Origin of the sequence: Leeuwenhoekiella marinoflava DSM 3653, assembly GCF_900129005.1 — a bacterium.
Taxonomy (GTDB): Bacteria; Bacteroidota; Bacteroidia; order Flavobacteriales; family Flavobacteriaceae; genus Leeuwenhoekiella; species Leeuwenhoekiella marinoflava.
This window is the reverse complement of sequence record NZ_FQUN01000007.1, coordinates 228,518-285,363: the sequence shown is the minus strand read 5'-3', so window position 1 is coordinate 285,363 and position 56,846 is coordinate 228,518. Positions and strand designations below refer to the sequence as shown.

Here is a 56,846-nt window from a genome sequence, read left to right as displayed (position 1 = left end):
AAACTTCAACCAAATCATCACCAGCCTAACCGAATTGGGTTATGTGATTGCTCAAGAATTTCTACCGGAAGTTAGCAAAGGAGACGTGCGCATCATTTTGGTAAACGGTCGTATTCTTGAGGAAAACGGGGAGCTGGCAGTCATTCGCCGTGTAAATAGTGATAAAGCAGAGTTTAGAAGTAACCTTTCGCTAGGAGCAAAAGCAAAACCCGCAAAACTCACCAAAGCGATGGAACACATCGTAGAAGTAACCGCACCAAAACTCATCAAAGATGGTTTTTTCTTTGTAGGTCTTGATGTTGTTGATGATAAACTTATTGAAATTAATGTACTGAGTCCGGGTGGCTTGGATTACTGCGAAGCAATAGGATTACCGGAGTTTACAGATCCTGTTATTGAAGCTATTGAGCGTAAGGTGGAATACAAAAAGTATTATGGGCACAGCTTTTCTAATAAAGAGTTGGCTTCTATGCATTAAAAAGTCTAGTTATGAACACATCAAAAACCACATATCAACGCGTGTTGGGAGAATATACCACACACAAAACCGGCCCCTTATTATTTATAAGTGCCGGGATTCACGGAAATGAGCCTAGCGGTTTACAAGCTTTAGAAAAAGTACTCGCTGTTTTAGCCGAAAACAAGCCCGAAATACGCGGCAGACTTGTTGCGGTTTCCGGAAATCGCGAGGCATTAGAAAACAACGTAAGATTTATAGATGAAGATCTAAATCGTATCTGGACGAAAGAAAACATTAAGAATAAAGTCACAGATACGCACGAGAAGCAAGAGATGTTTTGCATCATTGAGGTACTCAAAAAATATCCGGAGAGTCAGTACGAGAAGCGTTATTTTTTAGATTGCCATACCACTTCATCTGCAAGTAAGCCTTATATATCTGTGCAAGATGTTAATGATAACGACAACTGGGCGCATCAATTTCCTCCCTATATCATTAGAGGATTTTCTGATATAGTTTACGGGTGTATTGATCATTATCTAAGTCGCATAGGTGTAACCGGTTTTGTTTTTGAAGGTGGTCAGCACGAAAGTCCTGATGCTATTAAACATCATGAAGGGATGATCTGGCTAGCCTTATCTAAGGCTTGTAATCTAGATCTAAACGAATTAAAAACATATCCTGAAGCAGCCGCTTATATGGAGGATATGAAAGACGATCAAAAAACTTTTGAGATAGAACACCGTCACGAAATCAAAGACGGAGATACTTTTAAAATGGAACCCGGTTATGAGAATTTTCAGTCTATTAAAAAAGGAGAATTCTTAGCGGTTCATAATGGTGAGAAAATCAAAAGTATTTGGGATGCATATATATTTATGCCACTTTATCAAGCGCAAGGAAACGACGGCTTTTTTGTAGTTCGGGAGGTAGAATGAATGAATCATAGACAAGCCTAAGAATATTTCAATCTTGATTACCGAATTACTATTACTGTATTAAACCCAGTTCACGAGCGTGATCTTCTGCCATCGCGCTCTCTTTGACTAATAGTGCCGGAGTAATCTCAAAACGTTCTAATAGTCCGCGTACGCGAAAAACTCGTTTCTCGTGATTAACACTACGCAAGTAAATAGCTTTTATTTGCTCAGGAAACTCCTCTGCTATTTCAATATAAATATCTGCATCATGCTCGCCGCTATCCCCAATGAGCACAAACTGCATATCAAGATATGTACTTAAGATATTACGTATTTCTTGCTGCTTATGTGGCTTTTCAGGTTTTTGGGTACGATCAAAAGGCGTTCTAAAATCACGTAATAATATCGCTCCTTTTGGAAAATTATTATTTTTGATAAATGCCTGAAGGTAATGGTATAAATTCCACGGACTATTACTTACATAGAACATTGGGTTTGAAGCTTCACCTGACTTACCTAAATGCAATTTATTGTAAAAAGAAGCAGCACCTTTAAAAGGTGTTCTGTTACCTACATCTTTAAAGAGCGTATTAAAGATTACCCGCCATTTTAATAGTGAGGTAACCCCTGTTCTTAGAATGGTATCATCTATATCGCTAATAACTCCGTATTCTGCTTTTTTTGAAGGAATAAGCATTTGCCCAGAAAAACGGTTATCATTCTGAATAAGACGTTTTTGATTCTCATCATCATAGCCCAACTCAAGTTGTAACCAACCTTGATCATTGGTTAATTTGCGTAAGCCTTCTACAGCTTGGTCTACCTTAAAATAGCCATCTGAGTCTGTTTCTGTGTAAAAAACACGGTCATCCGGTAACCGAATTTTTAATTTTGCATTAGGCAATTCATCACTACGGAATTGCTTATAAGCATTTTTAAAAGCATTTGCGACTCCTGTTTTATCAAAATTAACGCCTTCATCTTCTAAAGCCCTACCCAATAAATACAAATGATTATCTGTACCATAGGTCTGATAGCCATGTATTTGCAAGGGGTCTTGTGGGTGAAATCGCAATTTCTGTAAAACATCTTTCAGCATATCTTAAATTAGAAAATCCCGATTGAGAAATCGGGATTTTTATGGTAAAGTTGTCTTAAGAATACGTTATTATTTTTGCTGAATTTCTACCTCTTTCACTAGTATTTTCCCGCCATCAGTGTTTGATTTACTTTTATAAGTTTGTAGTTTTTCATCAACTTTAGATTTTGTACCTGTCAATCTTTTTCAGTAACCTGAACCTTCCCATCTACGGTTTTTGTTTCTGTAATTAAGGCACTCATAAGCTCACCAGATTCCTTTTCAATTTTCACCTCAACTTGCATCTCTTGCGAATCTGCTGCCATTCCTTCGGAATGCTCTCCTAAAATCGGAGCGATGACCAATCCTACTAAACACGTAAGTTTTATAAGAATATTCATTGAAGGTCCTGAGGTATCTTTAAACGGATCACCCACTGTATCTCCAGTAACTGCCGCCTTATGCGCATCACTTCCTTTATATTCCATTTTCCCCTCAATTTCTACTCCGGCTTCAAAAGATTTTTTAGCATTATCCCAAGCTCCTCCTGCATTGTTCTGAAAGATCGCCCACATCACACCAGACACACAAACTCCAGCCATATAGCCCCCTAAAGGTTCGGCTCCAAAAATTAAGCCCATTAGAACTGGTGTTATTATGGTAATTAATCCGGGAAGAATCATTTCGCGTAATGCAGCCTTTGTTGAAATTTCAACACATTTTCCATATTCCGGTTTTCCGGTTCCTTCTAGAATACCCGGAATTTCTCTAAACTGACGGCGCACTTCCTGCACCATTTGCATTGCAGCTTTACCCACAGACTGCATAGCCAATGCCGAAAATACAACCGGAATCATTCCACCTACAAAAAGCGCTGCAAGCACATCGGCTTTAAAGATATTAATCCCATCAATACCTGTAAAGGTCACATAAGCGGCGAAAAGCGCCAGAGCTGTTAAGGCCGCTGAAGCAATCGCAAAACCTTTACCAACGGCTGCAGTGGTATTTCCCACAGAATCTAAAATATCAGTGCGTTCCCGCACGTGATCGTCAAGTTCACTCATCTCTGCAACACCACCAGCATTGTCTGCAATAGGACCAAAAGCATCAATGGCCAGCTGCATTGCTGTAGTTGCCATCATCGCCGAAGCTGCAAGAGCCACACCGTAAAAACCTGCCAGTTCATACGAACCGTATATTGCTGCTGCAAACAATAAAACAGAAAGAAACGTTGATTTCATCCCCACCGCAAGACCGGCAATAATATTAGTTGCGGCACCCGTTGAAGAGTTTTTTACAATATCTAAAACAGGGCCTTTACCTAAGCTCGTATAATGCGCTGTAACTACCGAAATCAATGCACCAACAGCGAGACCAATACACGCAGACCAAAATACATTCATAGAAGGAATATCTTTATAGCCTTCACCAAAAAACTGCATAGACATCACCTCAGGTAACATCCAGTCAATCAAGAAATAACTTGCGATTAAAGTCAGGATAATTGCAACCCAATTCCCCATATCTAGTGCACGTTGCACTTGGGATTCTTTAGCATCATTATTTTTAATACTCACCAAAAAGGTTCCTATAATAGATGCTAAAATCCCAACACCGGCAATCACTATAGGAAGCAAAATAGGCCCCATATTGTTAAAGACATCAGTAAACTGACTTCCCTGAGACATATCTTGAATGAGGTAATTACCCAAAACCATTGCCGCTAAAACCGTTGCCACATAACTACCAAAAAGATCTGCTCCCATCCCGGCAACATCCCCTACGTTATCACCCACATTATCTGCAATAGTTGCCGGATTACGCGGATCATCTTCCGGAATCCCGGCTTCTACTTTACCTACAAGGTCAGCACCTACATCTGCAGCCTTTGTATAAATACCTCCTCCTACACGAGCAAAAAGTGCAATAGATTCTGCTCCCAGAGAGAAGCCTGCGAGCGTTTCTAAAATCACAGTCATCTCGCTATAAAAATTTCCACCTTCCGTTAGAAAACTTCCCATCAGGAAAAGAAAAATCAAGCTCAATCCTAGAACAGCGAGACCAGCAACACCCAATCCCATTACTGTACCACCACCAAAACTTACTTTTAAAGCCTGCGGCAAACTCGTTTTTGCAGCTTCGGCAGTACGTGCATTAGCATCTGTAGCGATACGCATACCTATATTTCCTGCGAGTGCTGAAAAGAATGCACCAATTATAAAAGCAGGTACAATTAACCAACTTGTCGTAGCTACAACGTTTGAGATGATAAATAAAAGAATAGATGCTATGACGACAAAAATAAGCAACAGCCTATATTCTGCTGCTAAAAAAGCAAGAGCTCCTTCTTTGATACTTTTAGAAATATCCTGCATTTTATCGTTTCCTGCTGCTTGCTTTTTTACCCAGACCATCTTGAAGAACATAAATAGTAAGCCTAATACAGCCAATGCAATTGGCACATAAATAATATTTGATTTCATAAAAAGAGAATTAATTAAGTAGTACTAATGTAATGAAATTGAGATTAATATGATTTCCTTCTCAAATTACAGAAAATAATTCATAAAAAAGACCGCTGTTTAGCAGTCTTTAATTTTATAAGAATGTATTGAAAACTTAATCGATACTTACTTCTTCTTTTGGTATGTCGCTATCTGTATAACGATCTATGCATTGCTTGATGATTTCTTTAGCTTCTACTACATCACCAAAACCCCCAACATCAACTTTTTTCTTTTCAAGATCTTTATAAACCTGGAAGAAATGCCCAATCTCTTTAATTAAATGCGGATTCAAATCACTTAAATCTTCTAGTCGGCTCGCATTAGGGTCGCTTACCGGAACACAAATAATTTTTTCGTCAGGCCCTTTTTCATCAGTCATATGAAAAACTCCAATAGGTTTAACTTCCATCACACAACCTGGAAAAGTAGGTTCTGTAACCAAAACTAAAACATCAAGAGGATCACCGTCTAATGCTAAAGTTTCTGGAATGAAACCATAGTCTGCTGGATACATCATAGAAGAGAAAATCATACGATCGTATCGTATTTTTTTTAACTTAAAATCATATTCATATTTATTACGGCTTCCTTTTGGTATTTCGATCAGAACATCAAAAGTTGAAATACTATCTGCTGTCATATTTATTTTGGCTTTAATTTTCGATTGTTTATTAACCTAAATAGGGTGGCAAAAATAGTCTAAAAGTCAAGCTACTACAAGAAAAACCCTGAAAAGAAAACAACTAGCTTACTTTATAACGTTTTCGCTTATGCAACTTAAAAATATTCAGAAAACTGACTTCTAGCACTTTAGAATGAGAACTCTAAGGCTCCGGTAATACCAAATTTACGTGCATCTGGAGTATCTAAGTAATTTCCTCTAAAATTAAAGTCGATACGAAGCACTTTTAAAATATTACCAATACCCACACTATACTCATAATACGGTTTGTTATTAGGTGCGATATAATCAATATTCGTAGCATTTATGAGTTGGTTTTCATCTGAGATTGAACCCCAGGCTCCTCTAAAACCAATAATTTCTCGCAGGTTTAATTTTTTCAAAAATGGTATACGACCAAAAATACGACCACCGAAATTATGCTCTAAATGTAAAGTCGCATATGTGTCTGTTATGAACTCATAATAATTTAATTGCGGAAACGTACCGTAAATAGAAAACAAGTTCTGGTTACCGGGAACAACGCTCAAAAGCCCTAAAGGCACTTCACCAAAGGTTTTACCGGCTTCTATGGTAGAACTGAAAGTACCCAAACCTCCCATACGCCAAGGTTGGCGGTAAGACATTTGTAACTTTTCATAATCAAAATCACTGTCTAAAAGTCCCTCTACACCTTTGGTATAGCCAAAATAAATCGTCGGAAACCATTCATTAGTTACCGTGCGTTCTACCCCATAACCAGAAGTACGTTTGCCCGGCTCATAGATCGCACTCAATACAAACTCGGCCTGCTTAACTTCAGACTTGATTTCGCTTTGCGTAAAATCTGTATAATAATCTAAATTAAATGTTGGCGAAGCAGACTTGAGTGTACGATATGACATATCAGAACGCACTACAAGATTCTTTAAAAATTCAGCTTCTATGGCAAAATTGGCTAACTTAATACTGGTAAGCTGGTCATTATTCCCAACAGTAACTAAAGAAGAAGAGGCCAGATTACGCCCCAGTACATCTGTAGAAGTAGTTAAACTCGCTGCAATTTGCTCTACATCCTGACGGTAACCTCCAGAGAGTATTAGACGAGCTTTGTGGTCTAATAAAACCTTACCAGAAAGACCGAATTTAAATTTCTTATCCTTAAAACCATAGGCACCAAAACCTTCTATACGCCAAGGATCATTTTGATCAAAATAGGTACGTGCACCACCCCGAATTCGCAAGCCTTCTACATCATTAAAACCGAATGCAGAAAATACCGGTCCTATATCAAGATTGGCATCGTCCCACTCATAATACCCACTCACCAGAACCGAACCTACATCATAAAACCGCTGAAATTTCGGCACTTTTTTAAGTGAATCAAGCATTATATAAACACCTTTTTCATCTTTGCTCAAAGGCTCTAAACGTTTATCTTCCCAGAACGCATCAGGCTTTGTATAAACGTCTTCTTCATAACGTGTAACGCGCTCGTCATAAAAACTTTCATCTAAAGGTTTATCAAACTTATAATTATCGTATAAGGTCGTACGTTTACCGTAAACACCACGACTCCCTTCTTTTTTTCGTAAAGAGAAATCTGAAAGAAAATAATCACGGGTAATTAGGAACAAAGAGTCATTAAGCACATCAAATTCTTGCTCGATGTAAATCTCCTTAACCCAATTTATATTGGCACTTTTATTAACCTGAAGGTTGATATCTTTAATTGCCCAAGTCGTATCGTTAACCCAAAAATCTCCTTTAAACGTCAATTCATTAGAGCGTCTTGGATAGTAAATGATATTATAACACCATTTATTTTCTATATAAGCACTGTCTGACAAGACATAATTATACGTATCAATCCCTGTTGTAGACAACGGACTCACAAAACTTTTATCGAAAAATTTCAGGTAGTTATCATAGACGTTAAAATCATTATACAATTCCTGAATAAACGCAATCAAAGTTTGATTTGTACTGAAACCACTGTTGCGGTTTCCTTCTAGTTCTTCTTTTTCCTTACCTAAAATATTATCGCCAAAGACCTGACTGCTGCGTTCATTTATAAATATAGGCAAGTAAGTTTTACCGGTGATTCGGGAAGTATCCATCTGATCAAAGATGAATTCCATTTTATTGAAAATCTTACTATTTATTAAAGCACTGTCTATTGTATTCAGGTCAAATTCTACCTTCTCATACTTATCGTATTGATACTGATCTACCAGACTCAACCCATTAGAACGCTTGTTTGCCCATATTTTTCTCAAAATATCAATCGCAGGATTATTTTTTTTAGGTTGTTTACCAGTATATATGACAACTTCATTTAAGCTTTCGGTCTCTTCTTGTAACGTGATTTCCAGATTGTAATTGACTTTCTGCGGAAGACTAACTTCTTTAGCCTGAAAGCCCACAAAAGTCACTTTAAGACCATCATAAGTATTATCTGACTGTAAATAGAACCTTCCATCCTCATTAGTAATCGTTCCTTCTGTAGAACCTGCAAAAACCACATTTGCAAAAGGCACAGGATTACCGCTTTCATCAAACACCAACCCTCCTGCTTTAGTTTGAGCCTGAGTCAAAAGGGGTAAAAGAAAAAGTAAAAAAGGTACAAAAAGTTGCTTCATATAATAGTTGAGCTGATGAATGTATTGAACTCAGATTAACCTGAAATAGTATTGCTATCTAAGACTTTTTAACCTGCCAAGTTCTGTTGGTCGCAAAAAGAAACTTTTATTAACAAAAAAAGCTTCATTAACCATAGGTTAATGAAGCTTCAAAGATAGTAGTATCTGATTATCTGTAAAGTACTTTTTTAACAGCTTTAACAACGTCATTGCTATTAGGTATCCACTCTTTCAAAAGAACTGGTGAATATGGTGCTGGCGTATCTGCCGTGTTTATTTTTACAATAGGTGCATCTAAAAAGTCAAATGCTTTTTCCTGAACCTGATACGTTATTTCTGTAGAAACGTTTCCAAAAGGCCAAGCTTCTTCAAGAATAATCAAACGGTTTGTTTTCTTAACAGACGCTATCACAGCATCAATATCAAGTGGTCTTACAGTACGTAAATCTATAATCTCACAAGAAATACCGTCTTTTTCTAATTCGTCAGCAGCTGTGTAAGCTTCTTTTATAATCTTACCAAAAGAAACAATAGTTACATCTGTACCTTCGCGCTTAATATCTGCTACTCCAATAGGAATAAGATATTCACCTTCTGGCACTTCACCTTTATCACCATACATCTGCTCACTTTCCATAAAAATAACCGGATCATCATCACGTATAGCAGACTTTAATAAACCTTTCGCATCAGCAGGATTAGAAGGTACAATTACCTTAAGACCCGGTGTATTAGCAAACCAGCTCTCAAAAGCCTGAGAGTGTGTTGCACCTAACTGACCAGCAGAAGCTGTAGGGCCCCTGAATACGATAGGACAGTTAAACTGCCCCCCAGACATCTGACGTATTTTTGCCGCGTTGTTTATAATTTGATCAATTCCCACAAGTGAGAAGTTGAAAGTCATATATTCTACAATAGGGCGGTTACCATTCATCGCGCTACCAATTGCGATACCGGCAAACCCAAGTTCTGAGATCGGAGTGTCTATAACACGGTCTGCACCAAACTCATCTAACATACCTTTAGATGCTTTGTATGCACCGTTATATTCTGCTACCTCTTCACCCATAAGATAAATGGCCTCATCCCGGCGCATTTCTTCACTCATGGCCTCACAAATGGCTTCCCTAAATTGTATTGTTTTCATAAATAAAAATGGATGTAAGAATACTATTAATCAAAATCTATATTTTGCGAACTTATGCTACGCAATCTCTCAAAAAAACCTTAAAAATCAAGCTATTTTTTTTGATTTTTGTATCCCGCATAGTGAGTAAAATCACCAATTTTGCAGGGACAGCAAAAATAGGAATTAAATCTTCCCAAAAGAATCGGTTTTAACTAAATTTTGTTATGCACGCATAGCAAATTTCCAAATTTAATGCTTATTTTCGTAACGAAAACGAAATAGCTACACGTAAAAATTTATATATGAAAATATTAGTATGCATCAGTCACGTACCTGATACGACTTCAAAAATCAATTTTACAGATAATGACACCAAGTTTGATACTAACGGTGTTCAGTTTGTAATTAATCCTAATGATGAGTTTGGCCTTACCCGCGCAATGTGGTTTAAGGAAAAACAAGGCGCAACTGTAGATATTATTAATGTAGGTGGTCCAGAAACTGAACCTACTTTGCGCAAAGCCTTAGCTATAGGTGCAGATTCTGCAATACGAATCAATACCGAAGCTTTAGACGGTTTTCAAGTTGCAAAAGAATTGAGCGCTGTTGCTAAGGAAGGAAACTACGACCTTATTATTGCCGGCCGTGAATCTATTGATTATAATGGAGGTATGGTACCGGGAATGCTTGCTAATTTGATAGGTGCTAGTTTTGTAAATACCTGCATTAGTCTTGAAGTTGAAGGAGAAACGGCAACGGCTATCCGCGAAATAGATGGAGGTAAAGAAACTGTTACCGCTAAACTTCCTTTAGTAATAGGTGGTCAAAAAGGTTTGGTTGAAGAAAGCGATCTGAGAATTCCTAATATGAGAGGTATTATGATGGCGCGTAAAAAGCCATTAGACGTAAAAGAACCTCAAGGTGCAGATACTGAAACTAAAGCTGTTTCTTTTGAAAAACCAGCACCTAAAGGTGAAGTGAAATTGGTTTCACCAGACAACTTAGATGAGTTAATAGACTTACTACATAACGAGGCTAAAGTTATTTAATAAGTAGCATCAAATTTTTATTTATGAATCCTATTTCTGTTTAGACAGAAATTAAAAATATAAAATATGTCAGTTTTAGTATTTACAGAATCAGAAGAAGGAAAGTTTAAAAAGACGGCTTATGAAGTGGTAAGCTACGCTCGTGGCATTGCAGATATGATGAACACCACTGTAACAGCTCTTACAATTAATGCTGACGAAACGTCTTCGTTAGGCACTTATGGTGCAGATAAAGTCGTTCATTTAAAGAATGACAAACTTGCTAAGTTTACTGCCAATGCATATGCCAGCGCACTAACTCAAGCTGCTCAAAAAGAAGGATCAAAAGTAATTGTATTGAGCAGTAGTGCCAATGCAAAATACCTTGCTCCTATCTTAGCTGTAGATCTTAATGCAGGTTATGCATCTAATGTTGTTGCCCTTCCTGAAAGCGAATCTCCGTTTACCGTTAAGCGCACTGCGTTTACCAATAAGGCATTCAATCACACCGAAATCAAAACCGATGTAAAAATCATTGGACTTTCTAAAAATAGTTTTGGCCTTAAAGAAGCTCAGAAAGAGGCTTCTGAAGAAAGTTTTGAACCAAGCCTAGATGACGTTCATTTCAATATTGATGTTCAGTCAGTTGATAAAGTAAAAGATAAAGTCACCATCGCAGATGCAGAAATCGTAGTTAGTGGTGGTCGCGGACTCAAAGGTCCTGAAAATTGGGGTATGATTGAAGAGATGGCAGATATTTTAGGCGCAGCAACAGCCTGTTCAAAACCAGTCTCTGACATGGGATGGAGACCACATAGCGAACACGTAGGGCAAACCGGAAAACCGGTTGCTTCTAACTTATATATCGCAATAGGTATTTCTGGAGCGATACAACACCTTGCAGGAATCAACGCTTCAAAAACAAAAGTTGTTATCAATACAGATCCGGAAGCTCCGTTTTTTAAAGCCGCAGATTACGGTATTATAGGCGATGCTTTTGAGGTTGTACCTAAGTTAAATGAAAAATTAAAAGAGTTTAAAGCAAGTAACTCTTAAATTTAGTATTTTCGACCGCTCAAAGGGCTGTTTAAATTTGGATATTTGTCCTCTTTTAAACAGCCTTTTTATATTTTTACAGCTTATGAGTTTAGTGCGTTTGAATATTAAGGGTATATCGTACAGCCAGACACAGAATGGTGCATACGCTTTAATACTAAGTGAAGTAGAAGGGGATCGCAAATTACCTATTGTTATAGGTGCTTTTGAAGCGCAATCTATTGCCATTGCTCTTGAGAAAGAAATAAAACCTCCTCGCCCACTTACCCACGACCTTTTTAAGAATTTTGCCGATCGTTTTGACATTCTTATCAAACAGGTTATTATACATAAATTAGTAGATGGTGTTTTCTACAGCAGCATTATCTGCGAAAGAGATAATATCGAAGAAATCATAGATGCACGAACTAGCGATGCTATTTCATTGGCATTGCGATTTGATGCTCCCATCTTTACTTATAAAAACATACTTGACAAAGCCGGTATTTACCTAAAAGGCTCTGATCAAGATAAAATGACTGAAGACGAAGAGGAAGATGATATTCTTGTAGACCAACTTATAGTTGAAGAGGAAGAACAAAATTCTGGATCTACAGATTATAAAAAACTATCACTTAGCGAACTCAATTCTCTTTTAGAACAAGCTGTTGCTGCTGAAGATTATGAAGCAGCAGCAAAAATTCGTGATGAAATTTCTAAACGCAATTAATATAGATGCGAAAACTACTCCTTTTCCTATTCATTTCTACAATCACCACAGTTTCCTCATTTGCTCAAAGCGTTCAGGAAGTATTACCCGTTAATGAAGCAAAAAAACTCATCCCTAACGCAGGTTTTTCTTTTGACAGTTTATGGAGGGGTATATTGGGAATGACCTGTTTGTTACTTATTGCTTATTTATTCAGCAATAACAGAAAAGCAATAAACTGGAAAACAATAGGAGTTGGTCTTGGCGCTCAGCTATTATTAGCTATTGGGGTATTAAAAGTTTCTTTTGTTCAAAAAGCTTTTGAATTTGTAGGAAAAATATTTGTCAAGATTCTAGATTTTACTGCAGCAGGTAGCGAATTTCTTCTCGGCGGAATGATGGATACCGAAAGTTACGGCTTCATATTCATATTCCAAGTATTACCTACGATAATATTTTTCTCTGCATTAACTTCAGTCTTATTCTATTTAGGAGTAGTTCAGATTGTTGTAAAAGGTATGGCTTGGGTACTTACAAAACTACTAGGTATTTCTGGTGCAGAAAGCTTATCTGTAGCCGGTAATATATTTTTAGGCCAAACCGAAGCTCCATTGATGATTAAAGCATATCTGGAGCGTATGACGCGCTCAGAAATTTTATTAGTTATGATTGGAGGTATGGCCACTGTAGCAGGCGGAGTTCTTGCGGCTTACATAGGCTTTTTAGGTGGCGATGATGCTGATTTAAGATTAGAATTTGCAAGACATTTACTTGCTGCTTCAGTAATGGCAGCTCCTGGTGCCATAGTGATTTCTAAACTCTTGTATCCTCAACAGGAAAAAATAGATCCTCGAGTTGAGGTTTCAGCAGATAAAATAGGCTCTAACATATTAGATGCTATTGCCACAGGTACAACAGAAGGGCTAAAGCTTGCTGCAAACGTAGGTGCCATGCTTTTAGTTTTTGTCGCCTTTATAGCAATGATAAATTATGGCTTCGGAAAGATAGGAGAAGTAACCTCTCTAAATGATTTTCTAGCTGCAAATACACCATACAGCAGTTTCTCTCTAGAATCTCTTTTAGGAACCATCTTTGCCCCACTAATGTGGCTTATAGGCGTCGCTTATGAAGACGTCATGCTTATGGGACAACTACTAGGTATTAAGCTAGCTGCAAGTGAATTTGTTGGGTACATTCAATTAGCAGAATTAAAAAATCCTGTAAATGCGCTGAGCTTTACTTATGAGAAATCGGTAATTATGGCTACCTATCTATTGTGCGGTTTTGCCAATTTCGCTTCTATAGGTATACAAATAGGCGGTATTGGATCTTTAGCTCCAGGACAACGAAAAACGCTTTCAGAATTTGGCCTTAAAGCTGTTTTAGGAGGTACATTAGCTTCCTTACTCTCTGCAACTATAGCGGGTATGATTATAGGTTAAACTCTTAATCAAAAGTTCTAGCCCACTCTTCAGCTGCTTTATAGTTTGTAAAATATGCGAAGGAGCCTTTAAATAAGCTTTGTTCTTTTATAAGTTCCTCACGACGACTCACTCCTTCTTCAGAAACGACAGCCAAACCTCTCATTTTAGAAAGATTCAAATTTTTCATCAAATCTGCGTTAAAGCTTGTTTTGAGATTACGTTCTGATATTAGAACATATTTTTCTGACCCATAAAAACCTTCAATATTCTCGAATAACTTCTTAGAATATTCAATTTTAACCTCGTCAAGATCTTCATTAAATTTCACGTGAATGAAACCTTTGTAGTACTTAACTTCTCCGAAAGGGTAAGCGATAGTTTTTAAGACCATTTAACTAAATTAAGATTTTTTTAAGAAAGCGAAAATAATCATTATTATTAGTTAATAAGTATCTCGTTAAAAAAAAAATCGCAATCAAATTAAAATAAGTAATTCCTTACTTTTGAATTCTATTCTTTATAAGCCTATTATCATGAAGCAATATCACGACCTTGTAAAACATATTTTAGAAGAAGGAGTACAAAAAGGAGACCGAACAGGTACAGGAACATTAAGTGTATTTGGTCATCAAATGCGCTTTGATTTAAGCAAGGGTTTCCCTATGGTCACCACAAAAAAATTGCATTTAAAATCTATCATCTATGAGCTTTTATGGTTTTTAAAAGGTGATACGAATATTGACTACCTAAAAGAAAACGGCGTACGTATCTGGAATCAGTGGGCTGATGAGAATGGTGATTTAGGGCCGGTATACGGGCATCAATGGCGCAACTGGAATAGCGAAGAAATCGATCAGATTAAAGAGCTTGTTGAAACTCTAAAAAACAACCCTAACAGCAGAAGAATGCTAGTAAGCGCCTGGAATCCTAGCGTTATGCCAGACACTTCAAAATCTTTTGCTGAAAATGTAGCTAACGGAAAAGCTGCACTACCTCCTTGCCATGCATTCTTTCAGTTTTATGTGGCTCCCGGTAATCCTAACGCGGAAGACAAAAGACCTAAACTCTCTTGCCAGCTGTACCAACGTAGTGCAGATGTATTTTTAGGCGTTCCTTTTAACATTGCGTCTTATGCGTTATTTACAATGATGATGGCGCAAGTTTGTAATTATGCACCAGGAGATTTTATACATACTTTTGGCGATGCACATATCTACAACAATCATACAGAGCAATTAAATTTGCAATTAAGCCGAGAAATACGCACCTTACCGACAATTAAGCTTAATCCTGAAGTAAAAGACATTTTCAGTTTTACGTTTGACGATTTCAAATTAGAAAACTACGATCCACACCCACATATTAAAGGTGCTGTCGCTGTTTAAACCCAAATCTTCAACATCATGAGATCAATTATTTTTGTCGCAGCTTTTCTTTTAGCTGGCATCACGTATGCACAAGAAGGTATCACAGTATCTGGCAATGCAATTTCAATTACAGAAATTCCTCCGGTTTGGCCGGGTTGTGAAGGTTCACTAGCAGAGAAAAAAGCTTGTTTTAAAAAGCAACTTGTACAACACGTTGTTTCTAACTTCAAATTTCCAGAGGGATATAAAAGAGGCAGTGTTAAAGAAAAAGTGGTGGTTGATTTTGCAATCAACGAAGAAGGGAAGCCACAAATTCTTGGCGTAAAAGGGGGTACCAAAGTTCTTCAAGAAGAAGCAATACGCAACATTTTAGCTATCCCTAGAATGACTCCAGGGCAAGCAGGCGGAAAACCAAGAGCGATAAAGTACTCGATGCCATTCACCTTTTAACTAGGGCTTAACGTTATCTGAAAAAGACTCAAAGCATTAAATGTTTAACTTTGAAAATAACTCAAAGTTATATTTATTGCTATGATTGTTAGCACATCTGCTCTCTTAGACTTTTTTTTAAAAACCAGAACACATACTGAAACGATCTGCAAACCTTTGCAAATAGAAGATTATGTGGTACAGCCTATAGCTGACGTCTCACCTCCTAAATGGCATTTAGGACATACAACTTGGTTTTTTGAAGACTTTATACTCAAAAAATACAAATCTGACTACAAAGAATTTAACAAGCAATTTGCTTTTGTATTTAATAGTTATTATGAAAGTATGGGTGCTCGCGTAGTACGCACAGACCGCGGAAATCTATCAAGACCTACAGTTGGAGAAGTTTATGCGTATCGCAAATATGTAACATCTGCTTTAGCAAAGTTGCTTCAGGAAAATGATAGTTTAACAGAACTCAAAGAGCTGATAGAAATAGGCATACATCACGAAAAACAACATCAGGAACTTCTACTTACAGATATCAAATATATCTTAGGAAATAATCCATTACAGCCTTTATATTCAGAGAATTTTAATGAATACCAGCCCATTTCTAATACTCCCAAATGGCTCCCTGTAAAAGAGGGGGTTTATAAAATAGGTCACAACGATTCTGGATTTTGTTACGATAATGAACTGGGAAGACATAACGTTTTTCTTTCGGAATATCAGATTTCAAGTGAACTCGTAACCAATGCGGAGTACCTTAAATTTATTGAGGATGATGGTTATAATCAGGTTTTGCTTTGGCACAGTGAAGGTTGGGACTGGATAGAAGAAAACAATATTTTTGCACCACAATACTGGCAAAACCAAGATGGCGAGTGGTATTGTTATCAACTTAACGGAGTTCAAAAACTTGATTTGCAAGCACCAGTAACACACATTTCGTATTATGAAGCTTTCGCCTTTGCGCAATGGAAAGGTTTAAGACTACCTACTGAATTTGAATGGGAAATTGCTCAAAGTAAATTTGATTGGGGGCAGCGCTGGGAATGGACAGAAAGTGCCTACCTACCCTACCCTAACTATACTAAAGCTCCGGGTGCACTGGGAGAATATAACGGTAAGTTTATGGTGAGTCAAAAAACACTTAGAGGCGGCTCTGTAGCAACTTCAGATAATCATACGAGAGCCACTTATCGTAATTTTTTCCATCCTCAACTAAGATGGCAATTCACCGGTTTACGCCTAGCAAGGTAATTCGCATTTATGAAAACAGAACAGCAAACACAATTTAAGACAGCCTTTGAGCAGGAAGTTTATGAAGGCTTAACCACTTTTCCTAAAAAGGTTTCTTCAAAATGGTTTTACGACAAAAAGGGGGATAAACTTTTTCAACAAATAATGGAACTTCCAGAGTATTACCTTACTGGATGTGAATATGAAATAATCGATACCCATAAACAGGAAATCACAAAATTATTTCAGGAACAAGCAGGTTTTGACTTGATTGAGCTGGGTGCCGGCGATGGAAAGAAAACTAAAATTTTACTCGAAAAATTTGCTTCTGAAGGAATAAACTTTACTTATAAGCCTATTGATATCAGTCAGAATATGCTCGATGAGCTCAAAAATGCTATCAACCACAAATGGCCTCAAATAGATATAAAACCTGAGCAAGGAAGTTATTTTGACGTTTTAAAAGATTTAGGAAATCGTGATACAGACCGTAAAATGGTCATCATGGTTTTAGGTTCTAATATTGGAAACCTTACCCATCCACAAGCTGTAGATTTTTTAGTAAATATCAGAAAAACGATGCGAAGCGGTGACCTTCTATTTATGGGACTTGATCAGAAAAAAAATCCAGAATTAGTTCTGAGTGCTTACAACGACAGTCAAGGAATTACAGAGGCATTCAATAAAAATTTACTTCATCGTATTAATGAAGAATTAGAAAGTGACTTTGATACAAATCAATTTAAACACTGGCCCGTTTACGACCCTGAAACAGGAACCGCAAAAAGCTTTTTAGTTAGCACACAAGATCAAAAAGTAACTATTAAAAAACTCAATCTTGAAATCAACTTTACCGCGTGGGAAAGTATTCATACTGAGATTTCCCAGAAATATGATGACAATATTGTGGAATGGCTTTCTAAAGAAGCCGGGCTAGAGATTTTAGCTCAATACAGTGACAAACATAATCGCTTTACAGATTATGTTTTTAAAGTGAGGTAACAAAAAAGGGCAAATTTTAAAACTTGCCCTTTTATATTTTATAGACTTAAGACACTATTTTCTGCACCTGCAAAGTCATTCCATTTAAAGCTGTCAGCTTCCGGCTCATTCATCCATTTACCATCAACTGAATATTTAAACTCATAAGAAGAATCAACAGGAATATTTAGAGCTCCTTTGAATGACCCATTCTTTAATTTTTTCAATTCTGCTTTTTCCCAGTCATTAAAATCTCCTGCAACAGCAATAGAATTAGCTTCAGTATCAAGTACAGTGAACGTAACTTTACACTCTGGTTTTGATTTTAAAAATTGTTTCGTGATAGGCATAACAAATTCTTTTTAAGTTCTTTACAAATTTATGATTGTTAATTGACAAAAGTCAAAAAAACACCTGTATTGAACTTATTTTTTAGACAAAACCATTTATTGAAAGATTTAAAAACAGATAGTGAAATACGAAAACGTTATCTCATTCTTATTATTTATTATTTTAACACTAGCTATTCACCATACAATGCTAAATTAACTTCAAAAGCCTCCCTAAATCATCTTCAGTATTAAAATAATGGAGACTTACCCGTATTCCATTTCCGCGCTGTGAACAGATTACATCGTTCTCCTTTAATTTATCAAAAAGCTTTTGGTCTCCTTTTATATTGAAGATTGAAGAATGCTGTTTTCGATTTACAACAATTTCATCCAGTAAATTACGCTCAGCAAATGCATTTAGCGCTTTTTCTTTAAGAAGTTCGACCTGTGCTGTGATTGCGCTATACCCTATCTTATTTACAAGTTGTATCGCAACTTGCAAACTTCCTGAGTTTAGAGTGTCTAAATGTCCCGGCTCAAACTTACCAATCAATGTATCACCCGCTTCTTTATACTTTCCACGAATAGAGGCAAACCCTATCGCTTTAGGCTTTAAGCGATCTTTAACCTCATCTTTAAATAAAAAAAAACCATTACCATAACCTGCATTAAGCCATTTATAGGTACTTGCTCCTAGAACATCTATCCCGCTGTTTTCAAAATCAAACGGAGCAACACCACAATATTGAGTTCCATCTGCGCAAATCAAAAGATCAGGATATTCTTGTTTCAGTGTTTTTAAAAACTCAAAATCTAGCTGGACACCGCTGATGTATTGCACCAGACTCACACACAACACTTTAGGCTTTTCCTTTTCAACAGCCTTTAAAATATTCTCCTCTAAGTTCACATCTATCTTCGCATAACTAATGTCAAAATCCCGGGCTTCAACAGGCCAATTTATAGATGGATAATCTTCTTCAAGGAGTAACACTTTAGATTTAGTTGGCAAAGCTTCTAAAAATACATTAAAGCCAGTAGAAAAACTTGTTACAAGCGCAATGTTCTGTGCCTTGCAATTAAAAAACCTCCCAACATCTTCTCTTACTTTTGTTATGAATTTATCCTGATTGTCTTTCATTAGACTTCCCATCACTAGGTAATCTAGATCATGATTTTGTCTAAAATCTAATAAGGTTTCTGAAAGTAATCCCGTCCCTGCGGTATTAAGATGTGTGTAATTTGCCGTGACCGGAAATTCCTTTTTTAAGTTTTTCATAAGGTAATAGCGTGATTAAAACTTGTAAATTTGATTCTCACACAATTTACTTTTTCTTATGTTCTCAAAAAAGCAAGAAACCACAAAAATAGATCGCGATCAGCGAGAACTCATCGAGTATGCACAATACCGGGTTAAGCAAAAAAAGAATCTATTTAGACATTTTGTAGTGTTTCTTGCTGGTGCAGTTTTGTTGATTGTTTTGAATAAATTTTTAGACTTCGGAGCAGACTTTAGACCCGGTCAAGTTGATTGGTTTGTATGGGCAATTTTAATCTGGTTTTTCTTATTTCTAATTCATTTTCTCAATGTCTTTTTATTAGGCAGTTTTATGAATAAAAAATGGGAACACGAGCAAATTGATAAACTCGTTAGCAAACAAAAAGCTAAAATCGTAAAACTACAGGAGCAAATTGATAGGGAGCATCCGCTTCCAGAACAACAGAAAACGTTTATTTCAAGACCAGACAAGCCATTAAATTCTTAATCATGAAAATTATTTTAATAGCTGCCGCCGCAGAAAATAATGCGCTGGGTAAAGATAACAATCTGGTTTGGCATCTACCTGATGATTTTAAGCGTTTTAAAAAACTCACTTCGCATCACCCTATAATTATGGGGCGTAAAACATTTGAAACCTTCCCAAAACCGCTTCCTAATCGTAAACATATTGTAATTACCCGTAAGCAAGATTATAAGGCTCCTGATGAAATTGTTGTAGTAAACAGCCTTGAAGATGCCATTGAGGCCGGCAAAAAAGAAGACGATAAACTATATGTCATAGGCGGTGGAGAGATTTACAAACTTGCACTAGACCAAGCTACACATATAGAACTTACGCGTGTTCACGAAACTTTTGAAGCCGACGCTTTCTTTCCGGAAATTGATGAAAATAGATGGGAATTAATCAACACTGAAGAGCATCAAAAAGATGAACGTCATGCTTATGCGTTTACCTATTTAACCTATGTTAAACGAGACCTTTAAAAAATATTTATCCGAAATACTTGACGCTCAGATAAAGGAAGTCAGTCCGCTTTATGGCGGAGATATTAATGACGTTTATAAGGTTGAAACTTTCTCTCAAGACTTAATTATAAAAGTAAATAGTGCCCGTAAATTTCCAAATATGTTTGAGTTAGAAGCGCTCGGGCTTCAGTATATTGCAGATTCAAATAGTTTTGCAACTCCAAAGGTTATTAAGACCGGCTATTTTAAAGATCAAAGTTTTATACTGCTTGAGTATTTACAATCCGGTAATGAAACTACTAATTTTTCAAAAAAATTCGGACACCAATTAGCCGCGATGCATAAAAACACTGATGCCTTTGGTTTTGAAAAAGACAACTACATTGGCAGCTTACCACAGTACAATGCTACCGAAAATAATGCTCTTGACTTCTACATCAATCAGCGTTTAGAACCTCAGTTTAAAATGGCGACTGAACGTGGCTATAGATTCTCAAACCTTGAAGGTTTTTATACTGAAATTTCAAAATTAATCCCTAAAGAGCCGGCGGCCTTAATTCACGGCGACCTGTGGTCTGGTAATTATATGCTGGGCAAAAATGGTGAACCTATACTAATTGACCCTGCGACTTGCTATGCTCCACGTGAGATGGACATCGCTTTGATGTATCTCTTTGGAGGGTTTGAATCAGAAATATTTGATCATTACAATGAGATTTTTCCACTTCAACAGGGATGGAAAGAACGCATCAGACTCTGGCAGCTGTATTATATTTTAGCTCACGTAAATCTTTTTGGCGGAAACTATTACGCTTCCGCGAAAGCGATACTCCAGGAGTATAGTTGATAATTAACACACTTTAATTGTTTCCGCTTAAATTTTGGCGAAGTCTTGATAATTAAGTGGTTGCTTTCGGTTTAACTTTAAATAAAAACTAAAGCTATGAGTACCGAAAACCTTTTCAACAAAGAAGCCCGTAAAAAACTTGAAGATCTTGCTACTTCGATAGATTTTGCAATGCTTGCGACCGATTTAAAGAACACACCTATTGATGCAATTCCTATGTCAACTAAAAAAGTTGATGAAGCCGGAAACATTTGGTTTCTAAGTGGCGCAGATAGTGATCACAATGCAAACATTCAGAAAGATCCTGAAGCTCAATTATTTTACGCAAAACCATCTGATATGGAATTTTTAAGCGTTTATGGTCTAGCTACAATCACAAAAGAAAGAGCAATACTTGAAGATTTATACGGTAAAAGTGATGACGCTTGGTTTGATGGTATTAACGATGCTAATCTTACTGCGATAAAGTTTGTACCGAAAACAGCCCAATATTGGGATGCCAAGTCTAACAAATTTGTAAGCCTTCTAAAAATGGCATACTCGGCAGTAACGGGAGAAGAAACCGATCTAGGCGAAACCGGCTCTTTAAAAGTATAAATAGATTAATCAGAAAGATTAGTTATCACTCACAATATCTGTAGTAATTAAGATTAACATACGTTTACGTTTAGAAGGATATCCCATAATACTATCTACTGAGCGTACAAAATGAATGGCTTTTGCCTGTTCTAAAATGCTGCTTTTAAATTCCTGAAGCACTTGCGGCTCTAGCACTTGACCATCTACAATATAAATGTATTGGTGAGAATCTTTTTGTTCTAAAAAAAAATTCGACTTGCATTTTAGACTCTTTTATAGATGCTCTTTTATTTTCATTTACCCAGTGATTTTCAGGCATAGGGTTGATAGTAATGTTATTTATAGCATTGTATTGAGCGTATAATCCTGTTGCAGAAAGAATACAGAATAATAAAGCGATTGCTTTTTGAAGATCATTCTTGCTCATCATTTAAATCGTTTTATAAATCACTTAAAATTAGAAACTTTACAAGAATAAAACCTCACTTGGTATTTATAATTTCTAAATCCATTTGTGTATGTGTATTTTTGCAACACTTTTTAGAAAAATCTATTTATGAAAGCATATATCTTTCCCGGACAGGGAGCTCAATTTACCGGAATGGGTAAAGACGTTTACGAAGCATCAGAAACAGCTCGTGAATTATTTAAAAAAGCAAATGAAATTTTAGGCTTTGACATTACAAAAATTATGTTTGAAGGCACCGCCGAAGAACTCAAGGAAACTAAAGTAACTCAACCTGCTATCTTTTTACATTCAGTTGCTTTATTCAAAGCCTTAGGTGAAGAAGCAGTACCGCAAATGGTTGCCGGTCACTCTTTAGGTGAAATATCGGCTCTTGTAGCTAATGGCGTTTTAAGTTTTGAAGACAGCTTAAGATTGGTTTCTCAGCGTGCTCAGGCAATGCAAAAAGCTTGCGATACAACCCCTTCTACAATGGCTGCTATTTTAGGCCTTGAAGACGAACTTGTTGAAGCTGTTTGTGCTGACGTTGATGGTGTTGTAGTTGCTGCAAACTATAATTGCCCCGGGCAACTCATAATATCTGGAACTGTTGAAGCTGTAAATGAGGCTTGTGAAAGACTTAAGGAACGCGGCGCAAAACGTGCACTTGTATTACCCGTAGGTGGTGCTTTTCACTCTCCACTTATGGAACCAGCCCGTGAAGAACTTGCTGCAGCTATAGAAATGACCACTTTTAGCGAACCTAAATGTCCTATCTATCAAAATGTAAGTACTACTGCGGTTACAGATCCTGCTGAAATTAAAAAAAACTTATTGTTTCAATTAACAGCTCCTGTAAAATGGACACAAAGTGTTCAAAATATGATAGCTGATGGCGCTACCGAATTTATTGAAGTAGGCCCCGGTAAAGTTTTACAAGGTCTCGTAAAAAAAATAGACAGACAAGCACAGACCAGTAGTGCTTCTATCTAAAAAGTTAGAAAGTTTTACACATAAAAAAAGCCTCGAATTACTTCGGGGCTTTTCTATTATATCTCAAAAGAGAATATTACATGTCGTCGTTTCCTTCAACTTCATCTTCTACTTCCTGAGCACCTTCTTCGATAGCATCACCAGTGTCTTCAGCAGCTTCCTCTACAGCGTCTCCTGCGTCATCCATAGCATCACCCATATCATCAGCAGCGCTTTCCATAGCGTCTTCAGTTTTGTCTTCAGTAGTTTCGCGACAAGCAGAAACAGATACCATTAGTAATAGTGCAAATGCACTGAACATAAATTTTTTCATAATTGATGTAATTTTAATTAGCGTTAATCGATGCCAAATGTATATAAATTAACATCGCTTATTCTTAAATTTTATTAAATTTTTTATCGATTTACATTTTTGCTAAAAATATCGCAATCTTTACAACGATTTGATTAACAGAGACTGACCGTTTTTTTAATTTTTCAAAAAAAATCATTTTACCAATAAAAACAAAAAGCATCTTAAAATTTCTTTTAAAATGCTTTTCTCAATATTTAAGTGACACTATTATGCGTCATCATCCATTACATCATCGTTACCTTGTATTTCATCGTTGAGTTCATCTGCACCTTCTTGTATTGCATCACCAGCTTCTTCTGCTGCATTCTCAATATCCTCTCCCATCGCTTCAACTGCTTCTTCTGTTTTTTCTTGAGTGGTTTCTCTACATGAGTAAACTGATACCGTTATAGCGATCATAAATACATTTAAAAGAATTCTTTTCATAATCTGATTTTTTTGGGTTAATGAATTAAAAATAACCAAATCTTTTTAAAGTGGATTTTTTTCATTTAAATACTTCCAGTAGCGTTTAGGAACGTGTCGCAAATGCAGCTTTTTATTGATTCTACTCTTAATACCGGTACTGATAAAATAGTCTTGCCACATTTTATCATAATGCATTTCTTCATCGTGAAGCGCTTCTTTTAAGACAGCATCATCAAAATCAAGTTCTATAAGTTCAACGGTATTTAAATCATAAAAAATACCATAGTTACGCTTTCGATCATAGATCACAAACTGCTGATCTGCATATCTGTTTTTAAAATGTCTTGCTATTAGCGGAAGTACATTAAAATCAGGCTCTATGATAGCTACATATACATCATCTTTAGTTCGTTTAAAACGTACAAATGCTTTCATTCTATGTTTTTCCCGGCCAATCTGTTTAGTTAGTTGAGCCAATTTTAAAACCGAAGGTTGCCCGTAATCTTTATCATTTCTAGTTTTTAATACATATCGAATAGCATCTAGAATGTAAACTTCTTTATCTGGGAGTTCACTTAAAAACGAGCGATAAACCGAAGTCCTAAATTGCTGAAACTCTTTTAATCCTTCCCAAACCCGGGATGCCTTGCTTTCATCTGTGAAAACTTCATTCACTTTTGAGAAAAAATTTGCTTCAAAAAAACGTTCTTCAACTATTAGTACTGAAGACAACCGCTCTTCATAAACCGTAAAAACCGCAGTAAGCAGTCCTTCAAAAGTGCTGTCGTATTTAAGCGTATGAGTTTTCATCAGTTAAACAGTCTTAACTGATTGCTATACATTTTCTGATATTTGCTTTGAGAACTCTGCAAAATCATACTCTTGATATGAGCAGGCTCTAGATCTTTGCGCTCCCAGTCTTTAGAATCGCAAACCATAAAATACTTAGCCCGATTCATCGCAATACCGATAGCTTTCAAATTTTCCCAATTCAATTTTCTATACTTCCTAGCGTTTAAAATCTTATTTACTGAAAGCATTCCCAATCCTGGAATTCTTACGAGCATTCGCTTTTCTGCTTTGTTCACATCAACCGGAAACAAATGCATATTACGAAGCGCCCAGCTCAATTTAGGATCAATATCTACATCCAAATTGGGATGCTGATTATTCAAAATCTCACGCACATCAAAGCCATAAAAACGCAGCAACCAGTCTGTTTGATAGAGTCTGTTTTCCCGTAGCATAGGCACTTCGGTTCCTAATGCAGGTAAGCGCTCATCTTGTAAAACCGGCACATAGCCCGAATAATACACCCGCTTCATTTTATACGTGCTGTAGTAATGCACAGCAGAATACATAATATCCTTATCGCTTTCTCCCGTTGCACCTACAATCATCTGGGTACTCTGCCCTGCCGGCGCATAAACCGGCGTGCTTTTTATGAGTTTTTTATCTGCTTGATATTGTATGATTTCATTCTTAACCTTTTCCATTGGTTTGATAAAATCTTTATGATCTTTTTCCGGCGCAAGTAATTTAAGACCAGAAACTGTGGGAATCTCAATATTTATAGAAAGTCGATCTGCATACAAACCAGCTTCCCGCATCAACTCATCACTACAACCGGGAATTGATTTTAAATGAATATACCCGTTGAAATTCTCTTCTAACCGAAGCTTTTTGGCTACTTCTATTAAACGTTCCATCGTGTAATCTGGACTTGAAAAGATTCCGCTACTCAGAAATAAACCTTCAATATAATTGCGTCGGTAAAAATTTATGGTGAGGTCTACTACCTCTTGAATTTTAAAACCCGCGCGTTTGATGTCGTTACTTTTTCGGCTTACACAATAGGCACAATCAAAAATACAGTGATTGGTTAGCAAAATCTTCAATAAAGAAATACACCGTCCATCTTCCGTATAGCTGTGACAGATACCCATACCTGAGCTGTCACCAAGACCCTTTGTGGTGTTCTTGCGATTACTCCCACTACTGGAGCACGACACGTCATACTTAGCCGCATCAGCAAGGATGTTTAATTTTTCTCTAATTCTTTCAAAATTCATAGCTTGGAATTTTTACGAATTTAAAGCATTTTTCCGTCCCAACAGATTTTTTATTATATTTAAATCGGATTTATTCCAAATTAAAGTATATTTACCATATGGGAATCAATGATGTAACAGGCGACGTACGCCGATTTAAGCAAATACGCGAAGAACAAAATTTAACGCAAACCGAGTTTGCTCAAGCTTTAGGAATTAAAAATTCTACAGCAGATATTGAACGCGGAAGAACCAAACTTTCTGGTCAAGTAGTCACCGAACTTTTAAGGCTTTACAATGTAAATCCGTTATGGCTGTTTGGCTACAGCAATCAGAAATTACTGCATGCAGGGAAAGGTGATGTGAGCCCTAAAGTGGTTACTGTTGACGTTGATGATAATGAAAATCTTGTTATGGTCAATCAAAAAGCTGCCGCAGGATACCCACACAATGTTCAAGATGTTGAATGGTATCAACAACTTCCTGCTTTTGATCTACCCTTACCACAATATCGAAACGCTACATACCGTGGTTTTCAAATCGAAGGAGACAGCATGCTACCTAATTTTATGCCAGAAGACTGGGTCTTAGGTAAAGCAATTTTAAATATGGACGAAGCCACAACAAACCGGGTTTATGTAGTTGTAATGCCAGATGCAGTTGTGATTAAAAAATTACAAAAGCTTCCAGATCCTTCTAAAGTTGTATTAATCTCTTTGAATCAGGAATATTTACCTTTTGAAGTTCAAGTTAGTGATATTCAAGAATTGTGGCAAGTGAATAGCAAACTTACTTTTCACCTAGATTCACCTTCAGAAAGCAATTTATTACGTGAACTACAACAAGGCATGGAAGAATTAAAAAATCAAATGCGCAGTTTTAAATAAGTAGCACTACAGGATTTCTAAATTAAAAAACCACCTCTCAATGAGGCGGTTTTTGTTTTACTGCAGTTACTTAAAATTAGTGATCTACTTTGATTTTAGTATCACCATCTGCATCTTCTTTAATCTTGACTTCTTTATCGTCAGATTCCATTTTCATTTTATAGTTGCCGTCATCGTCTGTTTTTGTGTCGATTTCGGCTCCTTCTTCTTTCATTTCTTCTACAAGCTTTTCTTTCTCACTCTTCTCACGACAAGAAGTTACAGAAAGTGTTACCATTAATAGAAGGCTTGCTAATATGCTTACTTTTTTCATAATTATTGTATTAGTTATCATCACCAATCCTGTCAATCTCTTTATTGACTTCGTTATCTACTTTTTTTGCTGTACGCTCTAAGATACCTTCGCGTTCATCCTTTACTTGCTCTTCTTTTACGATTACCGTTTCCTTTTCTTCGGTTTCTCTACACGAGTAAGTATTGAAAGCTAAAAGCCCTAAAACAAAAATTCCGATTACTTTTTTCATAATTCCATGATTTGGTTGAAGGCAAATCTATACAGAATAACGACTGCTTTTAATTTTGAATTGGTAAATGATTGCTAAAAATTCTAAATAATGCGTTAAAACGAAACTATTTAATGCTGTTAAAATCACCTATTACTAACTTTATCCTAAAAATATGAGTTTTTACAAACTGTATGATTTTCTACGCGAGCTTCAGCAAAACAATTCTAAAGAATGGATGGACGAAAATCGAAACAGATATTACGAAGTCAGAGATTTCTACATAGACTGGCTGAATAAAATGGATATAAAACTCGCAGAGATTGATCCAAATTATACGCATACGTCTGGTAAAAAAGCCATAAATCGCATTAATAACAACTTGTTATATCATCCCAACAAGCCTATTTATAAAGACCATTTTGGTGCAGGTCTTGATCAGGAAACAAAACAAGGAGATTTTTACATACATCTAGGTACCTCAGAAAGTTTTATTGCTGCCGGTTTTTACAAACCAAAATCTTCTTTACTAAAAAGCATTAGACAAGCTATAGATTATAATGGTGAAGAACTACTTGAAATTTTAAACAAGCCCAGTTTTAAAAAGATGTTTGGCTGGTTAATAGACGATGGAGACAGCCTTAAGACAGCTCCAAAGGGATTTCCTCAAGACCATAAATATATTGAATTACTGCGTAACAAAAGTTTTGCCGTACAAACAGATTTGACTCAAAAATTAGTCACTAGTGACGCCTTTGAAAATCACGTGATTGAAGTCTACAAAGAGATACTTCCGTTTAGAAACTACCTCAATCAGGCAGTAAGTGTTTGATTTTTAAATAACTCATAATTGAGTGTGTTGCTCCGGTATTCCCAGAAACGAACTGACCGGCAATTATACCTGTCTGATCTCTAAACTTTTTATCTGAAATTAATTTACCTAAAACCACTGAAGTCTCTGCAGGGTTTTTTACAGTAAATAATGCTGCAATTCTATTCATTTGACCGGCTTCCGGGAATTTATCAATATGAGTTCCGGTTAAAATAGGAATACCAAAAGTTGCCGGCTCTAAAACATTATGTAAACCAGTTGCTCCTGCCGCACCACCCACATAAGCGATATCTGCATAAGCGTAAATTTTAGTCAAAAACCCAATTGCATCAATGATTAAAACTTCTGCTTCTTGCAGGTTTTTAATTTTTAGTTCAGAATGTAAAACCACATTCTTAGTAAGCTTACTGCGGAAAGCTTCAATCTTTTCTGAGTTGATTTTATGTGGCGCGAGAATAATCTTAACTTCTGCTACATTATTTATAAAATCTAATAAAAGTGTTTCATCTTCGGGCCAGGTACTCCCACAAACGAGCAGCAGCTTATCCTGTTTAAATTCAGCTATAAAATCAAGTGTATTATTATATTCAAGTTGCCTGCTCACGCGGTCAAAACGCGTATCTCCACTAACTTCGGCATTTGTAAAACCTAGCTTTTTGAGATTTTTTAAAGAAGATTCATTTTGCAGAAAGAAATAATCAAAAGCTCTTAAAGACTTTTTCATCCAACTTCCATAGAACTTAAAAAATGGCTGACTTTCTCTAAAAACACCCGAAATCAACAAAGTTGAAATATTATTGCGTTTCAGTTTATCTAAATAATTCGGCCAGAATTCATACTTAACAAAAAGCACTAATTCTGGACTAGTAATACTTATAAAAGCATCTGCGTTTGCCTCTGTATCTAACGGTAAATAGGTCACAAGATCTGCTAAAGGTGTGTTTTTTCTAATCGTATAGCCTGAAGGCGAAAAGAAAGTAAGCAGTATTTTATGGCTAGGGTACTGTATTCTCAATTCTTCTAAAACAGGAACAGCCTGCTCATACTCACCCAGTGAAGCTGCATGAATCCAAATCACACGGTCAGAACCCTCAATCTTGCTTTCTAAATAGTTAAAGACAGTCTGGCGAACACCCCTGAATTCTTTCAGTTTAGAACTGAACAACCCCAATACCGGAAGTAACGCATTGAAAAGTGAAATAAAAAAAGAATAAATATGTCGCATAACCTCGCAAAAGTAGCCTTTTCCATAAAAAAAGACATTGGTTGAAGTGGCTAGATTTCGTACTTTCGTCTTACCAGAAAATGACCGGATTTTTGATATAAAATCACTTTTCAACTTTTTATTTTTTCAATTTTCGGCATAAAAAATACCTATGAGAAAAATACAAATGGTTGACCTTAAAGGTCAATACGAACCTATAAAAGAGCAAGTAAACCGCTCTATTCAAGAAGTAATTGATAACACTGCATTCATCAACGGCCCTGAAGTTCACGGTTTTCAAAAAGAACTTGAAGAGTATTTAGGTGTAAAACACGTGATTCCTTGTGCTAACGGCACAGATGCTTTACAAATCGCAATGATGGGGCTGGGACTAAAACCCGGCGATGAAGTAATAACCGCAGATTTTACATTTGCTGCTACTGTAGAGGTTATTGCTTTATTGCAACTCACGCCTGTGTTAGTTGATGTGAATCCACACAGTTTCAACATTGATGTAGAAGCGATAAAACGAGCTATTACACCAAAAACTAAAGCTATCGTTCCTGTGCATCTTTTTGGTCAGGTTGCCGAAATGGACGCAATTATGGAAATTGCTGAAGAGCATAATCTCTTTGTTATTGAAGATAATGCTCAAGGAATTGGTGCTGATTATACACGTAAAGATGGTAGTAAAGTAAAAACTGGTGCTATTAGTCACGTGGGAAGCACTTCTTTTTTTCCTTCAAAAAACTTAGGTTGTTATGGTGATGGCGGTGCTATTTTTACTAACAACGACGACTTAGCACACACCATACGAGGTATCGTAAACCATGGTATGTATGAGCGCTATCATCATGATGTGGTAGGTGTAAACTCTAGATTAGATTCTATACAAGCTGCAGTTTTGCGAGCAAAGCTTCCTAAGCTAGACGATTATAATGCGAGACGCCGGGCATCTGCCCATAAATATTCAGAAAAATTAAAAAACCATCCTAAGATCACAACTCCTATGATTTGTGATGTTTGTGATTGTCACGTTTTTCATCAGTATACTTTACGTTTAAAAGGTGTTGATCGTGATGCGTTGGTAAAGCATCTTAATGCTAATGAGATTCCTTGTGGTGTTTACTATCCTATTCCGTTGCATAAGCAAAAAGCCTATGCAGATGAGCGCTATAACGAGAAAGACTTTCCTGTTACTAATCAATTAGTACAAGAAGTGATCTCATTGCCGATGCATACTGAGCTTGATGATGATCAAATTGAGTATATTACATGTAAAATCCTAGAATTTATTGACTAAAAACTAACCACTATGCGCAACATTCTTCTACTAGCTGTTTGTATTTTCAGTTTAAATGCTTTTTCTCAAAAAACCTATTTACAAGTAGATAAATTGGTAGATACAAAAAACGGCAAGATCCTCGAAGAAAAAACGATAGTGGTTATAGCCGATTCTATTCAGGAAATTTAGATGTATATCAAAGTGGAACTGGTCAAATAATTGACCTAAAATTGAAAACGGTATTACCAGGTTTCATTGATATGTACGTGCATATAGCAAGTGAGACCGGCCCTTATAAATACCTAGAAAAATTTACACTGAATGAAGCAGACATTGCTTATAAAACTCAGGAAATTGCACTGCGCACTGATGAGCAAAGAAACTGTAGATTTAATGATTGAGGATGAGACCCTATTGCGTCCCCAATTTAAGCGCAGGTAAATATGTTGCTAAAAAAGCTAAAACAGAAGGCTACTATTCTGCAGTGATTGTTCCTAAAGCTTTAGAAATAGGACCTCAGCTACAAAAAACTTTTGCTACGGCTTATAAAAAGTTGGTCAGGTTATTAAAGAAAGCTTTTAAAACCAAGTTGTTTTTGATTGCACAGTATCTCTCTCACCGTTGAATGGCTCACCATCATAAACTCCCAAATAGAAAAAACCGAGACAAACCTCCCCATCTTCCAGTTTAAGATCAGCATGCATTTCTTTAATATAACCCGGACTACTCCAGTATCCTCCAAGACCTAGTTCTCCAGCCATTAACCACAAGTTTTGAACAGCCATTGCTGTCGCAGCTACTTCTTCCCATTCCGGGATACTTTCTTTAACATCGCGCTGCATACAAATAGCAATAACAGCTCCACTTGTTTCAATCTTCTGAATGCTCTTTTTCAATTTAAAATCAGAAAATTTATCAGCAGGAGTATCTTTTGTGTAAGCTTTTGTCACAAAATCAGCAAGAATTGCTAATGCATCGTCTTTAAAAACTTTAAACCTCCAGGGTTGTGTTTTTCGGTGCGTAGGAGCCCAGTTTGCAGCCTCAAGCAACTCTTCGATTTGCGCTTTTGTAACTGCTTTTTCAGAAAATTGATTCGGAAAAATGGACCTTCTATTTAAAATTGCCTCTTTCAGCATATAATTTGTGTTTTATCAAATTTAATGAGTTTCAGATAAAGCTATTCATAAAATCCCTACTGATTATTATATCCTCTTGTCAAATATTCGAGTAAAAACTGTAAAAAATGAACCAACTCTCTGAAAAACAGGGAAAATCCCCCTCAATTATTAACACCTATACAGACAATAAATAATTTTCAGCTCATTATTTAATTATATTTGTGCTCCCCTAAATCCTAATTTCAAACACATCGTTATTGTTATGCAACAAGTCAATAAAGGCATCCTTTTATTCAAGCTATTGTTTATTGTATGCGTCACTTTTTCATTCGCTCAAGAAAAAGAATTAAGTAAAGCAGATAAAAAATTTGAAAGCTATGCATTTATAGATGCTCAAAAGATCTATTTACGCTTAGCAAAAGAGGGCTATGAGTCGGCTGAGCTTTTTCAAAAACTAGGGGACTCGTATTACTTTAACGGAAAATACGAAGACAGCGCAAAGTGGTTTAAAAAACTCGTTGAAAAATATCCGGAAACAGTAACACCAGAATATCTTTTTAGATATGCTCAATCTTTAAAAGGAATTAAACAATATAATGAGTCTGATAAGATTATGGCTGAATTCAGAAAGCTTAAAGGAGGTGACTCTAGAGCAGAGCTTTTTGCCGAAGAGCCAGACTATCTTGAAGAAATAAGTTACTCTGATAGTGAGTATGAAGTAGAAAATCTAAGAAAAACCAACTCCAGATTATCAGATTTTGGACCTATGCTCTATGAGAATAAACTTATTTTCTCATCTTCTCGGGACACCGGGACTACAAAAAGATACATTCACACTTGGAATAACGAACCCTTTTTAGATTTTTATCAAGCTCCCATTGATGCTGAAACAGGTGAATTAGGAGCTGTTGAAAAATTTGGAGGTAATCTTAACTCACGCTACCATGAATCATCTCCTACATTCACGACAGATGGAAACACCATGTATTTTACGCGTAATAACTTTAGTCAAGGTGTAAAGCGTACAGATAAAAATGGGACTATACGTCTTAAAATATTTAAGTCTGTAAAAAAAGGAGACTCTTGGGGAACACCTGTTGAATTACCATTCAATGCTGATGACTACTCTGTCTCGCATCCTGCGTTAAGTCCAGATAATAAAAAATTATATTTTGCATCAGACATGCCCGGTACAAATGGCTTTTCCGACATCTGGGTTGTTGATATTTTAGGTGATAATGAATACAGTACACCTGAAAACTTAGGACCAATTGTCAATACAGAAGGAAGAGAAAATTTCCCCTATATGAGTAAAAAAGGGAATCTCTACTTTTCATCTGATGGGCGACCAGGCTTGGGTGGTCTTGATATCTATGTCGTGACAACCAAAAAGAATGGTGACATAGCTTACGTCATCAATTTAGGAGAGCCCATTAACAGTCCACAAGATGATTTTGCCTTTATTGTAGATGAATATACAAACACCGGTTACTTTTCAACTAATCGTTATTTTGGGATGGGAAGTGATGATATTTTCAGATTCACAAGAATACCTAAAGAAATACCGGTTTGCGAATCATTAATTACCGGTACTGTTAGAGATAAAGAAACTAACCTTCCTATTCCTACTGCTACAGTAAGTATATTGGATCTTGAAGGAAATTTACTGCAAAAAACAGAAGTAAATGAAAATGGGGAATATACATTAAATCCTATATGTGATGAAGAGATCTTAATTCGTGCAGATGAACCTGAATATTATTCTGCTGAAGAATTAGTTACTGCGCCTTCTAACGGAGACTCAATGGTTGTTGACTTATACCTCGAGCCAAGAATTACAAAAATTAATGAAGGAGACGATCTGGCAAAATTACTTGATTTAAAGCCAATTTACTTTGATTTTGACCGCTTCAACATCAGACCCGATGCCGCTGAAGAACTTACTAAAGTACTTGCAGTAATGGAATCTAACCCAACGCTTGTTGTTGAAATTAGATCGCATACAGACAGCCGAGGTAATGACGCATACAACCTTAGCCTTTCTGACAAAAGAGCACGTTCTACAGCAGATTGGATTGTAAGCAGAGGCATTGAACCTAGCCGTATTTCCGGTAAAGGATTTGGAGAAACGCAACTTATAAATGATTGTGGTAATGGCTCTGATTGTTCCGAAGAGCAACACCAATTAAACAGGAGATCTGAGTTTATAGTAATTAGTTTTTAAATACATTGTTATACATAAACAAGGAGCACTCGTGAGTGCTCCTTGTTTATGTATAACATTCCCAAAATCAATCAATTGTTAGTTTTCGTAGTATCAGTTGCTGTTTTTTTCTTCCCAAACAAACCACCTAAAACGTCTTTAACAGCTTTTGCGGTATTGTTTTGGGTTGAAGTTTGAGTCGAGTCTTTTGCTGTATTTACCGCTGAAGTATCTGCAGGCTTATTTCCTTTAAGAATCCCTCCTAAAACATCTTTGATTTTATCTTCTCCCTGCTGCTTGAACTTATCTTTTTGAGTAGCAACTAGCTGCTGTGTTAAACTACTTACAGCCTGCTGCGTATTTAAAGATACCTGCGGATTCGTAAAATTACCGGTTAATTTAACTGGTAGATCAACAGTATATTTTTCCAAATCTGTATTGCTCAAACCTGCTAAAGTGCTTCCCACTTTTGAACCTAGATATGTTCCGGGCACTTTAAGATTAAGCGTATAGTTCATCGTATTTTCTAAACTGTGCGTACCGCTTACCCCTACATTAATTCCTTTTATGTTGAAATCAAATGGCTTTACAGTAACTAAACCTTGATCAAAATTAAGTTGTGTCTTTAGATTACTAAAATCTAACTTATCTAAATTAATAAAGTCGAGTTTAGAATCTAACGTGCTTAGCAATTTCATCTTTTCAGAGTCTACCTCTACGGTTAACAACTGTGCTAAGGCCTTACCCGCTAAAGATGAAAGCACAGGAGTTAAATCATCAGATAAATTACCGTTTAGTTGAATATTGGTGTTTAAAGCTCCCTGTAAGGCTTTAGCAATTGGAGCAAACTGCTGAAGCATCTCAAGACCTTCAAAAGATTGACCGATGTCAACACTTTTCAAATCCAGATCCATCTTGAATGTTGGCGTTGCTGTTTTTGTACTCACAGTTCCGTTAAGGCCAATTGCTCCCCCAAAAATATTAGACTTAATATTATTAAGACTAGCAGTCTCATCCTTCACACTTAGATTACCACTCACATTGGTAAGCGTGATGTTATCATAAATAACTTTTCCGGCAGTAAAATCTATAGCTGCATCTAAAAAAGAAGGTATTTTAATTGCTGACTCTCCTGTTGGTTGCCCAGCTGTTTTTTCAGTATTTGCAGCTGTTTCTTGCGGTGTAGTTTCAACAACACTAAAATCTGCCAGATCAATCACTTTTGAGTTTACGGTAAACCTTCCTTTTAAATCTTCTTTAGAAAGCACAAAAGGAATCAGATTCTCAATACTTCCTTTTGCTGAAATATCAGTCTGACCGGTTTTAGCGTCTAGGTTATTCAACGTAATTGTTCCCGGATTAAACGTAATATTAGTTTGTGCCATCGTCAACGGATTTGGAAGTTCTGGCGAAACATATCTGAAATCTTTTAAACTTGCAGTACCCGAACTTTTTATATTTTGATACTGCTCTTTCTCAACACTGTTCATATCAAAATTAGCCGTCATATCAACAATAAGCATTCCATTTAAATCCTGATCTAACTCAAGTGGGTAAGCCTGCTCTAGATTAGCTAAATTGAGTTTACCTTTTAAAGCGAGGTCAACTAATGGATTTGTAGTCAAACGGTCTATTCTACCTTTTGCATTAAACACATCCTGATCAATTCTAAAATTTAGATTTCCTAAACGCAAATAAGTATCATCCAGATCACCTGTTTCATTCACAATACTTGCGTCAATTATAATATCTTGAACAGATTTTGGCAAGTCTGGATATTTAAAAGAAGCATTATTAGACAGAATTTCAATATTCATCATTGGGATATGCGCTTCGTCAACCACTCCATTTATCCTACCATTTACACTGAAATCCCCTGTTGTTGTAACGCCTTCTAGGTTTTTAGCATAAACTTCAGGAATCACTCCTAAGAAGTTTTTAAAATCACTAGATGGTGTTTTAAAAGATAAGTCCAGTTCATTATTATTTTCATTTACCTGAACAAATCCTGAGAAAACCAATGGTAATTGATTAATCAATGCTTCGTTTTCTTTAAACGTATAACGCTGTTCAGCAAGGTTCATTTCAATTACCGCATCTAGCGAAATCTTATTTTGCTTCAAATAATTGACTCCGTCAAAATCAAACGAAGCCAATGCTTCGGTAGTGGTGTTCAGATTCGAAATATCAGCAGAAAAGTCACCGTCTCCCTCATGGTTCACTTCAGACAAACGCATAAAAGTCTGTGTGCTTTCGTCTAAATAATTAATGCGAGAGTTCGAAATCTCGTAATGCTGCACATCAAATTGAAATCCACCAGAACTATCAGCAAGTGTATCTGCAGAAGCAGTAGTTTCTTTTGCAATATCATAATTAGCATTGCCCAAACTATCAACCTTAATATTTATAAACGCTTCTTCCAGACTAATCGCATCTACTGCAATAGGCTCGCCAGAAGAGGTTTTAAAAAGTTGCATAATCCCCATATCTAGCTGTAATTCACTTCCGCTGGCAAGCGTATCTCCCTCAAAAGGGGCTTTATTGATTAGACTAAAATTTTTAACCTTCACGCTTGCATCCGGAAAACTGCTAAAAAGGGTAAGATCAAAATTTTCCCAAGCAACCGTAGCATTCAGATTTTCATTTATAGAACGCTTCAGCAAATCTTCTAACTGTCCTTTAAACAAGAAAGGCGCGGCAATAAGACCGATCACCAGTACCAAGAGTACAATTCCTATTATTTTAAATATCTTTTTCATAGTATTTTAAATTTTTTCTTCCTGTTGGAAGGCATTAAGTTCTGCTCCTATCTCTTCACCCCGAGCCAGTTTAAAGCGTTTTCTAAATAAATAAACGCCCAGATACAAAAACGGCGTATCGCAAACCGCAACTAAAATTTTAAACAAAAACCCGCTTAAAAGCAGTGTTCCAAATAAATTCCATTCTATTTTATTGAAAGAGCACAACAACAAAAGTACTGTTGCAGTATCTACAAACTGACTGAAAAACGTAGAAAAATTATTACGAATCCATAGATGTCTACCTTTAGTTAACTTTTTCCAAAAATGAAACAACTGTATATCTATATATTGTGCAAATAAATAAGCCATCATCGAAGCCAAAACCGCAACTACTGTAGCTCCAAATACTTTATCAAATAAAACATCATCTACCGGCGACCAGTCTGTTGCCGGAACAACCGCTGAAGTATAAACGATTAATAATGAAAAAATACTGGCAAAAATACCAGCAGTTACAATTTGATTGGCTTTCTTTTTACCATAGATTTCACTGATCAAATCAGTTATCAAAAAGGTAATCGGATAGGGTAAAATACCCACCGAAATTTCAAAACGATACAAACCGAAAAAATCCCAATAAAAAAACTTCTGAAAAATGAGGTTGGAGACAACGAGAGAGCAAATAAAAAGTGCTCCCAAAATAAAATAAATTCGATAGGCTGCCAGTGCATCTCTCTGGCTCATTGTGGCTTGCGTCAAACTGCGGTACTTATTGGGTTCTTCTCATCAAAATTAGAAGAATGTACGGGGCTTTTACTTAAATTGCTCTTAAAATATTTAACAAAATACGCTCATTAAACCACTAAAAAACATACTCTTATCTTTAGGAAGTAATCAAGGTGATTCTTTTGAAAACTTGCAAAATGCGATTGATGCAATTTTTGAAGAACTAGGAACGGTAAAACAGATTTCTCCGGTTTACAAAACAAAATCTTGGGGCTTTGAAGGTGCAGATTTTTTAAACTGTGCAGTTTCTGCAGATACGCGCTTAGACTATCAAACCCTACTCACTACGTGTTTAAGTATCGAAAAAAAACTAGGCAGAGCTCGCTCTAATAAAGAAGGGTATAGCGATCGTCCTATTGATATAGACATTTTATTTTTTGGTGCCGATATTATAAATGAATCAAATCTAACTATTCCGCATCCTCATTTACAAGATCGAAATTTCGTAATATATCCATTAAATGATATCGCTTCGTCATTTGAGCATCCTATTCTTAAAAAGAGTATTTCAGTTCTTCAAGCTGAAAGCCCAGACAAAAGTATTCCTCATAAAATTCAACGCTGCCTTAGAAATCCACAGCAAGAACTGAATTTAAACAACTACAATTATATTGCTATAGAAGGAAATATTGGCGCCGGAAAGACTACACTAGCCACAATGATTAGTGAGGACTTTAATGCTAAACTTATTCTGGAGCGATTTAAAGACAACCCGTTTCTACCGAAATTCTACGAAGATCAGTCTCGATATGCATTCCCGTTAGAGATGTCGTTTTTAGCCGATCGTTATCAGCAGTTATTGGATGATATTGGTCAGTTTGATTTATTTAAAGATTTTATGATTGCAGATTATGACAGTCAAAAGTCATTGATTTTTGCAAAAGTAACCTTGAGCGAAGATGAGTACAGCCTCTATAAAAAGCTGCACAGTATTATGTATCGCGAAATTGCAAAGCCTGATCTTTATATCTATTTGTATCAGAACACAGAACGCCTTTTAGAAAACATAAAGAAACGTGGCAGAGCATACGAGCAAGATATTTCAGAAAGTTATCTGATAGATATCAATCAAGGATATTTAAATATGATAAAAAATAGAAGACAAGAAAACATAAAAATACTTGATATTTCTGAAATAGACTTTGTAGATAATAGAGTTGATTATTTGAAGTTACTGAAGCAGGTAATCACTTAACGTACAGAAAGCTCAACATTACGGTCATTATTGCCAGACCTATTACGATTCCTATAGCTAGACCAAACTTACACCCGTCTTTAGAACCGCGCTCATAAGAAGCGTAGTCAAAATCATCTAGTTTCATCTTGTTGGGTTTTGTTACTTTATACTTGTAAAACGTGAATTTTCACAATTAAATTGCTAACACCTCAACAATTACGAAAACTTTAATACAGATTTATGATTTTAAATAATTTTTAAGCAACAAATAATACCTGTTAATTATTTTTAATAATTTTTGAGTAAAAATCCCACAATACGATCCCCGCACTTACTGCTATATTAAATGAATGTTTAGAGCCTATTTGCGGTATTTCTAATACACAATCTGATGCATCGATCACTTTCTGCTTGACTCCTTTTACTTCATTACCAAAAATAATAGCCAGCTTTTCATCAGCTTGAATTTTAAAGTCATTCAACATGATTGCATCTTCCGCTTGTTCTACAGCTGCAACCTTAAATCCTTTTTGCTTGAGATCTTCAACCGCTTCCAAAGTAGACTCAAAATAACGCCAAGTAACAGTATCGGTAGCTCCTAATGCTGTTTTAGTAATATCTTTATGAGGAGGCTGTGCGCAGATTCCACATAAATAAACTGCTTCAATAAGAAATGCATCTGCACTTCTAAAAACTGAACCTATATTATTGAGGCTTCGTATATTATCTAAAACGACAATAATCGGGGTTTTCTTAGCTTCCTTAAATTCTTCAACCGTTTTGCGGTCAAGCTCACTGTTTTTCAACTTTCTATTCATACCGCAAAAATACAAATTCAGCAGCCTACAAAACGAACAAAAATTCACTTCCAATCCTTATACTATTGTTGAAAAATATAAATAACTCCTTAGCACATTTCGGTAATTACAGCATAGATTTTTTAAATTTATCCCCACTAGTTTTAACACCTATTTAATCTCGTATCCCTCTAAAAGTTATGGCAAAAAAACCGAAGCAAAAAAGTGTAACACCTTTGATGAAACAGTATAACGGTATTAAAAATAAATACCCAGATGCGCTGTTATTATTTAGAGTGGGAGACTTTTACGAGACTTTTGGCGAAGACGCTGTCAAAGCCGCAGGAATCTTAGGGATTATCTTAACCAACAGAAACAACGGTGGCGAGCGCACAGAACTCGCCGGTTTTCCACACCATTCACTAAACACGTATTTACCTAAACTGGTAAAAGCAGGATGTCGCGTTGCGATTTGTGATCAACTGGAAGATCCTAAACAAACCAAAAGTATTGTGAAACGCGGTGTAACTGAACTGGTTACTCCGGGAGTTGCATTAAATGACGAAGTGCTTCAATCGAAGAGCAACAATTTTTTAGGCGCTATTCATTTCGGAAAACGGCTCATCGGCCTTTCTTTTCTGGACGTTTCTACAGGCGAATTTTTAACCAGTCAGGGAGATGCAGCTTATATTGACAAACTATTGCAGAATTTCAGTCCGAGTGAACTTTTAGTTAGCAAAAAGAACAAGGGCGACTTTAAGGAAAATTTTGGGACAGACTTTCATATTTTTTATCAGGAAGATTGGGTTTTTAAAACCGATTTCGCTCACGAAAGTCTCAATAAACATTTCAACACAAAATCTCTTAAAGGGTTTGGTATTGAGCATTTAGAGGAAGGAATTATCGCTGCCGGAGCGGCGCTGCATTATCTAAGTGAAACCCAGCATCATAAATTACAGCACATTTCAAGCATAGGTCGTATTGCCGAAGATGCTTACGTCTGGATGGATCGTTTTACAATACGCAATCTGGAGTTGTATCAGGGCACATCTGCAAAAGCGATAACCCTGCTTGATGTAATAGACAAAACTATTTCTCCAATGGGTGGTAGACTGCTTAAACGCTGGCTGGCATTACCATTAAAGACACTTCAAGCCATCACTGAACGTCACGAGATTGTAGAATATATTCTTAAAAATCCTGACTTCTATGACAAGCTTTCTTTAGACATAAAAAAAATAGGTGATGTAGAGCGCCTTATATCTAAAGTGGCCACCGGTAAGGTTTCGCCCCGAGAAATCATTCTTCTAAAAAATTCATTAGAAGCGATGGTGCCCATCAAAATTTTAGGCGAGCAGGCAGAAAATCTGGCTTTGCAAATTCTTTCTGAAAAACTGAATAATCTGGAGCATTTGCGATCTAAAATAAAAGAGACCGTCGATGAAGATGCTCCGGTTAATATTTTAAAAGGAAGCACTATTGCTCCTAATTTCCATGAAGAGTTAGACGAACTCAGAAATCTGGCTACTTCAGGGAAGGCGTATTTAGACAAAATGCTCGAACGTGAGACTGAACGCACAGGTATCACTTCCCTTAAAATAGCTTCTAATAATGTTTTTGGATATTATATTGAAGTTCGCAATACGCATAAAGATAAAGTTCCTCCAGAATGGATCCGCAAACAAACGCTAGTCAATGCAGAACGTTATATCACTGAAGAATTAAAAGAATACGAAGCAAAAATTCTAGGTGCAGAAGAGCGTATTCTCACTATAGAACAACAATTGTTCAATCAGTTGGTGAGTTGGATAACTCAGTTTATTGAGCCGGTTCAAATCAACGCCAATATCATCGCACAATTAGATTGTTTACGCAGCTATGCTTGTCTCGCCAAAGAAAATAATTACAACAGACCAGAACTTGATGATTCGTACGAACTTGAAATAACTGAAGGTCGCCACCCCGTAATCGAAAAACAGCTCCCAATTAGCGAACCTTATATCGCTAACGATACGTTTTTAGATCGCGACACACAACAAATGATCATGATCACCGGACCTAACATGTCAGGTAAATCTGCAATTTTAAGACAAACCGCCTTAATCGTATTACTTGCACAGATGGGAAGTTTTGTTCCTGCTAAAGCTGCACGCATTGGTCTTGTAGATCGAATTTTTACCCGTGTGGGAGCAAGCGACAACATCTCGATGGGTGAATCTACTTTTATGGTAGAAATGAATGAAACCGCAAGCATCCTTAACAATATTTCAGACAGAAGCCTAGTACTTCTTGATGAAATAGGTCGCGGAACCAGCACCTACGACGGAATTTCAATCGCCTGGGCAATAAGCGAATACTTACATGAACACCCCTCACGTCCTAAAACTCTTTTTGCGACTCATTATCACGAGTTGAATGATATGGGCGAAACATTCAACCGGATTAAAAACTTCAATGTTTCGGTAAAAGAATTAAAAGACAATGTTTTATTTCTTCGGAAATTAATCCCTGGAGGCAGCGCGCATAGTTTTGGAATACACGTCGCAAAAATGGCAGGAATGCCCCAGCAAGTTCTACATAGAGCTAATAAAATGCTCGCTCAATTAGAAAAATCAAACAGAAAAGAAGAACATAAAAATTCTTTAGACGCCGCTCAAGATGATGAAATGCAATTGAGTTTTTTCAACCTAGACGACCCCCTCTTAGAGGAAATCAAAGACGAAATCCTTCATACTGATATAGATACACTCACTCCCGTAGAAGCCTTAATGAAGCTTAACGAAATAAAAAGAATGCTTGTACGCAGTAAGAAAAATCAGGTTTCTTAATTGTTTTAATTTTTTTAAAGAAATTGCTTTGCAGATTGAAGAAATCTTGTAAATTTGCATCCGCATTAGACAAGACGTTCTAATACAAATCGCGAAAGTAGCTCAGGGGTAGAGCATCACCTTGCCAAGGTGAGGGTCGCGGGTTCAAATCCCGTCTTTCGCTCTAAGAATTACTCCATTTAAAATGGCGTTTTTAATTGAAAGCCCAAGCTCGGGTGGTGGAATTGGTAGACACGTTGGACTTAAAATCCAATGAACATTAGTTCGTACGGGTTCAAGTCCCGTCCCGAGTACAGAGAGAAAGCCCCGGTAAACACTGGGGCTTTTCTTGTTTTAAGCTCTTTTTAATCACTATGAAAATTGAGATAAAAGAGTCAACCGTACCTGTTACCGTACCTGTTTCAATCCAAATTGAGATGAGCAAAAAGAAGTACACTACACCTAAATTGTACATTCCAAAAGCAAAAGGAAAACCTTCTATCGCTTCTGGGAAAACCTGGTATGTGTACTGCTATTACCGGAGCTCAGAAGATGATAAATTGAAGAAGGTTATCTTGCCTGGTAAAGGTTTGAATCGATTTAAAACTGTAAGAGAACGTAAAGCTGCTGGAAAAGCCCTTATTGAGGCATATACGATCGCTCTTACGCGTGGATGGAATCCACTTACTAAGAATGTGCCGAAACAAAAAACGAATCGGGATATGCTCTTAAAACAAGCGATGGACTATGCGCTTGAAATTAAATCCCAAATCAAAAAACCTTCTACAATGGTGGGTTATGAGTTTCACGTTAACCGGTTCTTGGACTGGGCGAAAACAAACGGATACCTCGGTTTTAAAGTTGAACATTTTAATGTGGATCACTTTTATGAGTTCCTGGACTATCTTCGATTTGAGTACACCAATCCAACCACAGGAGATGGTTTGTCCGGAACTTCAGTAAACAATCACAAAAGAAGTCTCTCCAGTTTATTTACTACGCTAAAAAATGAGCGCAAGATTTCTGTTAACTACATAAAGGATATTCCCAATTTCGACACGGATCCAATAAACAATAAAGCGTTTACTCAGGAGGAACTGATCCGTATTAAGAACTACTTTAATCAACACGATCCATATATGAATGCATTCCTGGCATTTATTATTTATCCATTGCTTCGGCCGCGGGAGATCTGTAGGCTAAAAGTGAAAGATCTTGATATGGAACGCCTGATATTTTCTGTAGAAACTAAAACCCGGAAACTGAGTACGCGTCGAATCATCAAAAAAGTTCAACCTTTTATTGAACTACTTAATATCGATGGTGCTCCGGGAGATTATGAACTCTTCAGCAATCTGGAAAAACCTCGAGACTGGAGCTCTGCTAAACTCCCTACGAGAACAAAGCACTTTAGTGATCGGTTTGGGAAAATGAAAAAGGCTTTAGGTTTTGGCCGCGAATATGGTCCTTACAGCTGCCGGCATACTGCTATCGTGAATCTATACAATAATATGGCTCTGGAGGGAATGAGCGAACAGGAAATCATTTTAAAAATTATGCCTTATTCTGATCATCAGAGTATCGCCGGAGTAAAAAATTATCTCCGAAAACACTTAACCATATTACCTGCAGATCACTCGGAACTTTACACGCTGGATTTTTAAACGAGCTTGTCAACCTCCAGTGTGATTTCTACTTCTTCTTTGCTGAGGATCTTTTTTGATACCCGTTCCGGAATGAATCTCGAGTTGTAAGCTTGTATTTCTGAATACGCGGTTACCTGGCGTGAAACTTCAGGCGTGCATTTGAACGTCCACTCCACGGTTCTGGTCTTGAATCGGAAATCTAACCAATTTTTATAATACTTATCATAACTGTTTAACAAGCCTAAAAGACGGGGATTTTCAGCTGCATTCTTGCCATCAATCAAACCCGAGTATAAGCCTAGCTGCAGCTTGTTTTTGTCATCACTGATCATTTGAGCAGTTGAAATACCTTTTAAACTGTTGTTGGGCATTGGTGCCAAATCAATCACAATCTCAGTCGTATCTGCAGACTTTACGTAACCTTCAGTATTAGATCCTAAACGATCAACATAAACTGGAGGATGATCAAATAAATCATTGTCTATATCCTGAAACTTCAACAGATACGACCGGTCCCCGTTATTTTTGATTCGGGGTTCCCGAACTTCAAAAGCTTTTAAATTTACTTTAGGTCTGGAGACGAGCTCCTTTTCTATTTTGTTTACAAAAGCCTGATCTCCCACAATGCGCAAATCATAATTTCGATAGTTTCGGATTGCATTAAACAGATCTCCAAAGGTCATATCTGGAACACATCGGTTTAATTTTACTTCTGAAGGAGTCAGTAAGGTAGGTTGCGCTTCGTTCTCTTCGTTGTATTCTGTAATTTTTGTAATGGATAGATCAAAAATTAACGCATCCGGAATTTTTTCTCCATCTAAAATCGCGTGTGCTAATTGATAGGATTCAAAATCAATCACACCGGTTTCACCAAAAAAAACTTCTACCGTTTCATTAATACTGAAGTATTCTTCATTGTAACTTCTGTTAAAATTTACACCTCTAAAAATTTCCTCCTCATTAAAATATAAGTAAGCAGCAGATTGAGATCTATCTGTACGCACTACAACATTACCAGATATCACATATCTTCCCGGTTCTGTGATGCTTTGTTGATTTGCGTACCGTGCTTTTTCAATTCTACGTACGTTGTCAAAAGTGTCAACTTCAAGAATTTCATAATACTCATCTGCGTTTTTAGTTATATTTTCTGCATCTTCGTTAATGCTTGTGTAATAATCTGAAAGGCAGGTAATGAATGCTTTTTGAAGTTCAGGATCCTGGAGAATGTCACCCGCGAGCTCGTAGCCTGCATCTGCAAAACCTTGCTGCAACACGTATAGCAAATAAGGCATTGGCTGCATCACATTGCGGTTGATCTGCAAATCATTCTCTGTATCGTATTCGTTCTGCAGAAATGCAGAACCTACCCGATTATTTATGAAACCTTCAAAATACGCCCACTGATCCGTATCGGTATCATATTTTCCCTCCGGAGGAATGACCTGCGGAAAACAAAAATTTACGGTTGGCCACGAAAGATCTGCATAGCTTTCTGCCAAATCATAAATGCTTGGCGAAGGTGTAAAACTTTCTAAAGGAAGATCTGCAAGTTTTTTATTCCAATTAGGCAGCTCTTCAAAACCGTAGCTGATAGACGGACTTAAACGCCGGCCGATAGTGATGTCAATTAATAGCTGTGCATCATGTCGTTTTCCTTCAACCAAAAAAATAACATCATAAACACTTTCGGTTGAAGCACGCTCGATCTTTGTAATGTGCTGCAGCGCTGCATCTAATTCGTCTGTGCTTTCAAAATCAAAAGGATAGGTGTATTTCGTAAAAAAACGATCGTTAAACCAGGAATTCTCCTCGATTAATGTCAAACCTTTATCCTCCAGATCTAACTTAAATAAGGGATGTATGACTCTTAAGATCATGCGCTTTGTTTATAATAAATTCTACGTCGTAAGCATACAGGCCGTTGGCGCTGTCTTCATTCGTCATTTTTTTAGATTGTGGTACCAGATTGATGGTTCGCAAATCTTCAGTAATTAACCAGGCTAATTTGCTCATGATAATCTCGTCAATGATCACCTGATTTGATTTTGGGATCCAACCGGTGTTGATCACTAGACTCATTTCTTTTCGCGTGTCAACACGCTGCAGTTCTTCGACCAAATTGCCCAGGCGTTTGAAGTCTTTCATTTCATATTCAGATTCAAAACGCCAGTCACCGGTAAACTCAAAGAGTTCCTGTGTCTGATACTCATTATACCAGGCAATATGATTGCTTAAATGCTGGTCCGGGAAAACAATAAACTCTTCTTTTATTTTTTCGGTACCAGACTGAAGCTCGAGACGAATACGATCCCCCGGATCATATTCTGAAAAGCGTAGCATCTGACCATAAAGGTACCCGGAACCACTTGTGATTACTTCAGAACTAATTTGCTGATTGTTGCGAAAAAGAACCAAATCACTCAATAAATTCTGATTGTAAAAATTAACCAAGGCAACACTCTTAAGTGTGACTCGCTGCACAATTTTTTCAGCTTTTAGAATAGCAGCTGCAGTAATTTCTTGAGCCGGTTTTCGGCCGTCTAAAAAAGCTTTGTTTTTGATTATTTCTGAAGTGCCGGCTACCTCATACGTAAGATCACAAAACACCGGTGGATTGTAGATCATCAACCGTGTATCTTCAGTATTCTGTAATTTAGATAAAAGCCCGTATCTATTGATGTTGTCAGGTTTTGAAAATAAACGTTTCACAACATCTCCGATGTGAAATTCTGCGCTGTTTTGGAAAAAAGCCAGTGCATAGTCATTTAAAAAGGCTTGATTAATCCCGGTATTTGGATTGTAAATCACAGCCTCCAAAAGTAGACTTGCAAAGGCATCATCATCTGCGCTATAAAAAGTACTGAGCGCTTCCTGATCCCGACACCAAATCACCGCACCGTCAAGGTTGAAGTCTGCAGTTTCTGTCACGCGATGCGTTACAAATATGCGTGCAGTATCTACTGCAGTTTCAATTATTATTTCACCGGTGTAGGTTCCCAGGGCGAAATTTGCAGACGGTACCGGCTTTACTAAAATACCGGTAATTCCGTAGCGGTACTCCATCCAGTTGGGAACCGTCACCGTAAAATCTGAAGGTGTGTTGATGGTTATTTCCTGCTCTGCAGCTTCAAAAATATTACGCACTGCAGCAAAGCTTAAGTTAAGCGGATCTACTTCGATGGTTCCGGTAGTAAGCTGATGAATCAAAACTTCAAATAGCTTGCTTCTGGAGGTGTTACTCGTGGTTAAATAATATTGCAGCGTTCTACCTTCCCAATTTAGATTGGTTCGATCTAAAGCTATGGTAATGGCCTGAGAACCGCTGCCAGTATATTCTGTAATGCTTTCAGAATACTCTGTATTTGCAACCAAATTAACTCCAGAAAGCTGCAGCACCTTATTTGCACGAATTACAAACGAAGATCCCGTATACAACTGAATGGATAAGTCATCAGGATCTACTCCGTTTTGCAAATAGCTCATCGAAGCTTTATCAGGAACAAAGACGAGCTCGTCCTGACTAATCACATTTGCAAATAGATTAAATACAATTTCTTCGAGTAAATATTCCTGGCCATCAATAAGGCCGTAAGCTTCTAATCGGAAGCCACTGCGATACGAGGTAGCAGATAAAATACCGATGCCGGCAAATGATATTGCAAAAGAAACCTCTAGATTTTCAGAGGTTAATGCATAACCCTCGGCGTCACTTACCAGTTCTCCAGTAATTGCGATCGCATCATCTAGAGCAGTCGTAAACGTGCGGGGCTTGAACTTGATCAAAAAAGAATCATACTTCAGATCAATATCAGCTGCTATAAAATCTTTGATTTTCAAGTCAAAATTATACGCAGCCGGCACTGCAGATCCTTCAACATAAACAAGCGTGTAACTCCCATTATTGCTGAATTTCCACGGAGAAAAAAAATTCTCGAGAGTTTCTGGTATATTATAGCCCGTATCTGGATTATAGGGTATTTGATTTGGCATAGTTAATTGCTGTTATTCAAGACCGCCACCGCCGCCTTCTGGATTAAAATCTTCACATGGCACCCCGTTTACATCAATACCCGGAACCACGGTATCTGAATAAATGACTTCAAACCGATAGCCACTCATTTTAAACAAAATTCTTGTCTTGTACGCTTCCAGATCTGTCACGCCCAATTTGCTTACAAATTGATTGAGAACGATTCTAACATTAGTAAGATGTGAGGTCTTAAATGTTATTGCACCCACATCACCAAGCGGGTCCAAACCCTGGTAGATGCGCGATGCATCCCCGGAAAAAGCAAAGGCGGAGAGGATAGGACCATTCTCCTGATCAATGAGCGTGCAAATGCGATTGCACGCGATGTTCAATTTTACATCCTCAAAAACACTGTTGGCGGTAAAGCCTGTTATTACATCAGTTCCTATAGCCATTAATATCTATTTTTGTTACGAAGACGGTCGTAGTCTTCAATATCTTCTTTTATTTTACGCGCATTCTCATAGTCGCGCTTGAGGTAAGCAACCAGACCATCACGTTCCAGTCTATCCATCATATCCATAAAGCGGTTCATAACAGATGAAAACATCATTGTGTCAACTCCCGAAGAAGATTGAGCGCTGTCCTCAAAACTAGGTTTAGCCGTGCTGTTCTGATAATACCCGTCTGCATAACCTTTTACACGACCGAGTTCCCGGTATAACGAATCTTTGAAACTGTCACTAAAATTGGAATAATCCTGCCCGTTTATGATCATCTCGGGTCTGGTCTTGCCCTCTTCACCTGCCATAAAAACTGTGGGGAAATCAACTAAGCCGCTACGGCTCTCACCACCGTAACGCGCTTTAAATGGCTTCCCGTCTTGCTCCCTGGTGACATTGTACAAACCATCCTGATAACCTTTTACGGGTAGTGGAGTTGCTAAAACGGTAGCAGCTTGAAGCGCTCCTAAAGCTGTTACAAAACCTGCTAATATACCTGCAGAAATTCCAAAGTCAAATTTTGGTACTTGAGCCCAAATCGCCACTACTGCCTGAGCTGTATTCATCGCAATATTTGCTAGAGCCACTGTACGATCTCGTTTTGCCTGTTTATACGCTAACTCCGCTTTCTTTTTTTCGAGTTCTGCCTCACTGGCCGCTACTGCAGCATCGTATTGTTTCTGACTGATCAAACGGGCATCTAACTTTTGTTTTAATGTGCGTTCCTCTTCGCTTTGCTTCTTTTCAAATTGTTGTAAGGACTTTTGCTCCTTAGCAGCCATTAAATTTGAATATTCCTGATAAACGTTTAGCGCTGCGCCGGTAGCCGCTTTGATCAACTCAAATTTATGGCCGGCTTGATCAAGGTTATTTAATGTCTCAACCCATTGGCTGGCCGTCATCCCGAAAATGTCAACATTTGCGGTTGCATCTCCAAGTGTATATTCGCCAGAATCTTTTCCCTCAACATTGTCCTTTGCCGCTTTAAGTTCGCGTAATTTCAGAACAAGCTGATCCATCAAAGCCTGCATTTTTGCAGTCTCCTCCGGGGTAAGCAGGGATAAATCAAAACCTTCAAACTGGCCGTTTTCGGTAATAAATTTTAATGCGTTTATTACTTCCTTTACGTGTGCTTCCTCCGCCTCCAGATCTTCCTGACGGTGTTTTTCTTTTAACTTTTCGCGAGCGTTTAAATTATCGCCAATAGCGTTGAGTTCTTCCTGATGACGAACCTCACGCACTGCAGCCTCTTTTTTATAGGCTTCTTCCATCAAATCGATATCATCCTGATATCCACGTTCTATGATAGCGCCTTTGTCGAATTGAAATTTCTCTTCCTGTAGTTTTAATTGACGGCGAATACTGCCATTAATAGCAATTTGTTCTTCAGACAAATTGCCCTCAGTTACTAATTGAGCTTTTAGCTCTTCTGTTTTTTGCCTATGGTTCTCCTCAAGAAGTTCCATTTCCCGCTGAAAATCATCTTCTATCAAACTGATCTTCGTTTCGTTTTCCTGACCCTTTAATTTTAAAAGGTCATCTGCGAGCCGTTTGGCTTCACGTTCCTGTTCCTTCCGCCGCGCTTTTGCATCTTTTGCTGCCTGCTTCGCTGCCTCTTCAGCTGCTTTTGCTTTATCGAGATTGCCGGGATCAAAACCTGGAGCATTAGGATCTTCAGGAGTTTCAAAGTTGAGCAGATCTGTATATTCAACAGGATTTGGATTCTGATTAGGTCCTACCGGATTATTATAAGCTTCCCAAGCCTTTGCAGCTGCCTCAGCTTCCCGTCGTAGAACATCTATACGTTCTTCTCGTATAGAATTACCCCTTCTTATCTTTTCTTCTTCAGGATCTAAGCCTTGTGTCATTTGCCCCAAACGAATCACGATCTCATCCCAAGTACTCAAGAAACTTTCTGCGTTTGCATTTTCAGCTTCTAGTAACTCCTGAGTTTTGTTTTTAATTTTATCGGTTAGATATTGCGTTTCGGCTTGTCTTTTTAACCCATCTACATAATTGTCTAGCGCAATTTTACCCCGCTTAAGAGCAGCTGTACTTAAATCTAAATTCTTATTGTAATTAGGAACGATTTTGTTGAGTTCTTTCATTGCAGAAACGCGTAATTCTTCTGCTAAAGCTTCATCTTCTGCTACACGACGCAGCGCATCTATTTTTGCACGTAAAGAACCGGCCTCTTCAGAACCTTTGTTCATAGCACGGTTTAAAACCTCTGTACTACTCGTTAAATGGTCGGTTTCATCCCTGAAGGCATAATAAGCAACTGCAGCAGCTGTGACTAAAGAAATCACTAGGCCCCACGGTGTGGTTCTCATCGTTGTGGCTAATGCTCGCAAGGCCAGCCGTGCCGCATTTATATTACCGGTTAACAGCGCAGTAACACCTGTGTAAACTATTGTAGCTGCTATACTGGCTTCGGTGGCGATTAATTTAGCTTTCTGAGCGAGATTATAAAGAATGGTGCCTTGAGTGGCGCGACCTTCCCAAAGCGTTACCAGTTTAAGCCAGGCGGTATTGGTTATCAATGCTGCAGTAACTACAGCAATGATCTTTGCAAGGAACACTAGTTGTTCTCTCCAACGTCTACCGGAACCGGTAACATCTTCGGTAGCACCCAGAAGTAGTGCTAACCAATTTACCAAGGTAGAAAGGCCGTTTACTAAAGTTTCTGAAAGAAATACTCCGTTAAGAACCTTTTTCAATTTGTCTAAAGTTGCCGCAAAGTTGTTGTTTTTGATGTTATACTCGTCAATCAATGAGGTCCCCTCAGCCATAGCCTGATTGGAAAGCTCCAATCTCTCACGAAATAACTCGGTATTGTTAGACATTGCCCCCAGAACCTTATTCGCTCCGTCTGCATTCACCTTAAGATAATCTAGCGTTTGTGCAGTTTCTGTAGCATTCATCCCTTTCATTCCTTTAGCGAATTGAATCATAAATTCTAAAGGATTGGTGTTGATCAGTTTGGTCACTTCTTCTGCAGAAATGCCCATCACGATGCCAAACTTCTCTGTTTCGGTAGATGCTTGCTTTAAAAATATGTTATAGGCACGTGCGGCAATCTCCGCCTCTATGCCCGACTCTTCGAATGCTGCACCTAATGCCAGAGCTTCAGCAACGGTAGGTTTGAGCGCTTCAGGAAGCGAACCTACACGGGTAGCAAAATTGGCGATGTTGATCTCTGTAGCCACACCATCTGCACCCAATTCATTGATTGCAGATCCTATGGCGTTATACGCTTCATCTACACCGAGATCTTTGGTTTCTTTAAACAGCAATTTCAGTTTACCCAATTTACTTGCGGTTTCCTCAACACCACCCGGAAAAGAGTCTCCAAGGGCAACAACAGCCTTATTCATTACCTCTACAAAAGCGCCAATCTCTTCTTTGGCGATACCAATACGCCCTCCCTCCTCTGCAATTTTTAACAGGTTAATACGGTTGGTTCTGGTCTGGAGCAGTCCAAAAGATTTGGCGAGATCTTCAACTTCGGTTTTGGCTAATCCGGTAGTTTTTTGAACATCAGAAATGGCATCAGCCATTTTACCATTGAAGTCAATAAACTGCTGAATTTTGAAAACAACACCAGTAAGGACCGCAATAAAAGAAACCGCTAATGCGGAATATTTATTGAACCCATCGGCCAAAGATGAAAGTCCGGATTTTGCGCCCCTGGCTTTACCTCTCAAGACAGATAAGCGCTGATTGACTTCTGCAATTTGCTTTTCATAATCTAAATAAGCTTTGGTACCGGGAGTAGAATTGCTCCAGGCAACCCGCAGGGCTTTCAATTTACGTGTAAGCTGAGTAATAGAAAGATTCGTTACTCCAATCTCCTGCTCCAGCTTATTCATCCGAGTGTAATTCTTCTGAAGCTCTGTAGTATTATGAGCTATTTCAGCAGAAAGTTCTTTATAGCGCGCTGTATTTTGTTTGCCCTGGCGCTCGAGCTTACGCTGCTCGGTGCGGTTTTTTTGATTGGCAGTAAGAAGTTTCCGGTTTGCCTTCTCAAGATCTAGCAATTCTTTCTGAGCCTCATTACCATTGATAATGATGCTGAAGCGCATTTCTTCGTCAACTATACGTTTTGCCATTAGACTTTCAATTGAAAGTGTAATGGTAGCAAGAGTGCTTTATTTAATCTGTGACAGGCGCGAAGGTGTCGTCTAGCAAGGCAGTAGCATAGCGATCGTCATCAACAAGGGTAAGCTGATTATTCTGAAGAGACCACAGGGAACCGGCTTCTACAAATTCACCTTCCGGTGTTGTAAGATCTTCTGAGTTGCGGTAGTGATTTTCCATATTTGGTATACCCGCCTTCGGGTTGTCCAATAAATCCTAATAGCATAGGAGGTACCACCGGATTGATTACCGATGAACCTAGGAAGGCGGGATTTGGTTACCAAATCAAGCCTATGCTATTATTTTTAAATTTATTGGACGTGGTAAATGTAGGGAAAAAAGGGGATTACAGTACTTGACCGTCTTGCTTTTTCATCTCAGCCTTCACCTGCTCGGTAAAGCCAAATGAAATGCCCCTTACAATATTATTAGCGTGCCCGTACATAATCTTATTGTGTACCGGGTAGTTACGCTTTTTGATTTTACCGGCACGAGTCTCCAGGGTTTTCATATCTACAAAACGATGCTTAGGCAAATGCTTTTCTTCAAGCGTGGTGCCCTTAACCTCAAAGCTTCGGTTATTTTTCCAATCGCTGTTGTTGAATCTGGAAAAGATTTTGTCTTGCTCTGCAGTGATCTCTTTTGCTTCTTCCTGCAGTACCTTTGCTATGAAACGCTTTTCTAAACCATCTTCAGAAACCGCACGTTTTTCAAATATGTTCATAGCTTCAATTTTCCTGCGTGAAATAGAATGTAGAGTGCGCTACGCAACGTAAGGTCTGATCGTCTGAGATAATCAACTTCCTTTTGCTCTAGCCCTAGCAATCTAAAGCTGCTTCTGGTATTCAGAATTTCTAAAGCTGCAGCTATAAGCTCTGCCTCCTGAGCATTCTTTTCTTCGTCTGAGATTAATTGTTGTTTGAGATTTTTTGCCATATTATAAAAATACGTGTTTTTCTCGTGATATTCTAAAAATCTGACTTCATTTGAAATAAAATCATCCAACCGTTACAGCTGCTGAAGTATTTCACCGGCTCAATACTTATAGAGCTGATCTCAAGAAAACTCATCAAACCGCAATTGCCTTGGTGTGCCTCATAATCTGTAACCATAATATCGCGAACTTCTTTTGCTACAGCTTGCGTACGTGTGAAAAGGTCTAACCATTTAGCATGATCACTAGTTACAGAGTAATCTGTTTTCTCCAGAACCATAAAGCCCATCATATCCCGATCCTGATGCATATCGTCACGACCTACCACTCGAAGTTCAGGAATGCCGGCGTACAACATAATCTTATCTACTGCAGTTGAGCGCTGACTTAAATCCTTACTAATATCATCATTATCAACCAAAACCCTATGAAAGTTAATAGCATCAATGCGATTGCGCAGCGACTCGATATAGGTCTCCAGTTCTGGTATTAATATCATTTTTTAGCTTGTTTTTCGCGCGCCTCATTATCGAGATCCCGCTTTTTAATATCATACATTCTTAAGATGATGGTCCAAAACGGCGCCTGCTCTACCTCGTTTAGATTTCCAAAGGCTGAAGTTTCGGCCAACATAAAAGCGGTACTTTTCATCCCGATTCCCGGAATACGGGATTTGAATTTATCTTTTGGCTCGATGTATAGAATAGAAAGGTCCAGCTCGCGCCCTTCCCAATACACTGTAGCTGTTGCCAAATACTCCTGAAAGCTGGCAAAGAATAAATAAAAACCAAAGATCTTACCCCAATAGATCTTCCGGGCTATTTTGGTGCGGCGCTCCACTCCTTTTTTGTCATAACCACTTACAAGCTTTGTTTTTCTGCCTTGGTAAAAGATCGCCCATAGATTGCATAACAGCTGCTGTGATGGTTCTCGATTGTAGGTGGCAAAAATATTAAGTGCATCAACGTATTGACCAAAGGTGATATCCTCCATATGATCACCGGGACCGTAAAATGTCTGGAACTTATGACGAACTTCCGGAATTGGATTGTGTACATATTCCTGGCGTATGACAATGGGATTTGATTCTTTCTCCCGTGGTTGAAAAAAAGAATCTAAGTACGTGCTGATCTGGTAAATATTTCCGGGCTTTCGAGTCTCTAGATCCTCATCTTTATTTTCTTCAGTGCGCTTCAAATTCAGCAAACGATACACTGCTAAATAGCGAAGCTCTTCATAGCTTATTGAACCATTCAGGTACCTGAAGAACAAATCTGCCATTTCAGCAAATTGCCTGGGATCACAATACGCGAGATGCTGCGGCATATCCCATTTGATACCGCGCTCCGGTATTTCTATTAAATGATATCCTTCTGCTACTTCCATCGTAAATCATACGTTAGTCGCTGATTGCAAGCGCGCATTTGCTTTCCGAATTTCAACTGAATATCATTGAATACTTTCAAATTACTCACACCCTTTCGAGGAATGAATTCGCTAAGGCTGCCAATTCTATACGCTTTCATCATATAAGCATCTACGTCTGCACGAAGTTGCTTACGCTCTGCTGAAATATCAACGTACGCATCACTTAATTTACGATTGATACGATCTAGCTTTGATGGGAAGATCCTCCGGAACTGCAGCTGCAGAAAAATAAATAGTTGTTTCATTATATAGTGATTAGGTAGTTACAAAATTGTCGTCGTCATTGAAGAGACGAAAGCCATCTTCTTCTTCATCCTGATACGGATCTGGTACCGGAGGATATAATGCAGTTACCAGACTTTCGATTTCTGAAAGGGCCGCCATTGCGTCCTGCTTGAATAAGCTGCTGGCGTGTTGTGATTGAAGACCTTCAGGAACCTTTGAAGCTCGGGTAGTCTCTCGTTCACTGGTGTAGCGCTGCAAAATACCTTCTGGCAAGAGATTTACCGCGAGCCTAGGCATCGCCCAATGCAGCGACCAATACACGCAGAATTCTTTTACCAGATCATAGATTTGAAAATAAATTTTCTTTTGCTCTGCAGTCGGAGTTTCTCCAAATGAAATTGGTAACAGAACCGGGAGCTCTTCACCTGCAGCAGGACCTTCTAAATGTGCTTTTTCTATCTCATTATAGAGATTTACTCCCAATACTGGTTTGAGATGTCTTTTTTGAGCCTGGCGAAAGCCGGGACCTAACTTCACAAGAATTAATCTCGAGTGAATTGAAAAATACTCTTCAAAGTCTGCAGTTGTACTTACAAAGTATTTTTTGACCTCCTTATATTCCAGAGTTTCTTTGAATGCTGAATCATCAAAAAGATATTCGAGCAGTTGATCAACTGCACGGTAATACTTGCGCTCGTTCGCTTCGTTATTCGCGTCTATCATCCATTGAAAAGGTCGAGCCTCATTATCATCGGTTCGCATCATACGCCCTTGATTCGTATGCTGCAGATCCTTAGACGGTGCAAGAAGCCTATAGGTATTCATTGCAACCGGATAACGCATCAAATGCAGCTGCTCATTTTCTTCAGCTGTGCGGTTTTCTTTTTCAAAAAGAGTTATCCAGCGATCGTAAGTCGCTTGGCCAATTAGCGTGATGATTTCACGCGTCGCACTGGTAAGATCACTCTTAACCGAAGTGAAATTTATATCTGCATCGACAAAGCCCAGGATCTCGCGAAATTCCTGACTAAAAGTTTCTGAAGTGAATAGTAGTTTCATATTAAGCTAGGTTTTTATGTCGATCCTTTTGGGTTTTATCTTCCTCACGCTTTCCGGCTTCGTGATAGAAGCCCATTTTTATATCCTTCTTAGGGAAATTTGCCCGAAGTGCATAGTTTATAGGCTTCATTACGGTCATTTCGGGAATATCAACACCGGTTAACAAATAGTTCTGAAGTGCGTACAGCTGCTCAGAACCGCTATCGCTTTTACCGGCTTCGCTTACGTTTGCCAGGGCACTGTGAATTGAGATATTAGCAGACAGCGCGTAGTTAGCGTGCTTGCTGATGCTGAGCTGTGATTCAATGAAGTCCTTGACTTTTTGATCAAGTACATTAATTTCCCAACCTTGTTCAATTAATGTGGTTCCTTCTGAATTCAGCACTTTTTCAGTATGAAAGAATTTACCGGTGTTTTCATCACTGGCCAAAGTCGAAGATATTCTCCGGAGAAAGTCTCGCTTATAGTCTTCGAGCATTTTCTCTTTGTAGATCTTTCCTTCATCCTGGCACTTGCGCTCTAGTGATTCTTTCTTACGATCCCAATATTCAGCTGGAGACTGAATGTGATACTTGATATTCATACTGTTTTTGCTGAGTGCTTTCAGTATAAGGGGTATTGCTGTGGATCTTCTTAACCACTCTAGAGAACCGTATAGCTTTGGTATCGCGTAGTATTCAGAACAAAATGTATAGAGACTCGAGTAAAAAACTGAAGTCTTA

57 protein-coding genes and 2 tRNA genes (2 of these 59 running past the window's edge) are annotated in these 56,846 nt (G+C 37.7%); 26 read left to right on the top strand and 33 right to left on the bottom strand.

The window, feature by feature from the left end; all coding sequences use genetic code 11:
• Both BUB91_RS07345 and BUB91_RS07340 read left to right on the top strand, forming a co-directional pair.
• A protein-coding gene (locus tag BUB91_RS07345) for an ATP-grasp domain-containing protein (protein WP_073098580.1) crosses the window boundary here: on the top strand, nucleotides 1-478 show its final stretch. Its footprint begins 575 nt before the window's first position; the window shows 478 of its 1,053 coding nt (coding positions 576-1,053); its start codon lies beyond the left edge, outside the window; the stop codon is at nucleotides 476-478.
• 11 nt (nucleotides 479-489) lie between these two features.
• A complete protein-coding gene (locus BUB91_RS07340) occupies nucleotides 490-1,398 on the top strand; it encodes a M14 family metallopeptidase (protein WP_073098579.1) in 909 nt (302 codons plus the stop codon).
• Nucleotides 1,399-1,450: 52 nt separating this feature from the next.
• Here BUB91_RS07340 and BUB91_RS07335 read toward each other — a convergent pair whose 3' ends face one another.
• The 5 genes from BUB91_RS07335 to BUB91_RS07315 form a co-directional block, all read right to left on the bottom strand.
• The gene (locus BUB91_RS07335) at nucleotides 1,451-2,479 is read right to left on the bottom strand and encodes an App1 family protein (RefSeq protein WP_073098578.1); all 1,029 of its coding nucleotides are present in this window, start codon (nucleotides 2,477-2,479) and stop codon (nucleotides 1,451-1,453) included.
• Between the two features lie 176 nt (nucleotides 2,480-2,655).
• Nucleotides 2,656-4,941, bottom strand: coding sequence for a sodium-translocating pyrophosphatase (locus BUB91_RS07330; protein ID WP_241652582.1), 2,286 nt, complete (start codon nucleotides 4,939-4,941; stop codon nucleotides 2,656-2,658).
• Nucleotides 4,942-5,077: 136 nt separating this feature from the next.
• Nucleotides 5,078-5,605, bottom strand: a complete 528-nt coding sequence (locus tag BUB91_RS07325; RefSeq protein ID WP_073098577.1) for an inorganic diphosphatase — start codon at nucleotides 5,603-5,605, stop codon at nucleotides 5,078-5,080.
• Between the two features lie 170 nt (nucleotides 5,606-5,775).
• Nucleotides 5,776-8,268, bottom strand: a complete 2,493-nt coding sequence (locus tag BUB91_RS07320; protein WP_073098576.1) for a DUF5686 and carboxypeptidase-like regulatory domain-containing protein — start codon at nucleotides 8,266-8,268, stop codon at nucleotides 5,776-5,778.
• Nucleotides 8,269-8,437: 169 nt separating this feature from the next.
• Nucleotides 8,438-9,415 carry a pyruvate dehydrogenase complex E1 component subunit beta gene (locus BUB91_RS07315; protein WP_073098575.1) on the bottom strand — a complete coding sequence of 326 codons (978 nt, stop codon included), beginning with the start codon at nucleotides 9,413-9,415 and terminating at the stop codon, nucleotides 8,438-8,440.
• A gap of 284 nt (nucleotides 9,416-9,699) precedes the next feature.
• Here BUB91_RS07315 and BUB91_RS07305 point away from each other — a divergent pair, with 284 nt between their 5' ends.
• The 4 genes from BUB91_RS07305 (at nucleotide 9,700) to BUB91_RS07290 (ending at nucleotide 13,611) form a co-directional block, all read left to right on the top strand.
• Entirely contained in the window at nucleotides 9,700-10,446 is a 747-nt protein-coding gene (locus BUB91_RS07305; RefSeq protein ID WP_073098573.1) for an electron transfer flavoprotein subunit beta/FixA family protein, read from the top strand.
• Between the two features lie 66 nt (nucleotides 10,447-10,512).
• Nucleotides 10,513-11,481: an electron transfer flavoprotein subunit alpha/FixB family protein gene (locus BUB91_RS07300; RefSeq protein ID WP_073098572.1), complete on the top strand. Its 969-nt coding sequence runs from the start codon at nucleotides 10,513-10,515 to the stop codon at nucleotides 11,479-11,481.
• 85 nt (nucleotides 11,482-11,566) lie between these two features.
• Nucleotides 11,567-12,190 (top strand): bifunctional nuclease family protein, encoded by a 624-nt coding sequence (locus BUB91_RS07295; protein ID WP_073098571.1) that lies wholly within the window; start codon nucleotides 11,567-11,569, stop codon nucleotides 12,188-12,190.
• Nucleotides 12,191-12,195: 5 nt separating this feature from the next.
• On the top strand, nucleotides 12,196-13,611 hold the full coding sequence (locus BUB91_RS07290; RefSeq protein ID WP_073098570.1) for a NupC/NupG family nucleoside CNT transporter: 1,416 nt from the start codon (nucleotides 12,196-12,198) through the stop codon (nucleotides 13,609-13,611).
• 4 nt (nucleotides 13,612-13,615) lie between these two features.
• Here BUB91_RS07290 and BUB91_RS07285 read toward each other — a convergent pair whose 3' ends face one another.
• Nucleotides 13,616-13,984 carry a hypothetical protein gene (locus tag BUB91_RS07285; RefSeq protein ID WP_073098569.1) on the bottom strand — a complete coding sequence of 123 codons (369 nt, stop codon included), beginning with the start codon at nucleotides 13,982-13,984 and terminating at the stop codon, nucleotides 13,616-13,618.
• A gap of 142 nt (nucleotides 13,985-14,126) precedes the next feature.
• Between BUB91_RS07285 and BUB91_RS07280 the strand changes: the two genes are divergently transcribed.
• From BUB91_RS07280 to egtD, 4 genes are all read left to right on the top strand, one after another.
• Nucleotides 14,127-14,978 (top strand): thymidylate synthase, encoded by an 852-nt coding sequence (locus tag BUB91_RS07280; RefSeq protein WP_073098600.1) that lies wholly within the window; start codon nucleotides 14,127-14,129, stop codon nucleotides 14,976-14,978.
• 18 nt (nucleotides 14,979-14,996) lie between these two features.
• Nucleotides 14,997-15,410 carry an energy transducer TonB gene (locus BUB91_RS07275; protein WP_073098568.1) on the top strand — a complete coding sequence of 138 codons (414 nt, stop codon included), beginning with the start codon at nucleotides 14,997-14,999 and terminating at the stop codon, nucleotides 15,408-15,410.
• Between the two features lie 84 nt (nucleotides 15,411-15,494).
• Nucleotides 15,495-16,658: an ergothioneine biosynthesis protein EgtB gene (gene egtB / locus BUB91_RS07270; RefSeq protein ID WP_073098599.1), complete on the top strand. Its 1,164-nt coding sequence runs from the start codon at nucleotides 15,495-15,497 to the stop codon at nucleotides 16,656-16,658.
• Between the two features lie 9 nt (nucleotides 16,659-16,667).
• On the top strand, nucleotides 16,668-17,639 hold the full coding sequence (gene egtD / locus BUB91_RS07265; protein ID WP_073098567.1) for an L-histidine N(alpha)-methyltransferase: 972 nt from the start codon (nucleotides 16,668-16,670) through the stop codon (nucleotides 17,637-17,639).
• 38 nt (nucleotides 17,640-17,677) lie between these two features.
• Here the strand turns inward: egtD and BUB91_RS07260 are convergent, their stop codons facing one another.
• Nucleotides 17,678-17,968, bottom strand: coding sequence for an isoamylase early set domain-containing protein (locus tag BUB91_RS07260; protein WP_073098566.1), 291 nt, complete (start codon nucleotides 17,966-17,968; stop codon nucleotides 17,678-17,680).
• A 190-nt stretch (nucleotides 17,969-18,158) separates the two neighbouring features.
• Entirely contained in the window at nucleotides 18,159-19,229 is a 1,071-nt protein-coding gene (locus BUB91_RS07255; protein WP_073098565.1) for an aminotransferase class V-fold PLP-dependent enzyme, read from the bottom strand.
• A 58-nt stretch (nucleotides 19,230-19,287) separates the two neighbouring features.
• Between BUB91_RS07255 and BUB91_RS07250 the strand changes: the two genes are divergently transcribed.
• The 4 genes from BUB91_RS07250 (at nucleotide 19,288) to BUB91_RS07235 (ending at nucleotide 21,642) form a co-directional block, all read left to right on the top strand.
• Complete coding sequence (locus tag BUB91_RS07250; RefSeq protein WP_073098564.1) at nucleotides 19,288-19,716, top strand: 2TM domain-containing protein; 429 nt, start codon at nucleotides 19,288-19,290, stop codon at nucleotides 19,714-19,716.
• 2 nt (nucleotides 19,717-19,718) lie between these two features.
• Nucleotides 19,719-20,216 carry a dihydrofolate reductase gene (locus BUB91_RS07245; protein WP_073098563.1) on the top strand — a complete coding sequence of 166 codons (498 nt, stop codon included), beginning with the start codon at nucleotides 19,719-19,721 and terminating at the stop codon, nucleotides 20,214-20,216.
• Complete coding sequence (locus BUB91_RS07240; protein ID WP_073098562.1) at nucleotides 20,197-21,045, top strand: fructosamine kinase family protein; 849 nt, start codon at nucleotides 20,197-20,199, stop codon at nucleotides 21,043-21,045. Before BUB91_RS07245 ends, BUB91_RS07240 begins: the two co-directional genes overlap by 20 nt.
• A gap of 96 nt (nucleotides 21,046-21,141) precedes the next feature.
• Entirely contained in the window at nucleotides 21,142-21,642 is a 501-nt protein-coding gene (locus BUB91_RS07235; RefSeq protein ID WP_073098561.1) for a pyridoxamine 5'-phosphate oxidase family protein, read from the top strand.
• Between the two features lie 145 nt (nucleotides 21,643-21,787).
• Here the strand turns inward: BUB91_RS07235 and BUB91_RS07230 are convergent, their stop codons facing one another.
• Nucleotides 21,788-22,054: a hypothetical protein gene (locus tag BUB91_RS07230; protein WP_073098560.1), complete on the bottom strand. Its 267-nt coding sequence runs from the start codon at nucleotides 22,052-22,054 to the stop codon at nucleotides 21,788-21,790.
• Nucleotides 22,055-22,180: 126 nt separating this feature from the next.
• On the opposite strand from BUB91_RS07230, the gene fabD reads away from it, so the two are divergent.
• Nucleotides 22,181-23,062: an ACP S-malonyltransferase gene (gene fabD / locus BUB91_RS07225; protein WP_073098559.1), complete on the top strand. Its 882-nt coding sequence runs from the start codon at nucleotides 22,181-22,183 to the stop codon at nucleotides 23,060-23,062.
• 76 nt (nucleotides 23,063-23,138) lie between these two features.
• Here the strand turns inward: fabD and BUB91_RS07220 are convergent, their stop codons facing one another.
• The 4 genes from BUB91_RS07220 to BUB91_RS07205 all read right to left on the bottom strand — a co-directional run bounded on the left by BUB91_RS07220 (nucleotide 23,139) and on the right by BUB91_RS07205 (nucleotide 25,897).
• On the bottom strand, nucleotides 23,139-23,375 hold the full coding sequence (locus tag BUB91_RS07220; protein ID WP_073098558.1) for a hypothetical protein: 237 nt from the start codon (nucleotides 23,373-23,375) through the stop codon (nucleotides 23,139-23,141).
• Nucleotides 23,376-23,624: 249 nt separating this feature from the next.
• Nucleotides 23,625-23,843, bottom strand: a complete 219-nt coding sequence (locus tag BUB91_RS07215) for a hypothetical protein (protein WP_073098557.1) — start codon at nucleotides 23,841-23,843, stop codon at nucleotides 23,625-23,627.
• Between the two features lie 45 nt (nucleotides 23,844-23,888).
• Complete coding sequence (locus BUB91_RS07210) at nucleotides 23,889-24,635, bottom strand: TIGR03915 family putative DNA repair protein (RefSeq protein ID WP_073098556.1); 747 nt, start codon at nucleotides 24,633-24,635, stop codon at nucleotides 23,889-23,891.
• Entirely contained in the window at nucleotides 24,635-25,897 is a 1,263-nt protein-coding gene (locus BUB91_RS07205) for a putative DNA modification/repair radical SAM protein (protein ID WP_073098555.1), read from the bottom strand. The genes BUB91_RS07210 and BUB91_RS07205 overlap by 1 nt, the downstream gene beginning before the upstream one ends.
• A 98-nt stretch (nucleotides 25,898-25,995) precedes the next feature.
• Here BUB91_RS07205 and BUB91_RS07200 point away from each other — a divergent pair, with 98 nt between their 5' ends.
• Entirely contained in the window at nucleotides 25,996-26,763 is a 768-nt protein-coding gene (locus BUB91_RS07200; RefSeq protein ID WP_073098554.1) for a LexA family transcriptional regulator, read from the top strand.
• A gap of 76 nt (nucleotides 26,764-26,839) precedes the next feature.
• On the opposite strand, the gene BUB91_RS07195 is transcribed toward BUB91_RS07200, so the two are convergent.
• Nucleotides 26,840-27,076, bottom strand: a complete 237-nt coding sequence (locus BUB91_RS07195; protein WP_073098598.1) for a hypothetical protein — start codon at nucleotides 27,074-27,076, stop codon at nucleotides 26,840-26,842.
• Nucleotides 27,077-27,086: 10 nt separating this feature from the next.
• A complete protein-coding gene (locus tag BUB91_RS07190; protein ID WP_073098553.1) occupies nucleotides 27,087-27,287 on the bottom strand; it encodes a hypothetical protein in 201 nt (66 codons plus the stop codon).
• Between the two features lie 154 nt (nucleotides 27,288-27,441).
• On the opposite strand from BUB91_RS07190, the gene BUB91_RS07185 reads away from it, so the two are divergent.
• Nucleotides 27,442-28,098: a DUF2461 domain-containing protein gene (locus tag BUB91_RS07185; RefSeq protein ID WP_073098552.1), complete on the top strand. Its 657-nt coding sequence runs from the start codon at nucleotides 27,442-27,444 to the stop codon at nucleotides 28,096-28,098.
• Here BUB91_RS07185 and BUB91_RS07180 read toward each other — a convergent pair.
• Nucleotides 28,076-29,323 carry a 3-deoxy-D-manno-octulosonic acid transferase gene (locus BUB91_RS07180; RefSeq protein ID WP_073098597.1) on the bottom strand — a complete coding sequence of 416 codons (1,248 nt, stop codon included), beginning with the start codon at nucleotides 29,321-29,323 and terminating at the stop codon, nucleotides 28,076-28,078. The genes BUB91_RS07185 and BUB91_RS07180 overlap by 23 nt on opposite strands.
• 151 nt (nucleotides 29,324-29,474) lie before the next feature.
• Here BUB91_RS07180 and BUB91_RS07175 point away from each other — a divergent pair, with 151 nt between their 5' ends.
• The 3 genes from BUB91_RS07175 to BUB91_RS20975 are packed head-to-tail and all read left to right on the top strand — an operon-like array spanning nucleotide 29,475 to nucleotide 30,988.
• The gene (locus tag BUB91_RS07175; RefSeq protein ID WP_073098551.1) at nucleotides 29,475-30,605 is read left to right on the top strand and encodes a DegT/DnrJ/EryC1/StrS family aminotransferase; all 1,131 of its coding nucleotides are present in this window, start codon (nucleotides 29,475-29,477) and stop codon (nucleotides 30,603-30,605) included.
• A 12-nt stretch (nucleotides 30,606-30,617) separates the two neighbouring features.
• The gene (locus BUB91_RS20980; RefSeq protein ID WP_164917839.1) at nucleotides 30,618-30,776 is read left to right on the top strand and encodes a hypothetical protein; all 159 of its coding nucleotides are present in this window, start codon (nucleotides 30,618-30,620) and stop codon (nucleotides 30,774-30,776) included.
• A 41-nt stretch (nucleotides 30,777-30,817) separates the two neighbouring features.
• Nucleotides 30,818-30,988 carry a hypothetical protein gene (locus tag BUB91_RS20975; RefSeq protein ID WP_164917838.1) on the top strand — a complete coding sequence of 57 codons (171 nt, stop codon included), beginning with the start codon at nucleotides 30,818-30,820 and terminating at the stop codon, nucleotides 30,986-30,988.
• Between the two features lie 177 nt (nucleotides 30,989-31,165).
• On the opposite strand, the gene BUB91_RS07165 is transcribed toward BUB91_RS20975, so the two are convergent.
• Nucleotides 31,166-31,723, bottom strand: coding sequence for a nitroreductase family protein (locus tag BUB91_RS07165; RefSeq protein WP_073098549.1), 558 nt, complete (start codon nucleotides 31,721-31,723; stop codon nucleotides 31,166-31,168).
• Between the two features lie 244 nt (nucleotides 31,724-31,967).
• On the opposite strand from BUB91_RS07165, the gene BUB91_RS07160 reads away from it, so the two are divergent.
• Complete coding sequence (locus tag BUB91_RS07160; protein ID WP_073098548.1) at nucleotides 31,968-33,929, top strand: OmpA family protein; 1,962 nt, start codon at nucleotides 31,968-31,970, stop codon at nucleotides 33,927-33,929.
• A gap of 71 nt (nucleotides 33,930-34,000) precedes the next feature.
• Here BUB91_RS07160 and BUB91_RS07155 read toward each other — a convergent pair whose 3' ends face one another.
• Both BUB91_RS07155 and BUB91_RS07150 read right to left on the bottom strand, forming a co-directional pair.
• On the bottom strand, nucleotides 34,001-36,667 hold the full coding sequence (locus BUB91_RS07155) for an AsmA family protein (RefSeq protein ID WP_073098547.1): 2,667 nt from the start codon (nucleotides 36,665-36,667) through the stop codon (nucleotides 34,001-34,003).
• Between the two features lie 6 nt (nucleotides 36,668-36,673).
• Nucleotides 36,674-37,393 (bottom strand): queuosine precursor transporter, encoded by a 720-nt coding sequence (locus tag BUB91_RS07150; RefSeq protein ID WP_073098546.1) that lies wholly within the window; start codon nucleotides 37,391-37,393, stop codon nucleotides 36,674-36,676.
• Nucleotides 37,394-37,502: 109 nt separating this feature from the next.
• Between BUB91_RS07150 and folK the strand changes: the two genes are divergently transcribed.
• The gene (gene folK, locus BUB91_RS07145) at nucleotides 37,503-38,630 is read left to right on the top strand and encodes a 2-amino-4-hydroxy-6-hydroxymethyldihydropteridine diphosphokinase (RefSeq protein WP_073098545.1); all 1,128 of its coding nucleotides are present in this window, start codon (nucleotides 37,503-37,505) and stop codon (nucleotides 38,628-38,630) included.
• Here folK and BUB91_RS21475 read toward each other — a convergent pair.
• Both BUB91_RS21475 and BUB91_RS07140 read right to left on the bottom strand, forming a co-directional pair.
• Nucleotides 38,623-38,757: a hypothetical protein gene (locus BUB91_RS21475; RefSeq protein ID WP_262490538.1), complete on the bottom strand. Its 135-nt coding sequence runs from the start codon at nucleotides 38,755-38,757 to the stop codon at nucleotides 38,623-38,625. The genes folK and BUB91_RS21475 overlap by 8 nt on opposite strands.
• Before the next feature lie 133 nt (nucleotides 38,758-38,890).
• The gene (locus BUB91_RS07140; protein WP_073098544.1) at nucleotides 38,891-39,430 is read right to left on the bottom strand and encodes a TrmH family RNA methyltransferase; all 540 of its coding nucleotides are present in this window, start codon (nucleotides 39,428-39,430) and stop codon (nucleotides 38,891-38,893) included.
• Nucleotides 39,431-39,609: 179 nt separating this feature from the next.
• Here BUB91_RS07140 and mutS point away from each other — a divergent pair, with 179 nt between their 5' ends.
• The 4 genes from mutS to BUB91_RS07120 all read left to right on the top strand — a co-directional run bounded on the left by mutS (nucleotide 39,610) and on the right by BUB91_RS07120 (nucleotide 43,880).
• Nucleotides 39,610-42,237 (top strand): DNA mismatch repair protein MutS, encoded by a 2,628-nt coding sequence (mutS, locus tag BUB91_RS07135; RefSeq protein WP_073098543.1) that lies wholly within the window; start codon nucleotides 39,610-39,612, stop codon nucleotides 42,235-42,237.
• A gap of 91 nt (nucleotides 42,238-42,328) precedes the next feature.
• Nucleotides 42,329-42,400 (top strand) — tRNA-Gly (locus BUB91_RS07130).
• A gap of 46 nt (nucleotides 42,401-42,446) precedes the next feature.
• Nucleotides 42,447-42,530: transfer RNA gene (locus BUB91_RS07125), tRNA-Leu, on the top strand.
• A 60-nt stretch (nucleotides 42,531-42,590) separates the two neighbouring features.
• The gene (locus tag BUB91_RS07120; RefSeq protein WP_073098542.1) at nucleotides 42,591-43,880 is read left to right on the top strand and encodes a tyrosine-type recombinase/integrase; all 1,290 of its coding nucleotides are present in this window, start codon (nucleotides 42,591-42,593) and stop codon (nucleotides 43,878-43,880) included.
• Here the strand turns inward: BUB91_RS07120 and BUB91_RS07115 are convergent.
• From BUB91_RS07115 to BUB91_RS07065, 12 genes are all read right to left on the bottom strand, one after another.
• On the bottom strand, nucleotides 43,877-45,742 hold the full coding sequence (locus tag BUB91_RS07115) for a hypothetical protein (protein WP_073098541.1): 1,866 nt from the start codon (nucleotides 45,740-45,742) through the stop codon (nucleotides 43,877-43,879). The genes BUB91_RS07120 and BUB91_RS07115 overlap by 4 nt on opposite strands.
• Complete coding sequence (locus BUB91_RS07110; RefSeq protein ID WP_073098540.1) at nucleotides 45,711-47,855, bottom strand: hypothetical protein; 2,145 nt, start codon at nucleotides 47,853-47,855, stop codon at nucleotides 45,711-45,713. The genes BUB91_RS07115 and BUB91_RS07110 overlap by 32 nt, the downstream gene beginning before the upstream one ends.
• Before the next feature lie 12 nt (nucleotides 47,856-47,867).
• Nucleotides 47,868-48,290 carry a hypothetical protein gene (locus tag BUB91_RS07105; RefSeq protein ID WP_073098539.1) on the bottom strand — a complete coding sequence of 141 codons (423 nt, stop codon included), beginning with the start codon at nucleotides 48,288-48,290 and terminating at the stop codon, nucleotides 47,868-47,870.
• Complete coding sequence (locus tag BUB91_RS07100; RefSeq protein WP_073098538.1) at nucleotides 48,290-52,450, bottom strand: phage tail tape measure protein; 4,161 nt, start codon at nucleotides 52,448-52,450, stop codon at nucleotides 48,290-48,292. Before BUB91_RS07100 ends, BUB91_RS07105 begins: the two co-directional genes overlap by 1 nt.
• 43 nt (nucleotides 52,451-52,493) lie before the next feature.
• Nucleotides 52,494-52,658, bottom strand: a complete 165-nt coding sequence (locus BUB91_RS20970; RefSeq protein WP_164917837.1) for a hypothetical protein — start codon at nucleotides 52,656-52,658, stop codon at nucleotides 52,494-52,496.
• A gap of 166 nt (nucleotides 52,659-52,824) precedes the next feature.
• Complete coding sequence (locus BUB91_RS07095) at nucleotides 52,825-53,202, bottom strand: hypothetical protein (protein WP_073098537.1); 378 nt, start codon at nucleotides 53,200-53,202, stop codon at nucleotides 52,825-52,827.
• Complete coding sequence (locus tag BUB91_RS07090; RefSeq protein WP_128759321.1) at nucleotides 53,199-53,414, bottom strand: hypothetical protein; 216 nt, start codon at nucleotides 53,412-53,414, stop codon at nucleotides 53,199-53,201. Before BUB91_RS07090 ends, BUB91_RS07095 begins: the two co-directional genes overlap by 4 nt.
• Nucleotides 53,415-53,446: 32 nt before the next feature.
• Nucleotides 53,447-53,911, bottom strand: a complete 465-nt coding sequence (locus tag BUB91_RS07085; protein ID WP_073098535.1) for a hypothetical protein — start codon at nucleotides 53,909-53,911, stop codon at nucleotides 53,447-53,449.
• Nucleotides 53,908-54,798, bottom strand: coding sequence for a hypothetical protein (locus BUB91_RS07080; RefSeq protein ID WP_073098534.1), 891 nt, complete (start codon nucleotides 54,796-54,798; stop codon nucleotides 53,908-53,910). Before BUB91_RS07080 ends, BUB91_RS07085 begins: the two co-directional genes overlap by 4 nt.
• A complete protein-coding gene (locus BUB91_RS07075; protein ID WP_073098533.1) occupies nucleotides 54,789-55,085 on the bottom strand; it encodes a hypothetical protein in 297 nt (98 codons plus the stop codon). Before BUB91_RS07075 ends, BUB91_RS07080 begins: the two co-directional genes overlap by 10 nt.
• Nucleotides 55,086-55,095: 10 nt before the next feature.
• A complete protein-coding gene (locus BUB91_RS07070) occupies nucleotides 55,096-56,124 on the bottom strand; it encodes a DUF6712 family protein (RefSeq protein WP_073098532.1) in 1,029 nt (342 codons plus the stop codon).
• 1 nt (nucleotide 56,125) lies between these two features.
• Nucleotides 56,126-56,846: the 3' portion of a hypothetical protein gene (locus BUB91_RS07065; RefSeq protein ID WP_073098531.1), read on the bottom strand. Its footprint extends 656 nt past the window's final position; only the last 721 of its 1,377 coding nucleotides appear in the window; its start codon lies off the right edge, out of view; the stop codon is at nucleotides 56,126-56,128.

What these genes read in the sequence shown, in the direction of transcription:
- BUB91_RS07070 (WP_073098532.1), bottom strand. Translation starts at nt 56,124, where the DNA reads ATGAAACTACTATTCACTTCAGAAACTTTTAGTCAGGAATTTCGCGAG.
- BUB91_RS07340 (WP_073098579.1), top strand. Translation starts at nt 490, where the DNA reads ATGAACACATCAAAAACCACATATCAACGCGTGTTGGGAGAATATACC.
- BUB91_RS07320 (WP_073098576.1), bottom strand. Translation starts at nt 8,268, where the DNA reads ATGAAGCAACTTTTTGTACCTTTTTTACTTTTTCTTTTACCCCTTTTG.
- mutS (WP_073098543.1), top strand. Translation starts at nt 39,610, where the DNA reads ATGGCAAAAAAACCGAAGCAAAAAAGTGTAACACCTTTGATGAAACAG.
- BUB91_RS07200 (WP_073098554.1), top strand. Translation starts at nt 25,996, where the DNA reads ATGGGAATCAATGATGTAACAGGCGACGTACGCCGATTTAAGCAAATA.
- BUB91_RS07335 (WP_073098578.1), bottom strand. Translation starts at nt 2,479, where the DNA reads ATGCTGAAAGATGTTTTACAGAAATTGCGATTTCACCCACAAGACCCC.
- BUB91_RS07220 (WP_073098558.1), bottom strand. Translation starts at nt 23,375, where the DNA reads ATGAAAAAATTTATGTTCAGTGCATTTGCACTATTACTAATGGTATCT.
- BUB91_RS07075 (WP_073098533.1), bottom strand. Translation starts at nt 55,085, where the DNA reads ATGAAACAACTATTTATTTTTCTGCAGCTGCAGTTCCGGAGGATCTTC.
- fabD (WP_073098559.1), top strand. Translation starts at nt 22,181, where the DNA reads ATGAAAGCATATATCTTTCCCGGACAGGGAGCTCAATTTACCGGAATG.
- BUB91_RS07245 (WP_073098563.1), top strand. Translation starts at nt 19,719, where the DNA reads ATGAAAATTATTTTAATAGCTGCCGCCGCAGAAAATAATGCGCTGGGT.
- BUB91_RS07235 (WP_073098561.1), top strand. Translation starts at nt 21,142, where the DNA reads ATGAGTACCGAAAACCTTTTCAACAAAGAAGCCCGTAAAAAACTTGAA.
- BUB91_RS07105 (WP_073098539.1), bottom strand. Translation starts at nt 48,290, where the DNA reads ATGGCTATAGGAACTGATGTAATAACAGGCTTTACCGCCAACAGTGTT.
- BUB91_RS07325 (WP_073098577.1), bottom strand. Translation starts at nt 5,605, where the DNA reads ATGACAGCAGATAGTATTTCAACTTTTGATGTTCTGATCGAAATACCA.
- BUB91_RS07110 (WP_073098540.1), bottom strand. Translation starts at nt 47,855, where the DNA reads ATGCCAAATCAAATACCCTATAATCCAGATACGGGCTATAATATACCA.
- BUB91_RS07100 (WP_073098538.1), bottom strand. Translation starts at nt 52,450, where the DNA reads ATGGCAAAACGTATAGTTGACGAAGAAATGCGCTTCAGCATCATTATC.
- BUB91_RS07255 (WP_073098565.1), bottom strand. Translation starts at nt 19,229, where the DNA reads ATGAAAAACTTAAAAAAGGAATTTCCGGTCACGGCAAATTACACACAT.
- BUB91_RS07115 (WP_073098541.1), bottom strand. Translation starts at nt 45,742, where the DNA reads ATGATCTTAAGAGTCATACATCCCTTATTTAAGTTAGATCTGGAGGAT.
- BUB91_RS20970 (WP_164917837.1), bottom strand. Translation starts at nt 52,658, where the DNA reads ATGGAAAATCACTACCGCAACTCAGAAGATCTTACAACACCGGAAGGT.
- BUB91_RS07260 (WP_073098566.1), bottom strand. Translation starts at nt 17,968, where the DNA reads ATGCCTATCACGAAACAATTTTTAAAATCAAAACCAGAGTGTAAAGTT.
- BUB91_RS07160 (WP_073098548.1), top strand. Translation starts at nt 31,968, where the DNA reads ATGCAACAAGTCAATAAAGGCATCCTTTTATTCAAGCTATTGTTTATT.
- BUB91_RS07155 (WP_073098547.1), bottom strand. Translation starts at nt 36,667, where the DNA reads ATGAAAAAGATATTTAAAATAATAGGAATTGTACTCTTGGTACTGGTG.
- egtD (WP_073098567.1), top strand. Translation starts at nt 16,668, where the DNA reads ATGAAAACAGAACAGCAAACACAATTTAAGACAGCCTTTGAGCAGGAA.
- BUB91_RS07215 (WP_073098557.1), bottom strand. Translation starts at nt 23,843, where the DNA reads ATGAAAAGAATTCTTTTAAATGTATTTATGATCGCTATAACGGTATCA.
- BUB91_RS07250 (WP_073098564.1), top strand. Translation starts at nt 19,288, where the DNA reads ATGTTCTCAAAAAAGCAAGAAACCACAAAAATAGATCGCGATCAGCGA.
- BUB91_RS07205 (WP_073098555.1), bottom strand. Translation starts at nt 25,897, where the DNA reads ATGAATTTTGAAAGAATTAGAGAAAAATTAAACATCCTTGCTGATGCG.
- BUB91_RS07175 (WP_073098551.1), top strand. Translation starts at nt 29,475, where the DNA reads ATGAGAAAAATACAAATGGTTGACCTTAAAGGTCAATACGAACCTATA.
- BUB91_RS21475 (WP_262490538.1), bottom strand. Translation starts at nt 38,757, where the DNA reads ATGAAACTAGATGATTTTGACTACGCTTCTTATGAGCGCGGTTCTAAA.
- BUB91_RS07295 (WP_073098571.1), top strand. Translation starts at nt 11,567, where the DNA reads ATGAGTTTAGTGCGTTTGAATATTAAGGGTATATCGTACAGCCAGACA.
- BUB91_RS07285 (WP_073098569.1), bottom strand. Translation starts at nt 13,984, where the DNA reads ATGGTCTTAAAAACTATCGCTTACCCTTTCGGAGAAGTTAAGTACTAC.
- BUB91_RS07290 (WP_073098570.1), top strand. Translation starts at nt 12,196, where the DNA reads ATGCGAAAACTACTCCTTTTCCTATTCATTTCTACAATCACCACAGTT.
- BUB91_RS07185 (WP_073098552.1), top strand. Translation starts at nt 27,442, where the DNA reads ATGAGTTTTTACAAACTGTATGATTTTCTACGCGAGCTTCAGCAAAAC.
- BUB91_RS07315 (WP_073098575.1), bottom strand. Translation starts at nt 9,415, where the DNA reads ATGAAAACAATACAATTTAGGGAAGCCATTTGTGAGGCCATGAGTGAA.
- BUB91_RS07230 (WP_073098560.1), bottom strand. Translation starts at nt 22,054, where the DNA reads ATGATGAGCAAGAATGATCTTCAAAAAGCAATCGCTTTATTATTCTGT.
- BUB91_RS07095 (WP_073098537.1), bottom strand. Translation starts at nt 53,202, where the DNA reads ATGAACATATTTGAAAAACGTGCGGTTTCTGAAGATGGTTTAGAAAAG.
- BUB91_RS07150 (WP_073098546.1), bottom strand. Translation starts at nt 37,393, where the DNA reads ATGAGCCAGAGAGATGCACTGGCAGCCTATCGAATTTATTTTATTTTG.
- BUB91_RS07140 (WP_073098544.1), bottom strand. Translation starts at nt 39,430, where the DNA reads ATGAATAGAAAGTTGAAAAACAGTGAGCTTGACCGCAAAACGGTTGAA.
- BUB91_RS07275 (WP_073098568.1), top strand. Translation starts at nt 14,997, where the DNA reads ATGAGATCAATTATTTTTGTCGCAGCTTTTCTTTTAGCTGGCATCACG.
- BUB91_RS07120 (WP_073098542.1), top strand. Translation starts at nt 42,591, where the DNA reads ATGAAAATTGAGATAAAAGAGTCAACCGTACCTGTTACCGTACCTGTT.
- BUB91_RS07080 (WP_073098534.1), bottom strand. Translation starts at nt 54,798, where the DNA reads ATGGAAGTAGCAGAAGGATATCATTTAATAGAAATACCGGAGCGCGGT.
- BUB91_RS07090 (WP_128759321.1), bottom strand. Translation starts at nt 53,414, where the DNA reads ATGGCAAAAAATCTCAAACAACAATTAATCTCAGACGAAGAAAAGAAT.
- BUB91_RS07300 (WP_073098572.1), top strand. Translation starts at nt 10,513, where the DNA reads ATGTCAGTTTTAGTATTTACAGAATCAGAAGAAGGAAAGTTTAAAAAG.
- BUB91_RS07305 (WP_073098573.1), top strand. Translation starts at nt 9,700, where the DNA reads ATGAAAATATTAGTATGCATCAGTCACGTACCTGATACGACTTCAAAA.
- BUB91_RS07195 (WP_073098598.1), bottom strand. Translation starts at nt 27,076, where the DNA reads ATGAAAAAAGTAAGCATATTAGCAAGCCTTCTATTAATGGTAACACTT.
- BUB91_RS07180 (WP_073098597.1), bottom strand. Translation starts at nt 29,323, where the DNA reads ATGCGACATATTTATTCTTTTTTTATTTCACTTTTCAATGCGTTACTT.
- BUB91_RS07085 (WP_073098535.1), bottom strand. Translation starts at nt 53,911, where the DNA reads ATGATATTAATACCAGAACTGGAGACCTATATCGAGTCGCTGCGCAAT.
- BUB91_RS07210 (WP_073098556.1), bottom strand. Translation starts at nt 24,635, where the DNA reads ATGAAAACTCATACGCTTAAATACGACAGCACTTTTGAAGGACTGCTT.
- BUB91_RS07330 (WP_241652582.1), bottom strand. Translation starts at nt 4,941, where the DNA reads ATGAAATCAAATATTATTTATGTGCCAATTGCATTGGCTGTATTAGGC.
- BUB91_RS20980 (WP_164917839.1), top strand. Translation starts at nt 30,618, where the DNA reads ATGCGCAACATTCTTCTACTAGCTGTTTGTATTTTCAGTTTAAATGCT.
- BUB91_RS07280 (WP_073098600.1), top strand. Translation starts at nt 14,127, where the DNA reads ATGAAGCAATATCACGACCTTGTAAAACATATTTTAGAAGAAGGAGTA.
- BUB91_RS07190 (WP_073098553.1), bottom strand. Translation starts at nt 27,287, where the DNA reads ATGAAAAAAGTAATCGGAATTTTTGTTTTAGGGCTTTTAGCTTTCAAT.
- BUB91_RS07165 (WP_073098549.1), bottom strand. Translation starts at nt 31,723, where the DNA reads ATGCTGAAAGAGGCAATTTTAAATAGAAGGTCCATTTTTCCGAATCAA.
- BUB91_RS07240 (WP_073098562.1), top strand. Translation starts at nt 20,197, where the DNA reads ATGTTAAACGAGACCTTTAAAAAATATTTATCCGAAATACTTGACGCT.